Below are 43296 nucleotides of genomic sequence, written 5' to 3' on the forward strand. Positions count from 1 at the left end.
GAACGTCCGCGGCCCGGCCACCGCGCCGCAGCCCGCCTTCGACACCCGGGTCCTCGACGGGCAGGTCGAGGTGCGCCTGCGCCGAGCCGACCGGGGCGAGCGAGTGTCGAACGACCGGGAAGCGAAGCGGCAACGGGCCGGAACAGGAACGGGTGCAGCTCATGGACACAGCAGCTGAAAGCCGCTTCGCAGGACGCCTGCACCGGCTTCTCCAGCGCACCGGACGAAGCTACTCAGCAGGGAACGACCAGCCGCTGGGCGGCCACCTCGTGGCCATGACGGGCTTCGCGGCGTACACGGCGGCCTGGGCCACGGCGGTACGGCTGCGCGGCCGCCCGCTGCCCGACCGGCCCGAGCCGTGGGACGTGGTCCTGACCTCGGTCGCCACTTTTCGGCTCAGTCGGCTGCTGAGCAAGGCAGCGGTGACCAGTCCGCTGCGGGCCCCCTTCACGCGGTACGTCGGTCCACAGGGCCCGGGCGAACTGCACGAGGAGGCGCAGCCCGAGGACGGCAAACGCACTGCCGGAGAGCTGGCGACCTGTCCTTTCTGCATGAGCGTCTGGATCACCTCGACCCTGACCGCCGGCCAGTTGCTCTGGCCGCGCGCGACCCGCACCGCCATGGGCGCGCTCGCCGCTGTGGCCGGGGCGGACACGCTGCAACTGGCGTACGGCGCGCTGGTCGAGAAGACAACCGGTGAGTGACCCGGTTGCGGAGGAAACGGTGCGGGGCGGCCCGAAGTTCTCGTCCGGCAGCTGCGCCGGGACAGGGGTGCGGGAGCGTCAGCGTGCCGATCCGGCTCGATTGCGGCGGGCCGCGCGCACGGCCGGACCCACACCGGTGAGCAGCAGGACGAGACCGGCGACGTCCCACGCCCAGTCGTACGGGGTGACATCCACGTCGCAGCGGATCTGGTGCAGGCGCAGCAGCGGCCACAGTCCGCCCACGACGTCGAGGACGCCGTGCGCGACCGCAGCCGTGCCGGCGGACTCTCGCACTCTGGTCCTGCCCAGGGGAGGAGCCTCCCTTCGTGAGGATCGGCCGGGTTCCCCGTGCCGGGTGTCCTCACTGCGGGACGAGCGCCACCGTCGTCGTGACCCGGGTGACGGAGGGGTTCCTCGGCACCGAACCGAACCCGAAGCGCACAGGCGGCTGGACGAGCGCCATCCCTCCCAGGGCCGTCCCCTCGAAGGCCGCCGACACCGCACGGATCGGCAGCAGGTCCCGGGCGCCGTACCACTCGCGGCGGCCCCCACCGGCGCTGCCGCGGGTGCGCACTCCCGGCAGCAGCAGGCGGGCGGGGCGGTCCGTCAGCGCGCTCCATGCCGGATGCCGGGCGAGCGCGCCGGGAACGGCACGCAGCACAAGGCCCAGAAGCCGGCGCCGGCCGGTGGTGAAGCGCAGGTCGAGCGGTCCCGCGGTGACGGTCCAGGTGGCGTCCGTGACGCTCACGTCGACCGGGACGACACGCACCGTGTCGAAGACGTAGGTGCCGCTGATGAAGTCCGCTGCCTCCCGCGTGGGGGCCAGCAGCAGCCTCTCCCCGTCGGCCCGTTCCAGCATCACGTCACTGAACGCTCCGAAGGGCGACCGGTGCCAGTGTCCGAGCACGATCCGCGTACCGGAGGAGGTGCCCATCCCCGCGATCCAGCCCTCGAAGCGCAGCCTCGGGCGTCGCGTGATTCCGCCGAGAACCCGGCTCATCCGCTCGTGCCCGCCCGGCGGACCTGCGGCGCCCCGGCCCGGCAAGGGTCTGCCGGGCAGTCAGGAAGGCCGGCGGGCACGCCCTGGGGCGCAGGGCCTGGGGAGCCCGAGCCGTACATGCCTGACACCTTCCGAGAAGTGCACCACGGGCTCGCCGAGCGGAGCCTCCCCGAGGTCCGCCGCAGTGGTCAGCGTCTCCTCCAGCACGTCGACGGCGGCCCCGGCCAGCGGCCACGGCTCGTGCTCGACGGGCGTTTCCCAGAGCACGCCGAGCCGACGGGTGTACGCCCGCCAGCGCGAGGTCAGCCACACGTCCCGCTCCGTCGGCACGACCGGTTCGCCGCGGCGGACGAGAACGCGGTAGGAGGCGTCCCTGTTCCCTCTCGTACCGGAGTACGCGACGGCGTCCCCGTCCGTGGAGACGCTGAGGCTGCCCGGGTTGTACGGCGCGCCGATGGCGCGGGCCACCAGCATCAGGGGGAAGGCCACCTCGATGGACAGGAACCAGAGCCCGTCCCGTCCGTCACGGTGTCGGACGTAGGTCCGCAGGTTGGTCTCCGCGAACGTCGGGAGGCCGAGCAGCGCGGCCGGGACGCCGGGCAGGCGTACGTCCGCCATGACGAAGGGCGTGAGTCCCACCCATGCGGCGCCGTCATACTCGTCCACGACCAGTTCCTCGGGCAGCAGCGCCTGTACCGCCTCCGGCCGGAAGGGCCAGTGGACGAACGTCTGCGTCAGCCAGCCGGCCCGCAAGGCGGGCAGACGCACCCGCTGTTCCGCTCCGTACGCCACCACGGGCGGCGGGTCCCCCCGCACGATCGAAGAAAACGCGGCATGGACCTGAGGGTGCCGCCCGGTTGCGGCAGCGGTCTGTTCCTCCTGTCCGAGCGATGAAGGCGTCACTGTCCGGGGCCATGTCGGGAGAGCTCTCGATCGACGGAGCCACGAACGGGCCGGCGCGCCGGGTGGTGGCCGACGGCCCGTCCAGGTGGACAGCGGGTTCGCCGTTCTGCTGCGTCGTGGTCCGTCTCGTCGGCGAAGCACGACCGCAGACCGTGACCGGCCGACGCTTGAGGACCGTGCGTCAGCCGGCCGAGCCGGTCTCGTGCACCCGGAACGGGCCGCGGCGCCGAGCAACGGCGACCATGGTGCCTGTGTTCAGGTGGCGGCGAGCGTCTCACGTGCTGTGCGGCGTCCGCGGGAGGCCGCCGTCGTCGACCGTACCGACGGCGGCCTGGTGCGGCGCCCTGGCCCGACCAGCAGTCCGCTGTACGGCCGCACCGCTCGGCGGCCGTGACGCTCGTTTCACGCTCTGAGCACCCGGCAGCCCGCTGACGGAACCGAAAACACGCCCTGACCTGAGCTTTCTCTTGCCTCGACACGACCCGACAGGTGTCCGACGACGCACCACGTGGAGTGCGCGGCGATCCTGGAACCGACCGCCAAGGGGGCTTGACCTGCGGGTTTTTCTGGACTGCCGGTCATGGGCTTGACCTTGACACGGTGACAAGGTGTCCCCTGGGTGCAGGAGGTGGTTTCGATCAACCCCACCAACGGAACCCCGCAGAACGCCCGCGTGGCCGACGCCCTGAGCGCCGAGAACTCGTCGGTCCGGCTGCAGGCGGCCCTGGCGGCCGGCTCGAACCCCGACCCCGGCTTCCTGGAAACGCTCGTCGAGCGGTGCGCGGTCGAGCCGGACTTCTTCGTGCGGGACATGCTGTCCTGGGCGCTGACCCGCCTCCCGCCGGAGACCACCCTGCCCCGGCTCCGCCGGGAACTCGCCTCCGAGCGGACTCAGGCCCGCAGCCAGGCGTTGCACACGCTCTCCAAGATCGGCGACAGGAGCGCGTGGGTCTGGATCACGCGCTCCATGCTGCGCGACGCCGACGAGGAGGTCGCGCGGACCGCGTGGCGGGTCGCGGTCGCCCTCGTGCCCGAGGACGAGAAGGGGGACCTGGCCGACGAACTGGTCATGCAGCTCGGCCGCGGTGACCGCGATGTGCGGCTGAGCCTGAGCCGGGCCCTCGTCGAGCTCGGCGACGTGACCGGGTCCGCCCTGGAGAGGGCCGCGGCGAGCCCCGACCCGGCGGTGGCCACGCACGCCCGTGCCACCGAGCTGCTCCGGCAGGACCCGGAGACCGGTTTCGACGCGGCCGTCGAGGAGGCGAAGCGAGTCGTCGCACTCGGCCCGGAACGAGCCGCTGCCGCCGCGGCTGCGCCGGGAGCCGCGGAGACTGCGGAGACCGCCGACGCTGCGGAGACCGCCGAGCCTGGGGAGACGACCAGGTCGGTGGAGGTCGCCAAGGTCGCGAAGGTCGCCGCGGAGACCGCGGAGTGCTGATCGGCGAGGTGGCCCGCCACTCCGGGGTGAGCACCCGGATGCTCCGGCACTACGACGCCCTCGGGCTGGTGCGGCCGACCGGTCGCACCGTCGGCGGCTACCGCGAGTACTCGACCGAGGACGTCCGCAGGATCTTCCACGTGGAGAGCCTGCGGTCCCTCGGGCTCTCGCTCAAGCAGATCGGGCGCGCGCTGGAGGACCCGGCCTTCACACCGTCCGCCCTGGTCAGCGACCTCATCCGGTGGACGGAAGACCGTCTGGAGCGGGAACGGGAGCTGCTCGAGCGGCTCCGCGCCGTCGATGCGTCGGCGCCCACCGGCTGGCAGGACGTCCTGCGCATCGTCGAACTCATGCAGGGGCTCGGCTCGACCAGCGCCGCGCGCAGGCAGCAGGCCGTCCTGGCCCGGCCGGGGAGTGAGTCGGTCCCCGCCGAGCTGCTGGCCGGGGCGGTCCTGGCCGAATCCGACCCCAACGTCGCCGGCGCCCTGCGCTGGGCGCTCGCCCGGTCGGGCGGCGACGGCGTGGCGGCACTGGCTGACGGCGTGCGCTCGGAGGACGTCGACGTCCGGCGGCGCGCGGTGTCGGCGATCGCCGAGATGGCCGAGGCCCCGGGGGCGACGGCGGTGCTCGCGGACGCCCTCGGGGACCCGGACACGACGGTGCGCAGGCACGCCGCTCTGGCTCTGGGCAGGCGTGGGATGACCGCGACCGTGCCGACACTCGTCGGCATGGTGGTCGAGGGTTCCCACGACGTCGAAGCGGCGGAGGTGCTGGGAACGCTGTCCCGGGACCCCGGGTGCGCGGACCGGATCATGACCGCACTGGTCGACGAACTCGCCGCGCCCACCGCGGACTCCGCGACACGGATACGTCTGGCCCAGGCGCTGGTCGAGCTGCCGGGGACCACCGTGCGGGAGGTCCTGCGCCAACTGGCCCGCGACGACGACCCCGCTGTCGCTCTCGTCGCCTCGGCCTTCGTCACGGTTCTCGAGGAGCGGTCCCCCGAAGAGCGAGGAGACGAGGATTCCTGAAGGCACGTGGCCGAGGCGCCGCGGAGCCCTGTCCCGACAGGCATGCCGGCCGCGGGATCGGAGACGGCGATCACTTCCTCACGGCCATCACCCACCCCTTTTCGGCGACGGCTCTGGGCGACTCAACCTCGTTGCTCCGGGGGTACCCCTCACGTCACGGGCGCGTGGTACTACTTGCCCCGGCTGCGATCCGAGCAGTCTCAAAGGGGAAGGCACACAGGAGTGTCGGCAGGCAAGACGGCACTGGTGACGGGTGCGAGCAGGAGGGTGGGGCGGGGCATCGCGCAGAGACCGGCGCAGGACGGCGCCCTGGTGGCGGTGCACTTCCGGGAGGACGAGAGCGCGGCCGAGGAAACCCTCGAGGCGATCCGGAACCGCGGCGGACGCGCTTTCGCGGTACAGGCGGACCTCGGCGAACCGGGGGGCCCGCAGGCTCCCCGCACCCGGATCGCCCTCCTCGGCGAGGCCGAGGCCACCGCCGCCCGCCGCGGCACCGGCGACCTGCAGGGCCTGGAGCACATCCGCACCCTGCTCGCCGGCCAGGGCCACGACACCACGGGAATCACCCTGGCCCTGTTCTCCCTGCACGGGTTCCACCCGGACCTGATCGAGTCCGCGGCCGGCCGCGAGGATCTGCTCCTGGTCGACCTGGCGACTCTCCACGGGGTCGGGTAGCCACCTGCCACGAAGCCGGCGGAAGCCGTGTTCGCCGGGATTTCGGTGGCATGCGTCCCGCCCGCGAACGTACCCGTGCGTCCACGGCGTTGCACGGTCCGATGCTAGAGGTACGACGTGATCACCACGACCGAGACGAGTTCGCCGGCGGCGGAGCGGCCGAGCCACACCGGCCACGTCCCGTCGCCCCCCGTGCAGAACGACACCAGGTCGCTTCCGGTCGCCTCGTCGACGGCACGGAGGTGGCCGTCGCCGAGGAGCTCGCACGAGTCGTCGTCCTGCTCCTCGTAATAGCGCCTGACCTTCCCGGACAGGGCCTCCCAGGCCACGGCGTCCGCGAAGCCACCGGCCGCCCCGTCGGTACCGAAGCCGTAGGCGTGGCCGTCGAGGAGCAGACGGGGATCTTCGCCCTCGCTCAGCGCCAACTGCCAGGAGGCGACGGGCTCGTCCCGGATCAAAAGGCGTACGGCGGGCTCCTCGGTGACCGGGAACCGCTCGCCGCCGTACTCGCCCTCGCCGACGACCACGGCTGTCTCCAGCGGGTACTCGCCGGGAGGTATGCGCTCGGCGAGTTCCCGGGGCTTCTTGTCGAGAGGGTCCGAGACGGCCAGGCGTCCGGTCGGGATCCGCACCATGGCGATGTGCCGCGGTTCGGCTGTCTCCGTCTTCTCCCAGGGCTCCACGGGGAAAGGGTTCCCCGGCCGGAAGAGGTCGTTGACCGCCGACTCCATGCGCAGGGGCTTCGGCGGGTGCCACAACGATGCGGGCTTTTCACCGCCCGGGAAAGCCGTCTCCTGTGCTGTGGCGTCACCGGGCTCGGGCCCGTCCGACGGTTGGGACGAGTCGGCCGCCCGGACTCCGAACCCGCACCGGTCGTGCCACCGCCGCTCCTCCGGCACGTCGGCCAGGGTGTGGAACGACCCGCCGCCCTCGCCCCGTTCCTCCAGCACCTTTCTGCCGCTGTGACCGGGAAGGAGTTCCACCGTGAGCCGCCAGGCATCGGGAGCCAGGTCCGGCTGCTCCGGTGAGGCGTACCGTCGTTCCACGTACTGCCGCAGGAACAGCCGGTCGTCTTCCAACAGCCGGAGGTCGACCTCGCGGGTTCGTCGCCCCAGCTCGTCATAGGCCCACTGCCCGACGAAGTGGTCACGCCAGGCGACAAGGTGCACCTCCGCAGGGATCGCGCGCCCCGGGACCCGGTGCAGTACCACATAGGGGGCCCCGGCTCTGTCCCGTTCCTCCGCCTCCGCCCGCGTCAGCGGTCCGAAGACGCGGCGGGCGCCGGCGTCCCAGCCCTCGGCGTACGAAACCGCCACCATGTCCTTGTCCTCGTCCATACCCGCCCCTCCGGCCCGGTTCCGGCCACCCGAAAGTGAACCGCAACCCGTTGATCATTTTCCGGGCAGCGTAATCCCCGCCCAGGACAGTGGCTCCGGACCGCGGTGACCCACCGATCACCGGCCACGGTACGCACCCCTGCTGACGGCGCCCAGCTCCCCGGACACCGACGAACGGGCCAAGGCCCTCGACTCTTCGGGTACGCCGGACCGCCGTTCCGGCGCTGGGACTGTTCCTTGGCGGAGATGCCCCGGATCGCGCGGGACGCACACGCGCGGTCCGTCAGGACGGTATCCGGTCCGGTTCGGGGTCCTCGTGCCGGTGATGCGCGTGAGGCTCCCCCGAAGGAAACTGGATGCGGACCCCCTCGGGCCCGCCGACGCCCGGACGGCCGGACGGCGGAATCGGTGGTCGGCACCTGCGCGACCGCAGGAGTGGACACGCCGCCGGTGGGCCTGCGGCCCTCTCGTGGAATCGCGACGGCCACACGGGTGAGCGCTGTCCGGTCGGCGGCCCCCTGCCGGCCTCGGTCCGGTGACAGAGAAGAGGAACGCATGCGCACCTCCACCGGCACACGCGTACACACCGCGGCTCACGACGGCCCCCTGCGCGGGCGCGTCGCCGTGGTGACCGGGGCGGCCCGCGGCGTCGGCGAGGCCCTCGCCCGGCGCCTGTCCGCGGACGGCGTGCGCGTCGCCCTGCTGGGCCGCGAGGAGAAGACCCTTCACCGGGCGGCGGCCGCACTGACCTCTCCGAGCGTCTGCGTCGAGACGGACGTGACCGACCATGCCGCGCTCGACGAGGCCGCACGGCAGGTCGAGGAGCGGCTCGGGCCCGCCGCCGTCGTCGTGGCCAACGCGGGGATCGCCGCGGGCGGCCCCTTCAGCCGTACGGCGGCCGACCTGTGGCGGCGCGTCGTCGACGTCAACCTCGTCGGGTCGGCGAACACGGCCAGGGCCTTCCTGCCGCAGCTCACCCGCACCCGCGGCTACTTCCTGCAGATCGCCTCGACCGCCGCCTTCGGGTCCGCGCCCATGATGAGCGCGTACTGCGCGTCCAAGGCGGGCGCGGAGTCCTTCGCCCAGGCCCTGCGGGGTGAGGTGGAGCCCGACGGGGTCGCCGTCGGCATCGCCTACCTCCACTGGACCGGCACCGACATGGTCGTCGGCATCGACGACCATCCGGTCCTGCGGGCCCTGCGCCGGAACCAGCCGTGGTTCGCACGCCGGGTGCACAGCCCCGACCAGGTGGCCGACTGGCTCGCCACCGGCATCGCGCACCGCGCCCGGCACGTCTACGCCCCGCCGTGGCTGCGCTGGTGCCAGCCCCTGCGACCGATCTTCCCGTCCGTGGTCGCCCGCATCGCCCGCCGCGAACTGCGGGAGCCGTCCACCGGCGACCTCGGGGCCGAGGTCGGAGTACTGGGCGCGGGCGGCCGCGCCGACTGGGAGACGTTCCTGTCCACCACCCGTCCCGGGACCGCTCCGGGACGGGAGTAGGGGTCCTGGCGGCGGACGGTCCCGGTCGAACGCCTTGAACGGCGTCCTCGTCGCTCCGGCCGGATGACGGGACAGCCGAGCGAGGCGGCGGGGGACAGAGGGGACGTCATGGAAGCGGGCCGGGCTCCGGAGAAGACCCCCGACGGGCACTCCGTCGTCGTCCGGGGACGGAGATGGCGGGCGACGGATCCCTCCGTTCCGGAGGAGACCGCGGCCCGTCTGCGCCGTCACCTCATGGCGGCCCGGCGCGCGGTGCGGGCCGCGACGGCCGCGGGCGACGCCCGGGCCGAACGCTCCGCACGCGGTCGTGTCCACCGGGCGAAGGTGGCGTTGGGGGAGCGGGGCACACCGTGGTGGGAACAGTCCGGGAGCGATCGCCGCCAGCGGTGGGAGCAGGGGCCGGCGCGGCTCGACGCGGACGCGCCGCGCTGAGGCGCCGGCAGCGCCTCGGCCGGGTCGGATGCAGCGTTCACCGGACAGCGGAGGGGACGGACCGGCGACGCCGGCCGATCGTCGTCGCAGCCCCCGCACCGGGCGTGGGTGGGTCGCCGCTCCCGCACGGCACGCAGCGCCCGCGGGTGCATCCCGACCGGGGCCGGGCCGGCTGCTCGGTTCACGGGCTGTGCGCCGGGCACGGGGTGGTTCGGACCCCGGGAGTGGAGCCGCCGGGCGGTGGGAGGAGGGGCCGGCACGGTGAGCGGGCCTTTCGGGCGGAGGTTTCAGGCGGGGTCCGCGACGGGGGGTGAGGTGGGGCGAGGGATGGCGCCGGCGGGGATGTACTGGGCGGCCTGGGCATCGAACATCGCGGCGTAGCGCCCTCGGGCGGCCATGAGTTCGGCGTGGCTGCCGTGCTCGGCCAGTCGCCCCTGGTGCAGGACGTAGATGCGGTCGGCGTGGCGGACGCCGGACATGCGGTGCGTGACGAGGACGACGGCGCGGTCCGGTGCGGCGAGCCGGCGGATGCGGTCGAACGCCTCGATCTCGGCTTCCGGATCCAGGGCGGAGGTGGGTTCGTCCACGATGAGGACGCCGTCCGCCGGCGAGGTGGAGCTGCGCCAGTGGGTGCGGGCCAGGCCGATCTTCTGCCATTCGCCGCCGGACAGTTCGACGGCTCCGCGGAACACGCGGGCCAGCAGGCTCTGCAGCCCGTCGGGGAGTTTGGCGACGACCGGGTCGGCCCTCGCGTAGTCGACGGACGCCTGCAGGTCTTCTGAGGAGGCGGCGTGGCCGGGGCGCCCGATGCGGATGTTCATCGCGGCCGTCACCGGCCAGCGTTGGAAGTCCTGGGTGAGCAGTGCGACGCGGTCGAAGACCTGGGAGCGTTCCAGGCCGGCGATGTCCGAGTCGCCCCACCGCACGGTTCCCTCCTGGGGCAGCAGCAGGCCCGAGAGGATCTTCATGAGGGTGCTCTTGCCGGAACCGTTCTCGCCCACCACGGCCGTGACCGAGCCCATGGGCAGGGTGAGCGTCACCTGGTCCAACGCCGGGGCCTCGCGGTCGGGATAGCGGTAGGTGACCCGGTCGAGGGTGACCTGCTCGATCCGTTTCGGGACCGGACCGCCGGTCCCGGGGATGGCGCGTCGGGCGGCCTCGGTCAGGAAGCGTCCGTGATCGCGGACGTAGAGGGACTCCTCGTGCAGCGTGTTGACGTTCATCACCAGGGCGCCCAGGCTCGCCGAGCCGGAGCGGACGGCGATCACCGCGGTGCCGGCCACCGCCAGGCTCATGTGCCCGCTCATGATCAGCCAGATCATGGTTCCGTAGGTGGCCGCCATCGCCACTCCGGACAGTGCGGCGGCCGCCCACTCGGTGACCGCCTTGCTGGAGGCCAGCCGTTCCTGCTCGGCCTCGGCGCTTCGGGCCATGCGCTTGTACCGGCTCAGCAGGAAAGGGCCGACGCCGTGGATGCGCACCTCCTGGGCGGCGGTGCGCTCGGTCAGGAGGTTGCCGATGAGGCGGCTGGCCCGCAGGTGCTCGATCCAGCTCATCACCGACACGTAGCGCTCCTGGGCCACGCGCATGGCACCCCAGCCGCGCGGTGCGGCGATGAGGATCAGCATGGGCAGCAGTGCCGGGTGCAGGACGGTGAGCACGCCGGCCGTGGCCACCAGCGAGATGGTGCTGTTCAGCGCGGCGACACAGGCGCTGATCATGCGGCGGGCGGAAGCCGGGCCGTACTGGGCGATGTCGATCAGGCGGCGGAAGTCCGGGTCGTCGATGGCTTCCAGCTCGACGGAGGTGGCGGCCGCCAGGTACTGGGTGGTGGCGATCCGCTCGACGAGCGGTTCCAGGCGGCCCGCCCGGGACGTGGACCATCCGGCGAGAACCGAGTTGACGACGGCGATCGCGGCGACGGTGAGCAGACCAGGCAACAGGGCGTGGAGTCGTTCCACGGCGCTGCCGGAGCCGAGGAGGGCGTGCATGATGGCGTTGACGGCAAGCAGTCCGACGGCGGCGGCGACGCCCTGCCCGACCTCGCTGATCCCGACGGCGACGAGCGCCCGGCGGTCCGCCTTCCACGCCATGCGCAGGGTCGCGCCGACCAGGGTCGGCATCGATCGGAGGGCGGACAGCATGGTCAGGTCCAGCCGTGCGTTTTCGTGTCGGGACCAGCCCATGTCGTAGCGCAGCGGGCCGCCGAACAGTTCGCGCTCTGCGTCGGACACCTCCGGCTCGGCCGGCTGGACCTTCCCGAAGAACCTCTTCACCGTGCTCCTCCCCGCGCAGGCCGGTCCGGCGCCCTGTACGAAGGGCCGTGGGCGGGCAACTGGAGGACGACAGCGCTGTGGCGACGTCCGCGAGCAGCGGGTGGCGGTTTCCGTGAACGCCGTGGGCCGGACTCCGACAAGGCCATCGCGTACCTCCGGGGGTGAATTCGCAGTTCGCCAGAGAGAGTTGCGCGGTGGCCGTCCCTTTGAACAGGGAGCAGTCACCACCGCCGGTTGCACACCCCCGGGTACACGCCCGCGCACACACCGGCCTCGATCGCTGCGAAGGGAGCAATGATGCGGAGGAACGCTGCAGACCGAACTCCGGCCCGCGTCCGCCAGGGCGTCGTTCTCCTCGGTGCGGAAGCGGCGGCGGAGGCTCTTGACGGCCTGCCGCACGTCGATGTCGGCCCGTTCGCCCCCGTCCCGCTCGAAGCGGAGTGGATCGGCCGTCAGTTCGGCGGACCGGGACAAACCTATGGGGGGTGTGGCGAACGGCTCGACCGGCACCGGTCGTTGGTCGGCAGGGAAAAGCGTGAGCACCCGAGCGGTTCGGGGCTCACGCTTCTCGCTTCCCGGTTCGGGGCGCCGTGGTGTTACGGGTGCAGCACCACCTTGGTGTAACCCTCGATCCGCTTGTCGAACTTGTCGTAGGCCGACGCCGCCTGGTCCAGGGGCAGTTCGTGGGAGACGACGAAGCTGGGCTTCGCCCTGCCCTCGATGATCATGTCGCGCAGCTGCCGGTTGTAGCGCTTCACGTTGCACTGTCCCGTACCCATCCGCAGGCCCTTCTCGAAGAGCTTGCCGATCGCGACGAGGAGCATGCCGCGCTTGGCCTGTTCGTCCGGGCCTCCGGGGTCGGACGGGACGTAGAGACCGGGCACGCCGAGCGCTCCGGTGGCCCGGACCGTACCGACGAGCGAGTTCAGGACGGTCGCCGGTTCTTCGTGGTCCGCACCGTGCGCCGACGCCTGGTAGCCGACGGCGTCGACGCCCTTGTCCGTGCCGAGGCCCTCGGTCTGGTCCTTGATCTGCTCCACCGGGTCGCCCTCGGCGAAGTTGATCGGAACCGCGCCTATCTCCTCGGCCTTCTGCAGCCGCTCGGGGACCCGGTCCACGGAGAACACCTTCTTCGCGCCGCGCAGCAGGGCCGAGTAGGCGGCCATCAGGCCGACCGGCCCCGCGCCGTAGACCGCGACGCTCTCGCCGGGGCGGACCTGGGCGAGTTCACAGCCGTGGTAGCCCGTGGGGAAGATGTCCGCGAGCAGGATGAAGTCGGTCTCGTGCTCCTTTCCCGCCGGCAGCTTCAGGCAGTTGAAGTCGGCGTAGGGAACGCGCAGGTACTCGGCCTGGCCACCCTTCCAGGGCCCCATGGCGACGTAGCCGTAAGCGCCGCCCGGGAAGCCGGGGTTGACGGTCAGACAGTACCCGGTGAACCCCTCGACGCAGTTGGTGCAGAAGCCGCAGGCGACGTTGAAGGGCATGACCACGCGGTCGCCCTCCTTGAGCGAGGTGACGCCCTCGCCGGTCTCCTCGATGATTCCCATGTTCTCGTGGCCGAAGACGATGCCGGGCTCGGCAGCGGTACGGCCTTCGTACATGTGCAGATCGGAGCCGCATATCGCGGTGGAGGTGACCCGTACGATCACATCGTTCGGATGCTGGATGCTGGGCTTCTCGACTTCTTCGACCGCGACGCTGAACGGCTCCTTGTACACGACGGCCTTCATGGTTGCGACCTCCACTCGACGACACTCGATGGCGTACGTGCTCGATCGCCACGCCCCCGCCCGCTGTCCGCGTGACTCATGTCTCATGATTCTCCGGTCTACTCGATCGGGCAAACCGGTAATCTCCGGATATGTGAACACTCGGCGCCGTGCCGAGAAGGGAGTGGTGGAACATGGCAGCGCAGAGGCTGGGGACCCTGCTCGTCCCCGTGCCGGGGTTGTCCGGCACCACGTACCCGCCGGGAACGACCGTGACGGTCCGTGGTCGCGGCGCGACAGTGGACGCCTTCGTCAACGGCGACTGGCTCCCTTTGTCATGGTGGGAGTTCTCCGACGGCCTCCGCGAGGACATCGCCGACCGCTGAGAGCCGCGCCGGCCGCCGGTGGTCGGGTCAGGTGACCTTGACCCAGTCCAGGGTGCGTTCCACGGCACGCTTCCAGCCCCGGTAGCCGTCCTGGCGCTGCTCCTCGCTCCACATCGGGCTCCAGCGCTTCGACTCCTGCCAGTGCGAGCGCAGCTCGTCGGTGTCGTGCCAGAACCCGGTGGCGAGCCCGGCGGCGTAGGCGGCGCCCAGCGCGGTGGTCTCGGCGACCACCGGACGGCTGACCGGCACACCCAGCACGTCGGCCTGGATCTGCATGCACAGATCGTTCGCGGTCACGCCGCCGTCGACCTTGAGCACGTCCAGGTGCACGCCCGAGTCCTGCTCCATGGCGTCGACCACGTCACGGCTCTGGTAGCAGATGGCTTCCAGTGTGGCCCGTGCGATGTGGCCCCCGGTGTTGTAACGGGCCAGGCCGACCATGGCGCCGCGGGCGTCGGAGCGCCAGTACGGGGCGAACAGACCGGAGAAGGCCGGAACGAAGTACATCCCGCCGTTGTCGTCCACCGAACGTGCCAGTTGCTCGCTCTCCGGGGCGCTCGTGATGATCTTCAACTGGTCGCGCAGCCACTGCACGGCCGCGCCGGTGACGGCGATGGACCCCTCCAGCGCGTAGACCGCCGGGCTGCCGGCGAACTGGTACGCCACCGTCGTCAGCAGTCCGTGCTGCGAACGCACCAGATCCGTACCGGTGTTGAGCACCAGGAAGTTGCCGGTGCCGTAGGTGTTCTTGGCCTCGCCGGGGGAGAAGCAGACCTGGCCGACGGTCGCCGCCTGCTGATCGCCGAGTACGCCGGTGATCGGAACGGCGGCACTCAGCGGCCGTGAGGTGCGGGCCTGGCCGTACGCCTCGGGATGGGACGAGGGGTTGATGGTGGGCAGCATCGCGCGCGGGATGCCGAAGACGTCCAGCAGTTCGTCGTCCCAGTCCAGGGTCTCCAGATTCATCAGCATGGTGCGGCTGGCGTTGGTCACGTCGGTGGCGTGCACCCCGCCGTTGGGTCCGCCGGTGAGGTTCCACAGCACCCAGGCGTCCGTGTTGCCGAACAGGGCGTGGCCGGCCTCGGCGGCCTCGCGCAGTCCGTCCACGTTCTCCAGCAGCCACTTGATCTTGCCGCCGGAGAAGTAGGTGGCCGGTGGCAGGCCGGCCTTGTGGCGGATGACCTCGCCGTGGCCGTCACGCTCGAGGGCGGCGGCGATGCTGTCGGTGCGGGTGTCCTGCCAGACGATGGCGTTGTAGTACGGACGGCCGTTGCGCGGGTCCCAGACCACGGTGGTCTCGCGCTGGTTGGTGATGCCGATGGCCTTCAGGTCGGTGGCCGACAGATTTCCGGCACGCAGGGCGTTCTGGATCACCGTGTTGGTGCGCTCCCAGATCTCCACCGGGTCGTGCTCGACCCACCCCGACCGCGGCAGGATCTGGCGGTGCTCGAGCTGGTGCTTCGCCACCTCGTTCCCGTCGTGGTCGAAGATCATGAAGCGTGAACTGGTGGTGCCCTGATCCACCGCGCCGACGAATTCGGGCATCGTGGCCACTCTCCTCGTGGTCGTGCGGGAAGGCATGCGGGCCCGTCCGCCCGGGGCAGGGCCCTAGGGCTCCTCGGTGGCCGGGCCTTCCTCGGCCGCACCGAGCCGGGCCTTGAGCACCGGGCTGATGAGCAGGTCGTAGACGACGGTCCCGATGACTCCGCCGATGAGGGGGCCGACAATGGGAATCCACCAATAGCTGCTGAACCATCCGAAGGTTCCGGGTAGGGCGATGGAGCCCCAGCCTTCGGAATAGGTGAAAAGCCTGGGTCCGAAGTCCCGGGCGGGATTGATCGCATATCCGGCGTTGGTGCCGAATGTGAAACCGATCCCGACGACGATCAGGCCGATGAGGAACGGGCCGAGATTGGACCCGGGGGCCATGTTCCGGGTGTCGATGAGCGCGCAGATCAGCAGCAGCAGAATCCCGGTGCCGATGATTTGGTCGAGCAGGGGGCCCCACCAGGAATTTCCGAAGTATTCGGCGGGGAATGTGGCGAAGATCGAAAATGTCGCCAGTGATTCGTCCCGCGGGATTCCCGCCTTGGCGTTGGCCGCGTCGATCGCCCATCGGTAGGACGCGTAGACGAGCGCGGCGCCGACGAACGCCCCCACGACCTGTGCCAGCCAGTAGGGCAGGACCTTCCGCCAGGGGAAGTCCCGCCGGACGGCGAAACCCAGCGTCACCGCGGGATTGATGTGGGCGCCGCTGATACCGCCGGCCACATAGATGCCGAACACCACGGCGAGACCCCAGCCCCACGAAATGATGATCCAGTTGGCAGGGCCGAAGGCCACCGTTTCTCGGCCTGATCCGGGCAGGCCGACAACGGCGACGGCCACCGACCCGGTACCCAGGAGAATCAGGACGAACGTTCCCAGGAATTCTGCGATCATCTCGCCGGCGAGGCCTTCTCGATAGCCGCGTCGACGGGCAATGCGTTCAGCCATCGGTTCTCCTCGGCTGGAATGGCACAATCTTGCCCCCATTACCGGAAGCTTATGGTCGCCGGGGGCATCCCGCCTGCGCGGCGCCGGAATTCCCTCCCATGGAGTAATGGCGCCTTTCCGTTCTCTGCTCGAGGTGACCCGGCCGGGGCGGCGGGAAAACCGCGCTGGGCGTGTTGCCTGTGGCCGGTCGGACCGGGGAGGCGTGGGTCCGGGTGGCCTTGACCGTGGCGTGGGCGGGGGCGCCGGGGTGGAGGCCGAGTTCGGCGGCGGCGAAGACGGTCACCGTGCCGGACGGCTTGCCGGACGAAGAGCCGGAGGAGGGGGCGTCGGGGGACGACGAGCAGGCGGTCACGGCGCCCAGGAGCAGCAGCGCGACGGTGTCCGCACCGGCCACCCGCCTCGTCCGACGGGCCCGGGGGCGGGACGGGGCGTCACGGGGCTTCTCCCTCCGCCCACTGCTTGCTTCTCATGGGCCGATCCAGGGGAACGCGGCCACTGGTCATGCTGCCGCAGATACGAGGAGGAATTCCTTGTTGATGCGCACATGCTGCAGAAATCCTGCACCAGGGCTGCATATGCGGCTCCGGAGGGAAGGTGGACGACGTCTGGTGTATGAGATACGAAAAGGCGCACTCATGGCGTCCGGAGCCTTGTCAGTCCGGACGGGGTCGCCCTATTCTCGCGGCGAGAAAGCGCTTTCCATCGGTCGACGGCGTTCGACGGCACTCTGTATGACATGCCCATGACGTTAAAGAAGCAGGGAGAGCTCCGCATGAAGAGATCAGCAGCGCTGAGGTTCCACGCGACACTGGCCACGGCGGCCCTCGCGGCCGCGACCGGACTGGTGGTGTCGATGCCCTCGGCGTCGGCCGCGACCGGCAGCGCCACCGGCTACGCGACCCAGAACGGCGGGACCACCGGCGGCGCGGGCGGGCAGACGGTCCGGGCCACCACGGGCACCGCGATCCACGCCGCCCTGTGCAACCGCGCCAGCAGCAGCACCCCGATCACCATCGAGGTCCAGGGCACCATCAATCACGGCAACACCAGCAAGGTGTCGGGCGGCAGCTGCAACACCGCCGCCGGTGTGATCGAGCTCAAGCAGATCAGCAACGTCACGATCGTCGGGGTCGGCAGCGGTGCCGTCTTCGACCAGCTGGGCATCCACATCCGGGAGGCCCGCAACATCATCATCCAGAACGTGACCGTCCGGAACGTCAAGAAGTCCGGCTCGCCCACCTCCAACGGCGGCGACGCCATCGGCATGGAGAGCGACGTCCGCAACGTCTGGGTCGACCACGTCACCCTGGAGGCGTCCGGCGGGGAGTCGGAGGGCTACGACGGCCTCTTCGACATGAAGGACAACACCCAGTACGTGACCCTGTCGTACAGCACCCTGCGCAACTCCGGCCGCGGTGGCCTCATCGGATCCAGCGAGAGCGACCGCTCCAACGGCAACATCACGTTCCACCACAACCTGTACGAGAACATCGACTCCCGTGCACCGCTGCTGCGGGGCGGCATCGCCCACATGTACAACAACCACTACAAGCGCCTCAACGACTCCGGCATCAACTCCCGGGCCGGGGCACGCGCCAAGGTGGACAACAACTACTTCGAGGACTCCAAGGACGTCCTCGGCACCTTCTACACCAGCGAAGCCGGCTACTGGCAGGTCGGCGGCAACATCTACGACAACGTGACCTGGTCCGCCCGCAGCGGCGACAACCAGCCCGCCGGCCCCGACCCGACGTCCAACACCTCGGTCGGCATCCCTTACTCCTACAAGCTCGACGCCGCCAACTGCGTGCCGGACGTGGTGAACCGGACGGCGGGAGCCAACAAGGGCCTGAAGGTGTCGGACGGCAACTGCACGCCGCAGAACCCCGCCCCGACCGACCCCACGGACCCGACGGACCCCACGGACCCGACCGATCCCCCCACCGGGACCAACCTCAGCCGCGGTGCCGGTGCCGACGGCTCCAGCAAGGCCGGTGGCACGAGCTACGGCAACGTGATCGACGGCAACCTCGGCACCTACTGGTCGCCGAGCGGCTCGACCGGTTCCGTCTCGGTCAAGTGGTCGTCCGACACCACGGTGTCGAAGGTCACCATCCGGGAGGCGTCGGGCTCCGAGGGTGCCGTCCGGTCCTGGCGGCTCCTCAACCACGACACCGGTGCCGTCCTGGCCTCCGGCAGCAGCGCGGGCGTCGTCTCCTTCGCGCGGACCTCGCTGCGCAAGATCACCTTCGAGATCACCGGCTCGAACGGCACGCCGCGGATCGCCGAGTTCGAGACCTACAACGGATAGGGACGGGTGAGCCGCCGTCCCACCCGTCGGGTGCCGAGCACCGGCTCGGCACCCGATGCCCGTGTTCTCGGACAGTGCCGCCCGAAAAGAGTGTACGTTCGTACGCTCCCTGGATAAGGTCAGGCGCATGACCACTGACGTACTGCGCCGGCCCGCCCTGGCCGAGCGGCAGGCTCGCGCAGCCGTTGCCGTCCTCTTCTTCACCAACGGGGCCCTGTTCGCGAACCTTCTGCCCCGCTATCCGCAGATCAAGGCGGACCTCGGCATCGGCAACGCCGCCTACGGGCTGGCCGTCGCGGCGTTCCCGACGGGGGCCATCGTCGCCGGTCTGGCGGCGGGGGTCCTCATCCGTCGCCTGGGGTCGGCGCGGGTGGCGGTGGTGAGCACCCTGCTGACCGGAGCGGGGATCCTCGTCGCGGGCGTGGCGCCTTCGGTGGTGCTGTTCGCGGGAGCGCTGTTCCTGGCCGGAGCGATGGACGCGATCACCGATGTCGCGCAGAACGCCCACGGCCTGCGGGTGCAGCGCCGCTACGGGCGCTCCATCATCAACTCCTTCCACGCCATCTGGTCGATCGGAGCCGTCACCGGCGGCTCCATGGCCGCCGCCGCCATAGCGCTCGACCTCTCGCGCGGGGCGCACCTGACGATCTCGGGGGTGGTGTTCGGTCTCGCCGCCTGTGTCGCCCTGCGGTTCGCCCTGCCCGGACCCGACACCGAGCCGGTCGAGGACACGGAGGAGAAGGGCGCCGAGAGCGGGGCGCCGCAGCGGAACGGCCGCCCGGCCGTGGCTTCACGCGTCCGCTACGTGATGATCGCGCTCGTCCTCATCGCGACGGCCGGCACGCTCGTCGAGGACGCGGGCAACTCCTGGGCCGCGCTCTACCTCTCCGGCTCGCTGAACGCCTCGGCGGCGCTGGCGGCATCCGGCTTCATCGCCCTGGTGGGCGCCCAGTTCGTCGGCCGGATCCTCGGCGACCGGCTCGTCGACCGGTTCGGCCAGCGCGCGGTGGCCCGCGCCGGCGGCCTCATCACCGCGGTCGGCATGGGGCTGGCGCTGGCCGTGCCCACGGTGCCCGGAACGATCCTCGGCTTCGCCGCGGCCGGGTTCGGCGTGGCGACGCTGGTGCCCGCGGCCATGCTCGAGGCCGACGAACTGCCCGGCCTCAAGCCCGGATCGGGGCTCACGATCGTCTCCTGGCTGATGCGGCTGGGATTCCTGCTCTCCCCGCCGGTCGTCGGGCTCGTCGCCGACGAGGCCGGCCTTCGGCTGGGACTGGTGGTGGTGCCCCTCGCGGGCGCGCTCGTGGTCGTGTGCGCGGGGGTGCTGCGGGCCGGCAGCGTCAGGCGGTAGTCCTCGGCGCGGGGAGTGTACGTTCGTACGCTTCGGGGTGTACCGTCGTTCCCATGGCGACGGACTACTTCGCGCAGGACCCCCGCACCCACCTGGAACGGATGCAGGCGGGCGACCTCTACATCGCCGACGACCCCGAGATCGCCCGCAGGCAGCAGCAGGCCGTACGTCTGGCCGCCCGCTACCAGGCGGCCTATGCCGAGGACGCCGAGGCGGCGGGACCGATCCTCGCCGAACTGCTCGGCGCGGTGGGCGAACAGGCGCACGTGCGTCCGCCCCTGTACGTCGACTACGGCAGCAACATCACCATCGGGGCGCGCACCTTCGTCAACTACAACCTGACCGCGCTGGACGTCGCCGCCATCAGCATCGGGGAGGACTGCCAGATCGGCCCCGGCGTCCAGCTCCTCACCCCCACGCACCCCCTGGAACCGCAGCCCCGGCGCGACAAGCTGGAGGCCGCGCAGCCGATCACCATCGGCGACAACGTCTGGATCGGCGGGGGAGCCGTCGTGCTGCCCGGCGTGACCATCGGGGACAACTCCGTGATCGGAGCCGGTTCGGTCGTCACCAAGGACGTGCCGGCGAACGTGGTCGCCGTCGGCAGTCCCGCCCGTCCGGTCCGGACGCTCTGAGGCGCGACGCCCATGGCCACCGGACACACCGACCCGCAGCGGCGCGCACGCATCATCGCCGCCACCCTCGACCTCATAGCCGAGGAGGGGCTCGCGGCTGTCTCCCACCGCAAGATCGCCAAGCGGGCCGGGGTGCCGCTGGGGTCGATGACGTACCACTTCAGCGGGATCGACGAGTTGCTGCGGGAGGCGTTCAGCGACTTCACCGGCCACATCGTCGCCGTGTTCGACACGTACCTCGCGGCGCCGACCGGCCGTGAGGAGGCCCGTACGGCCGTGGCCGACCTCGTCCACGCCCTGTCTGAGGGCAGCTCGCGCGACCTCGTGCTGACCCAGGAGCTGTACTCGCTCGCCGCGCGTCGGCCCGCCTACCGGGAGCTCACCCATGAGTGGATGCGCCGCAGCCGCAGCCACCTGGAGAAGCACTTCGACCCGGACACCGCCCGCCAACTGGACGCGCTCATAGAGGGATTGACGCTCCATCGTGCCCTGTCCCGGGAACCGCACGACCGGTCCCTGACCCTCGAGGCGATCGCCCGCATCACCACGACGGACCGCCGGGAGCCCTGAGCGGCGCCGCGCCCGGCCGCCCCCCCCAGCCGCCCGTGCGGCACAGTCCTGACCCCTGTGCCGCACGGGCCCGATCGGGTCGGCTCACGGCGTCGGCGGCGTCAGGGTCGCCGTGAACCGGTAGCGCGAGCCGCGGTACACCGCGCGGACCCACTCGACCGGTGTGCCCCGCTCGTCCCGTGAGTGGCGGGACAACAGCAGCATCGGCAGGCCCACGTCCGTGTGGAGCAGGCCGGCCTCCCGCGGTGTGGCGGGGGAGGTCTCGATGGTCTCGTCGGCCTCCGCCAGGCGCACCCCGTACGCCTCGGTGAGCGTCGCGTAGAGCGAGGTGCGGCGGGCCAGGTTCCGGCGCAGGCCGGGGAAGCGGCGCGCGGACAGATGGGTCGCCTCGATCGCCATGGGCTCGCCCCCGGCCAGCCGCAACCGCTCCACGCGCAGCACGCGCTCACCCCGCTCCACCTCGAGCAGGGCCGCCAGCTCCTCGCCGGCCGTGATGTGGTCGATGTTCAGGACCCGGGAGGCGGCGGTGAGCCCCTGGTTGCGCATGTCCTCGGTGTACGAGGTCAGTTGGAGGGTCCGGTAGATCTTCGGGCGGGCGACGAAGGTGCCCTTGCCCTGGATGCGGACCAGCCGCCCCTCGCTCACCAGCTCCTGCAGCGCCTTGCGCACGGTGGTGCGGGAGGTGCGGAACTCGAGGGCGAGGAAGCGCTCGGGCGGCATCGGCGATCCCGGCGCGCGTGCCTCGGTCATCCGCAGTAACCGCTGCTTGACGCGGTAGTACTTCGGCACGCGGTCGGTGCGGTCCGGTGTCCCCGTGACGGTCTGGGCGCTGCTGAGGTCGGTGCTCATGACCTGCCTTCCGGCTGCGGTGTCCGGCGCGCGGGCGGCAGGCGCCGACCGCGGTGCACGTCGGCGGACGGCCGGGTTCGGCGCCGCACACTCGGCGGTCCCGTTATAACCGCACGCTCCTCTTTGGTCTAGTCCAACCTTCGACACGTCCCTGTTTGGGAGGAGTTGCAGGTCCGTGCGGGGGAGCTGGGGGTGGTCCGGGCGATTGGTGGCGCGACCCTTGACAGGGCCATAGGTCTAGGCCAAGCTCCCCCTGCTGGTCTAAACCATTTAGAGGAAGCCGGGTCCCAGCCCGCCGAGTGTCGCGCCGTTGCGAGGGTCACCGCCGAAGGCGTGGGTGTGGAAGGCGTTCCTGAGGAGGGGTGGCGCGTGAAGCGCAAGCTGGTAGCCGCGATCGGGGTCGCGGGCATGTTGTTCTCCGTCGCCGCGTGCGGGGGAGACGACGGTGACGGCAAGAGCACCGGGGCGAACGGGTACGAGGGCCAGACGCTCACAGTGTGGATGATGGACGGCTCCTCGCCGGACGAGTGGCAGAAGGACCTGACCACGGAGTTCGAGGCGAAGACCAAGGCGAAGGTCAAGTTCGAGGTCCAGCAGTGGAACGGCATCCAGCAGAAGCTGACCACCGCCCTGTCCGAGGAGAACCCGCCCGACGTCTTCGAGATCGGCAACACCCAGACCCCGGCCTACGCCAAGACCGGCGGCCTCGCCGACCTCGCCGACCTCAAGTCCGAGATCGGCGCCGACTGGACCGAGTCCCTCAACGAGTCGTCCGTCTACGACGGCAAGCAGTACGCGGCGCCGTGGTACTTCGCCAACCGCGTCGTCCTCTACAACAAGAAGGTCTGGGCGGACGCGGGGCTGAAGGACACCCCCAAGACCCGCGACGAGTTCTACGACGCGCTCAAGACCATCGGTGACAAGACCGACGCCGAACCGATCTACCTGCCGGGCCAGAACTGGTACCACTTCGTCGGCCTGGTGATCGGTGAGGGCGGCGAACTGGTCAAGAAGGACGGCGACAAGCACGTCTCCAACCTCGCCGACCCGAAGGTCGCCGCCGCCGCGGAGACCTACAAGAAGTTCCAGGCCCTGTCGAAGGCGCCCAAGGACAAGGACGAGGCCACCCCGCAGCAGGGCGAGGTCTTCGCCAAGGGCAACGTCGGCGCCTTCATCGGCATGGGCTGGGAAGCCGGCATCGCCATCAAGGCCAACCCCGAGATCGAGAAGGAGATCGGCTACTTCACCATCCCCGGCGCCACGGCCGACCAGCCCGAGGGCGTCTTCCTCGGCGGCTCCAACCTCGCCGTCGCCGCGGGCAGCAAGAAGCAGGACCTCGCCCAGGAGTTCCTGAAGCTCGCCCTGTCCGACAAGTTCGAGGGGCAGCTGGCCAAGCTCAACGGCGTCATCCCCAACAAGGAGTCGCTGCAGAGCAACCTCGAGGGCAACGCCCCCGCCGAGGCCGCCGCGCCGGCCGCCGCCGTCGGCGGCACCACCCCGCTGATCCCGGAGTGGGCCGCGGTGGAGAACGATCCCAACCCGATCAAGACGTACCTGACCGCCGTCCTGAAGGGCAGGTCCCCGGCCGAGGCGGCCCAGCAGGTCGAGGGTGAGTTCAACAAGCGCCTGGCGCAGCAGCAGTAGGAGCGCACGCGCTCCGACCGGAGCGGGGGCCGGCCACGCGACGGCCCCCGCTCCGCGTCCGGGCACGCCGAGAAGAGAGATCACGAGCATGACCGTGCAGACCGAACGGCCGTCCTCCGGACCGGCGGACGTCCGCAAGGCGGACGACGGGGGACACGGCACGCCGACACCGCGTACGCCGTCGCGCGCCGGCGCGTACGCCCCGTACCTGTTGCTGCTGCCCGCCTGCGCGGCCACCGTGCTGCTGCTCGGCTGGCCGCTGCTGAAGGACGTGCTGCTGTCGTTCCAGAACCTCAACATGACGCAGCTGATCCAGCACGTCACCGAGTGGAACGGCGTCGACAACTACAAGGAGACCCTCACCAGCGGGGACTTCTGGCGGGTCACCCTCCGCTCGATCCTGTTCGCGGCGGTCAACGTCGCCCTGATCATGGGCCTGGGCACGCTGATCGGCCTGCTGCTCGCCCGGCTCGGCAAGCGGATGCGGTTCACCCTGCTGCTCGGCCTGGTGCTGGCCTGGGCCATGCCCGTGGTGGCCGCCACCACCGTCTACCAGTGGCTGTTCGCCCAGCGCTTCGGCGTCGTCAACTGGGTCCTGGACAGACTCGGCTGGCACTCCATGGCCGACTACAGCTGGACCGGTAGCCAGATGTCGACCTTCTTCGTCATCACCCTGCTGATCGTGTGGATGTCCGTCCCGTTCGTCGCGATCAACCTGTACGCGGCGACGACCACCATTCCGAAGGAGCTCTACGAGGCCGCGTCCCTCGACGGCGCCGGAGCCTGGCGCAACTTCACCGCGGTCACCCTGCCGTTCCTGCGGCCGTTCCTCTACGCGACGACCTTCCTGGAGGTCATCTGGGTCTTCAAGGCGTTCGTCCAGGTCCTCCTCTACAACCGCGGCGGTCCCGATCGGCTCACCGAGATCCTCCCCGTCTACGCCTACGTCGAGGGCATAGGCAACCAGCACTACGGCATGGGCGCGGCGATCGCGGTCCTGACCATCCTGATCCTGCTCGGCCTGACCGCCCACTACCTCAGGATCGTGCTCAAGCAGGAGAACGAAGAGGAGGCCGGGCTGTGAAACGCTCGCTCTTTGCCCGGGTCTGGCCCAACGTCACGGCCGTCGTCCTGTTCATCGGCTGCGTCTTCCCCGTGTACTGGATGTTCGCCACGGCCCTCAAACCGACCGGCGACATCATCGCGGAGAACCCGGTCTGGTTCCCGACCGACATCACCTTCGAGCACTTCAGGACCGCGACCGGCGTCGACCACTTCTGGACGTACGTCCGCAACTCGCTGACCGTCACCGTCCTGGCCGTCGCCTTCTCACTGATCATCGCGCTGGCCGGCTCCTTCGCCCTGGCACGGATGCGGTTCAAGGGGCGGCGCGGCTTCGTCATCGGCTTCATGCTGGCCCAGATGGCGCCCTGGGAAGTCATGATCATCGCGATCTACATGATCGTGCGGGACGCCTCGATGCTGAACAGCCTCGTACCGCTCACCCTCTTCTACACGATGATGATCCTGCCCTTCACCATCCTGACGCTGCGCGGCTTCGTCGCCGCCGTGCCCAAGGAGCTGGAGGAGGCGGCGATGGTCGACGGCTGCACCCGCGCCCAGGCGTTCCGCCGGGTCATCCTGCCGCTGCTCGCCCCGGGCCTGATGGCCACCTCGCTGTTCGGCTTCATCACCGCCTGGAACGAGTTCGCGCTGGTTCTGGTGCTCAACAAGGAAGCCGAGGCACAGACCCTGCCGCTGTGGCTGTCCAGCTTCCAGACCCAGTTCGGCAACGACTGGGGCGCGACCATGGCCGCCTCCTCGCTCTTCGCCGTCCCGATCCTGATCCTCTTCGTCTACCTGCAGCGCAAGGCCGTCAGCGGCCTCACCGCGGGCGCCGTGAAGGGATAACGCCACCCGATGACGACATTCACCACCGGCACCGACACCCTCACCCGGGACGCCCTGGCCGTCCTGCAACCGGGCTTCGCCGGCACCACCGCGCCCGACTGGGTGCTGCGCCGCCTCGGCGAGGGCCTCACCTCCGTCGGCCTCTTCGGGCGCAACATCGCCTCGCCCGGGCAACTGGCCGCCCTGACCGGACAACTGCGCGCCGAACGCCCGGACGTGCTGGTCGCGATCGACGAGGAGGGCGGCGACGTCACCCGTCTGGAGGTGCGCACCGGCTCCTCCTTCCCCGGCAACCACGCCCTGGGCGCGGTGGACGACACCGAGCTGACCAGGGCGGTGGCCGCGGAGCTGGGCCGCCGGCTCGCGGCCTGCGGGGTGAACTTCAACTGGGCCCCCTCCGCCGACGTGAACTCCAACCCGGACAACCCGGTCATCGGCGTGCGTTCCTTCGGTGCCGACGCCGGCCTGGTCGCCCGGCACACCGCCGCCTACGTCGCCGGCCTGCAGTCGGCGGGCGTGGCGGCATGCACCAAGCACTTCCCGGGACACGGTGACACGGCCGTCGACTCCCACCACGCCCTGCCCCGCATCGACGCGGACGCCGCCGTGCTGGCCGAACGCGAACTGGCGCCGTTCCGCGCGGCCATCGCGGCCGGCTCGCGCGCCGTGATGAGCGCGCACCTCCTGGTCCCCGCGCTGGACCCGGACCATCCGGGAACGTTGTCCCGGCGGGTGCTGACCGACCTGCTGCGCGGCGAACTGGGTTACGAGGGCCTGATCGTCACCGACGGCATGGAGATGCAGGCCATCGCCGGCCGCTACGGCATCGAACGCGGCAGCGTGCTGGCCCTCGCGGCCGGCGCCGACGCGATCTGTGTGGGGGGTGGTCTGGCCGACGAGGAGACCGTACGGCGGCTGTGCGACACCCTGGTCGAGGCCGTCCGCTCGGGCGAGTTGCCCGAGGAGCGCCTGGCCGACGCGGCGGAGCGGGGCCGCGCGCTGGCCCGCTGGACCGCGGAAGCGCGGCGGTCCCCGTCCCCGGGCGACCCCGAACCGGAGATCGGCCTCACGGCGGCCCGCCGCGCGGTGACCGTCACCCGCACCGGGCCCACCGCACCGGTCACCGCACCCGTGTACGTGGCCACCTTCAGCCCCGAGGCCAACATCGCCGTCGGCGACGAGACGCCCTGGGGCGTCGGAGCGGAGCTGGAGCGGCTGCTGCCCGGCACCACCACCGGCCACTTCACCGGCACCGACGCCGGTGCGCGGGTGTTCGAGGCCGCGGCCGGCCGGCGCGTGGTCGCCGTGGTCCGCGACGAGCACCGGCACCCGTGGATGCGCACCGCCCTGGACACCCTGCTCGCCGCTGCGCCGGACACCGTCGTCGTGGAGATGGGCGTCCCGCAGTCCGCGCCGCGCGGCGCCCCGCACATCGCCACGCGCGGCGCGGCCCGCGTCTGCGGTGTGGCGGCGGCGGAGGCGATCGTCGCGGGCTGACACCGAGGCGGTCCGGGCCCCGGGTGCCCGGACCGCCTCTCCACGTGCCGGGAGCGGATGCCGGTCAGACCGTCACGTGGTCACGGCGTCACATCGTCACGGATGGAGCTTCTCCCCCTCGGCGAGCATGGCGACGAACTTCTCGATGCGGGCCGCCCTGGTCTGCGGGCGCTTGGCGTCCTGCACGCGGTAGAGGATCGCGTACCGGTTGCGGCTGTCGAGGGTGCCGAAGAAGTCGCGGGCCGCCGGGACCGCGTCCAGCGCGGCCCGCAGGTCGTCGGGGACGGTCGCGGTGCTCTGGCTCGCGTACGCCGCCTCCCAGCGGCCGTCGGCCCTGGCCCGCTCCACCTCGCGCAGTCCGGGCTCCCGCATCCGGCCGGCCTCGATGAGCGCGGTGGCCTTCTGCCGGTTGATCCTGGACCACTTGCTGCGTGGCCGCCGGGGAGTGAACCGCTGGAGCCAGTGGGTGTCGTCCAGCTTCTTCTTGTGCCCGTCGATCCAGCCGTAGCACAGCGCCGACTCCAGGGCGGCGGCGTAGTCGGGGCCGGGCAGTCCGGAGTCCTTCCTCGGGATCCGCAGCCAGACCCCGGGCAGTTCGTCGTGGTGCTCCTCCAGCCACTCCTCCCACTCGCCCTGCGTTTCGACGGCGAGGACCGGGTCCCCCGTGCGCGTTTCGTCAGCCATGGCACACAGGGAACCCGGTCCGCGTCCGCGGGGTCAACGACACGGGCCCCGCCGGTGCGGCGGTCGACTACGCCGGGGCGGTGGTCGGGGCCTGGGGCCGGTCCGACGGGTCCTGCTCGGCCGTGTGTTCCGTGTCCAGGGTGCGGGGAGCGCGGATGCCGGCCATGCCGATCACGGTCACGGCCGCGGCCACCGCGGCGGCGACCCCGCACACGGTGTAGGCGAGGCCGAACCCGCTGCCCAGCGCGTCGAGGGCGATGCCCTGCGCGGCCGCTCCGGGGGCGTCCGGCGGCAGGCTGTTGACGGCGATCGGTCCGGCGGCCCGGCCGATCTCCGTGGCGGCGCCCAGCTGGTCGGGCGGCAGGTTCGCGCCGGCCAGCTTCGAGGCGAAGGTCTCGCCCGCGTGGCTGAGGGCGACCGCGCCGACGACCACCGGGCCCAGGGCGAAGCCGAGGTCGCGCAGCATGTTGGTGGTGGCGCTCGCCATGCCGGCCAGCCGGCCCGGCACGCTGTTCAGCGCGACGGCCGTGATCGAGCTGACGGCCAGTGCGAAGCCGATGCCGATGAGCAGGGTGGGCACGACGAACGGGGTCAGGCTCCGGTCGGTGACGTCCAGCCGGGCGCACAGGAACGACCCGACGGCCATCAGGCTGAAGCCGGAGGTCAGCAGCCAGTTCGGGGAGACCCGGTGGAGCAGCCGGGAGACGACCGGGATCAGGACGAACGCCGGTCCCTGGAGCAGCAGGAAGGGGAGGGCGACGCGCAGCGGGTCCTGGTGCTGCACGGGGCCGAGCCACATGCTCGTCGCGAAGCACGCGCCGAGGAAGGCGATCATGCCGATGACCGCCACGACCGACCCCACCGCGAAGGCGCGGTCCTTGAACAGGGAGAGGTTGAGGATCGGGGACTCGGCACGGCGCTCGATCAGCAGGAAGGCGATCAGGAAGCCCGCGCCGACGGCGAACGCGCCCACGATGTCCGGCTCGCCCCAGCCCTTCTCGGGTCCCTCCACGGCCGCGTACAGCACCAGGATGAGACCGATCGCGAAGGTGATCTGGCCCGGGACGTCGAGCCGGCGTCCCTCAGCGGCCTTCGACTCGGTGGCCAGGGCCAGCGAGAGCACCATGCTGACGAAGGCCAGCGCGACGAGGACCAGGAACGAGCCCCGCCACGACCCGACCTTGGCGAACGCCCCGCCGATCAGGGGGGAGAGCGCCGCACCGGCCGACAGGAAGCCGCTCCACAGCGCGATGGCGCGGGCCCGCTCCAGGGCGCTGCGGGCGACGTCCGCGATCATGGTGAGCGATCCGGGGAACATGGCACCGGCGCCGAGACCGTTCAGCGCGGCGCCGACCCACAGCCACTGCACGGTGGGTGAGACGGCCGAGACGATGCTTCCGGCGACGACGAGCGCCGCACCCGAGGCGATGAGCCTGCGGCGTCCGAACAGGTCGCCGAGGACACCGAAGGTGAACTCGAAGACGACCACGGCGATCATGAAGGACGCCGTGATCCAGGTCAGCTGGGACCCGTGCGTGCCGAGGTCCTGCTGGAAGAGTCCGTTGAGCGAGGCCGGCAGGGCGTTGGCCAACTGGGCCACGAACACCGCGGCGCTCGCGGCAGCAAGCGTGCCCGCGTAGCCCGGCCTCCGGGCGGCCCCCGCGGAAGGGCCGGGGGACGTCGTCGTCCCGTTGTTGAGCGTCACTGCAGTCTCCCTGACTGGGATGGTGGGACGGCCCGGCCCCTTGTGGCCGGTTCCGGTGGGTGGGACGGGGTGGGCGCGACCCGTCGGACCACGTGGTGACGTGGCGTGGAGTGGGGGGAGGGACGCAGACCGGGCTTCCGGAAGGTGGCGAACGAAGCGCGGTGACGGCGAGAATGGCATTAGCTTTACGCCACGTCAAGGAAATGTATGGTGTGCATGAGAAGCGGTCATGGGGTAAGGGGGCGTCGTCGAACGGGAGACCGGCGATAGGATGAGCGTCATGATCGCCCCCACGGCCGAACCGTCCACCAAGCCGTCCGACGCCAGGAAGCGGGAGTGCTGAGATGGCCGGGCTGCGCGAGGCGCAGAAGCAGATGACCCGCAAGCTCCTGCTGGATTCGGCACTGGAGCTGTTCCGCACCAAGGGCTACGCCGCCACCACCGTGGACGACATCGCCGCCGCGGCGGGCACCACCCGGGTGACGTTCTACGCGTACTTCCCGTCCCGCAGCGACCTGATGCGGGCACTCATCGGCGAGCTGAACGAGAAGCTCGAACGCATCGACTCACCCGTCCACGGCTCGACCGCCCGGCGCCTGGTCGAGGTCGTCCACGACGGCAGCCGCGAGGCGATCACCGAGTGGCTGTACGGCATCTCCGGCCGCTGGGAATCGATCCGGCCCTACACGGTGGCCGCCTTCGAGGCGGCGGCGGTCGACCCGGAACTGCGCGGCCTGGTGAACGCGTGGCTGGAGGAGGCCGTCAGCGACATCGAGGAGGGCCTCGACCAGGCCGACCGCTTCCCTCCCGAGAGCCGCCACCTGCGCGGCGTGCTCGCGATGGCCCAGCTCGACCACGTGGCCCGCACCTGGACCCCCGGCCACTGGGGCGCCGACCGCGCGTCCGTGGTCGACGTCCTGGCCGAGAGCTGGACCGGCCTGCTGGGCACCGGCGCCCCGGACGTACCGGAAGCGCGGCGCGACTGACCGCGGGGCGGGGGAGGAGCAGCCGGGCTCTCAGGCCGTCCCGGCCAGGTCCGTGCTCAGGGCTCGGGCCGCCGCTTGCAGGGTGCCGACCAGGAACTGCAGGTTGAGGGGGTCGTAGCGGGTGCCCGGCATGGAGATCGACAGGCCTGCCTGGACCGTTCCCCCGGCGTCACGGACCGGGACCCCGACGGCCACCAGGCCCCGCTCGGAGCGGTTCCGGTTCACGGCGAAGCCCCCGCGGGCGATGTCCTTCAGCTCCGCGGACAGGGAGTCGAGGTCCGGACGCTCCTGGGGCCGGTCGCGGTAGTGCTCGCTCGCGTACACCTCCGCCAGCTCCTCCTCACTCAGTTCCGCGAGCAGCAGCAGGCCGCCCGTCGTCCGGTGGGCCGGGAAGACCATCCCCTCCCGGGACCCGACCCGCAGCGCCCGGTCGCACTCCACGCTGGCGATGAACCGGGCCGTGTCCCCCGTGCGGATGGTGAGGTTCGTGGTCTCGTTCAGCCGGTCCACCACCCGGTGCAGGTGGGGCAGGGCCGCCGTCCGCAGCCGGGACACCAGGGAACGCGAGTGCGTCGCCAGCTCCAGCACCGGACCCGCGCGGTAGGCCCGGTTCTCGTCCCGGACCGCGAAGTCCCGGTAGACCAGCATGGCCAGCAGCCGGTGCGCGGTCGACCGGGCCACCCCGAGCCGCTCGGCGACCTGCGTGACGGTCAGCGAGCCCTCCAGCTGGAGCATCGTCGCGGCCCGCAGCGCGTGGTCGACGCTGGCGATGGCGTACGGCGGTGGCGTCTTGAGCGGCTTGTCCACGGCGAACCTCCCGGTGCGGCCCGTTCCGAATGTCGTCAGTGTTCTGCTCTCCAGAATTTACATGTCCGTTCCGTGGACGTGGAGCAGGGTGGGGGATGTGACCACCTCCTTCAGCACCCCCCCTGCCACGGGCTCCCCCGTCCGCCTGACCGCTGTCAGCGCCGCGGACCAGCCCGACGCCACCCCGGCGCTCGAGGAGCTGTACCGGGGCTTCGAAAGCGAACTGCTCGTCCCGCTGTGGACCGAGATCGGCGACCTCATGCCGGCTCACCCGCGCTCCCGCGCCGTACCGCACCTGTGGCGCTGGGAGAAGCTGCGGGAACTGGCCGCCCAGGCCGGTGAGATCGTCCCGGTCGGCCGGGGCGGCGAGCGGCGCGCCATCGCGCTGGCCAACCCCGCCCTCGGCGGCCGCCCCTTCGCCACCCCCACCCTGTGGGCGGCCATCCAGTACCTGATGCCCGGCGAGGACGCCCCCGAGCACCGTCACACCCAGCACGCCTTCCGCTTCGTCGTCGAGGGCGAGGGCGTGTGGACGGTCGTCGGCCGCGACCCGGTGGCCATGCGGCGCGGCGACTTCCTCCCGCAGGCCGGGTGGAACATGCACGCCCACCACAACGCCACCACCGAGCCGATGGCCTGGATCGACGGCCTGGACATCCCGTTCCAGTACACCAGCGAGTCCCAGTTCTTCGAGTTCGGCCGCGACGAGATCAGCGACGCCGAGCGGATCACCCCGGACCGCTCCCGCTCCGAGCGCCTGTGGGGCCACCCGGGACTGCGCCCGGTCGCCGCCGGCTCGGCCGCCCCCGGCACGCCCCTGCTGGCGTACCGCTGGGAGCACACCGACCGGGCGCTCACCGACCAGCTCGCCCTGGAGAAGGAAGGGTTCGACGGCACGGTCGAGCCCGGCCACGCCGCCGTCCGGTTCACCGACCCGTCCAACGGCACCGACGTGCTGCCCACCATCCGCGCCGAGGTGCACCGCGTGGCCCGCGGCGCCGAGACCGCCCCGGTGCGCGAGACCGGATCGTCCGTCTACCAGGTCTTCGACGGCTCCGGCACCGTCACCGTCGGCGACGTGTCCTGGTCCGTGACGCGCGGCGACCTGTTCGTCGTCCCGTCCTGGCAGCCGCTCTCCGTACGCTCCGAGGCCGGTGCCACCGACTCCGACTCGGGCGCCCTGGACCTGTTCCGGTTCAGCGACTCCCCGATCTTCGAAGCCCTCCGGCTCGACCGCACCCACGTGGAAGGAACCACCCGCTCATGAAGCTCGCCACCCTCCGTACCGACGGCACCACCAAGGCCGTCCGGCTCGACGGTGACGTCCTGGTCGACCTCGGGTTCCCCGACGTGGGCACCCTGCTCGCGCAGGACGACTGGGCCGAGCGCGCCGCCGCCCCCGCCGCCGGCGCGACGACCTACCCCGCCGAGGGCGCCGACCTCGCCCCCGTGGTCCCGCAGCCCTCCAAGGTCGTGTGCGTCGGCCTCAACTACCGCAACCACATCCAGGAGATGGGCCGGGACCTGCCCGAACACCCCACCCTGTTCGCGAAGTTCGCCGACTCCCTGATCGGAGCGGGCGACGACATCGTCCGCCCCGAGGAGACCGACCAGTTCGACTGGGAGGTCGAGCTCGCCGTCGTCGTCGGCAAGCAGGTCCGCCGCGCCAAGGGCGAGCAGGCCGAGCAGGCCATCGCCGGCTTCACCGTGCTGAACGACATCACCACGCGCGACTGGCAGTTCCGCACCCGTGAGTGGCTCCAGGGCAAGACCTGGGACTCCACCACCCCCGTCGGCCCGTACCTGGTGACCCCCGACGAGCTGCCCGGCGGCGTCCGCCCCGCGCTCGACGTCAAGCTCACCGTGGACGGCGAGGTCATGCAGTCCGACAACACCGGTGACCTGCTCTTCGACCCGGTCGCCCTGGTCGAGTACGTCTCCACGATCATCCGCCTCAACCCCGGCGACATCATCGCCACCGGCACCCCCGGCGGCGTCGGCCACGCCCGCAAGCCCGCCCGCTACCTGCTCGGCGGCGAGACCGTGGTCACCGAGGTCCAGGGCATCGGCCGGCTGGAGAACAAGGTCGTCGCGGAGAAGCAGGCCTGATGCCCCGCACGTTCGACGACGCCCGCCGCTGGGCGGAGCTCGGCACGAACCTGGTGCTCGAGGCCACTGCCGGCTTCGACGACGAGGCCTACGACGCGCCCAGCGGCCTGCCCGGCTGGCGGCGCAGGCAGCTGGTCGCCCACGTCGCCGCCAACGCGGACGCCCTCGGCAACCTCGTGCACTGGGCCGCCACCGGCGAAGAGACCCCGATGTACGCGTCCCCCGAGGAACGGGCCGCCGGCATCGAGCGCGGCGTCGGGATGCCCGCCGCCGAACTCACCGGATGGCTGCGCCGGTCCGCCGCCGAACTCGCCGCGTCGACGGCGAAGCTCGGTGACGACCAGTGGCAGTCCCAGGTGGTGACGGCACAGGGCCGCACGGTGCCCGCCACCGAACTGCCCTGGATGCGCTCCCGCGAGGTGTGCGTCCACGCCGTCGACCTGGACACCGGCATCACCTTCGCCGACCTGCCGGCCGACTTCCTCGCCGCGCTCTGCGCCGACGTCATCGCCAAGCGCGCCAAGGCCCCCGGCCCGGCGCTGCGCCTGACGGAGACCGACACCGGAGAGGTCCGGGAACTCCCCGGCGACGGCGAGCCGACCGTGCTCACCGGCCCGCTCGCCGAGATCACGGCCTACCTCACCGGGCGCAGGCACGCCCTCACCGCCCCCGACGGCGGCCCGGCACCCACCTTGGGTCCCTGGCTCTGACCGACGGCGCCGGATCCCGGCGCGGCCAGGCAGAGCAGGGTCCCCTGCTCAGACAGGAAAAACGATGACCACTGCAACCCCTCCCACCGAAGGCCGACCCGACGCCATCATCGTCGGCGGTGGCATCGGTGGCCTCAGCACCGCCTTCGCCCTCGCCCGGGAGGGGCTGCGCGTCCGCGTTCTCGAACGGGCCAAGGAGTTCGGCGAGGTCGGCGCCGGCCTCCAGATCGCGCCGAACTGCACCCGCATCCTCGACGAGTACGGTCTGCTCGACGAGGCCAAGGAACTCGGCGTGGTCCCCGAGGACATGGTCATGCGCGACGCGCTCGACTCCAGCGAGCTGGTCCGCCTCGACCTGGGCGAGCTCGAGCGCCGCTACGGCTTCCCGTACATGGTCATCCACCGCAGCGATCTGCACGCGATCTTCCTGCGGGCCTGCCGGCGGGCCGGCGTGGACCTGGTCACCGACCAGACGGTCGTCGACTACGAGAACCTCGAGAACACCGCCGGTGCCCGCATCACCCTGGCCGACGGCCACACCGAGGAGGCGCCGCTCGTCATCGCCGCCGACGGACTGCGTTCCGTGGCCCGGCAGAAGCTGGTCGGCGACGACGTGGTCAGCTCCGACTACGTGGCCTACCGGGCGGCCGTCCCGATCGAGCAGGTCCGGGACAACGGCATCGCCGAGAAGGACGTCACCGTCTACATCGGCCCCCGCTGCCACTTCGTCCAGTACGCGCTGCGCGGCGGCGAGATGTTCAACCAGGTCGCCGTGTTCCAGTCGCCCAAGGCCCTCGCCGGGCAGGAGGACTGGGGCACCCCCGACGAGCTCGACGCGGCCTTCGAGGGCACCTGCGAGACCGTGGGCAAGGGCATCCCGCTGATGTGGCGGGACCGCTGGTGGCAGATGATGGACCGCGACCCGATCGACACCTGGGTGCACGGCCGCATCGCCCTGCTCGGCGACGCCGCCCACCCGCCGCTGCAGTACATGGCACAGGGCGCGATCATGGCGATCGAGGACGGCTGGGTCCTCGCCCGGCACGTCGCCCGGCTGCGCGCCGAGGGTGACGCCGGGTCGGCCGTCGACTGGGACGCCGCGCTGGCCGCGTACCAGGCGGTCCGCGTCGAGCACTGCCGCCGGGTGCTGACGACCGCCCGCTCCTGGGGCGAGCTGTGGCACCTCGACGGCACGCCGCGGCTGCAGCGCAACGCGGTCATGCGTGAGATCGACCCGACCGAGTGGGCCTTCACCGACTGGGTGTACGGACCCACCGCACTGTTCCCGGACGAGGAACCCGCCATGTTCACCCCCGTCCCGCTGGCGTCGGCCCGTATCGAGGAGAGCGCCCCGGTGGTGATCGACGCCGCGGCCTAGGCGCAGCCGTGCCTGTGGGTGGCACGGTCCGCTGATCACGGGAACCGAACACGAGAGCGCCGGCCGGTCCGCATGTCGCGGACCGGCCGGCGCTCCGTCGTGCTCACACCCGGCGGCGTGCGGTCAGCCCCCGGTCGGCTGCATCAGCCGGGCCAGCAGGTCGTCCAGGGTGACCAGACCGGTGAGCCGGCCCGCGTCGTCGCGGACGACCGCCAGCGTGCCCCGGCGCCGGCGCAGCACGTCGATCGCGTCGGCGACCGTCGTGGTGTCCGTCAGCTCGGGCACCGGGCGGGCCAGCTCACGGGCGCTGGTGGCGCGACCGCGGGCACGGGCGACCAGGGCGTCGCGCGCGTGGACCGCGCCGAGGACGGTGCCGCCCCCGCGGACGAGCAGCCGGGTGCGGTCGTGCGCGGTGGCCACCCGCAGCACCTCGTCCACACCCGCGTCACCCTCGACGGAGGTGATCTCCTCGGCCGGAATCCGCAGGGCGGCGACCGGGGTGTCGGGCTCGGTCAGCGAGCGGGTGAGCAGTTGCGAGTCCGTCTTGCTGATCAGGCCGAGCCGCTCCGACTCCACCACCAGGTGGGTGAGCTGTTCCCGGTCGTGGACCGAGGCCAGCTCGTCGCGCGGGCTCACCCGGCACAGCCGTACCAGGGCGTTGCTCACCACGTTCAGCACGTGGATCAGCGGCCGGACGGCCTTCACCACCGCACGGAACGAGGGGGCGAGCAGCATCGCGGAACGCTCCGGGTGGGCGATCGCCCATGACTTGGGCGCCATCTCGCCGACCACCATGTGCAGGAACACCACCACGGTCATCGCGACGGCGAACGCCACACCGTAGCTGACCGCGCTGGGCAGCCCCAGGGAGTGCAGCAGCGGGTCCAGCTGGCGCGAGATCGCGGGCTTGGAGACCGAGCCCAGACCCAGCGTGCACACCGTGATGCCCAGCTGGGCACCGGCCAGCATGAGCGACAGCTCGCGCATTCCGGCCAGCGCGGCACCGGCGCCGCGCCGCCCCTCGGCCGCCGCCTTCTCCATCCGGTGCCGCCTGGCGGCGACCAGTGCGAACTCGGCCGCCACGAAGAACCCGCTGCCGATCAGCAGCAGCACGGTCACGAAGAGGGCCATCGGGAAACTCATGCGGGCTCCTCCGTCGTGTGCTCTTCCCGGGCCAGGGGCGTGATCCGCACCCGCTCGGCGACATGCCGGTCCAGGGTGCGCACGTCGATCACCGCGTGGCCGCCCCCGGGCAGCTCGACGGAGACCCGGTCACCCACGATGGGGAAACGGCCCAGGCGGTCCACGACCAGCCCGGCCACCGTCTCGTAGTCGTCCTCCTCGGGCAGCCGGACGCCGGTCGCCTCGGCCACCTCGTCCAGCCGGCGGCCCGCGTCCACGAGCCACCCCTCGCCGTCGGCCACCGCGAGCTCGGTGACCTTGTCGGACTCGTCGGCGATGTCACCGACCAGCTCCTCGGCGATGTCCTCGTAGGTGACGATGCCGGCCACCCCGCCGTGCTCGTCGAGGACGACCGCGAACTCGTCGTCCTGCTCGCGCATCCGCGCGACCGCGTCCGGCAGCGGGAGCGTGTCCGGCAGCAGCAGGGGCCGCCTGGCCATCGCCCCGGCCGTGGCGCCCGCGAGCCGCCCGGCGGGCACCGCCATCAGCTCGCGCACGCCCAGCACCCCCGCGATGTCGTCGGGGTGATCGCCGAGCACGGGGTAGTTGGAGTGGCCGTGCGCGGCGATCAGGGCGACCGCCTCGTCGGCGTTCGCCTCCCCGCGCACGAAGACGGCGTCCGCGCGCGGCACCATCACCGCGTGCAGGGTGCGCTCGGAGAACTCCAGCGCGTGGTCCAGCAGGGTGGCGGTGTCCTGGGGCAGCGCCCCGCTCTCGTGGGACTCGCCGATCAGATGGCCGAGCTCCTCCAGCGTGGCGCCGTGGTGCAGCTCCTCGACCGGCTCGATGCCGATGCGGCGCAGCAGCCGGGAGGCCGCGTTGTCGAAGATCCGCACCACCGGTCCGACGACCTTCAGATACGCCAGGGTCGAGCCGGCCAGCGCCTTCGCCAGCCGCTCCGGCACGGCGATGGCGAGGTTCTTCGGAGCCAGCTCGCCGAGCACCATCTGGACGATCGTGGCCAGCACGAAGGCGAGCACGACGGCGATGCCGCTCACGGCCGAGTCCGGCAGTCCGAGGCCGGACAGCGCCGGCCTGAGCAGCGCGGACACCGACGGCTCGGCGATGAAGCCGACGACCAGACCGGTGACGGTGATGCCGAGCTGGGCGCCCGACAGCATGAAGGACAGCCGCTCCAGAACCTTCAGCGCGCGGGCGGCCCTGCGGTCCCCGGCCTCGGCCTCGCGGGCGAGCGCGAGCCGGTCCACGGAGACGTAGGCGAACTCCTGGGCGACGAAGTAGCCGGTGCCGGCGGTCAGCACGAACACGGCGAACAGGCCCCACAGGGCCTCCACGGCACTCATCCAGCACCACCCCGCCGGGTGCCGATCTCAACGATTACGTGACGGGGCGGTCCGGGACTGTGTCCCGGGGGGTCCGTCGATCTGCCGGACACGTACGTGGCTCCTCGTATTCCTGCGGGTCGGGTCTGTCGGCGGTCCAACGATTCCGACGGGAGCCGTGTTCCCGCGACGGGCCGGACCGCACCCCTCCGGGTGCGGTCCGGCCTGCGGCTCACAGGTCGAACCTGCGGTTCAGCTTGTTCTTGCGAGGAACCCCGGAGCTTCGGCCCCGGGAGGAATCGCACCCTTGTGTCCCGCAGCGCGGAGCGCCGCGGTGCCGCTGTGTCTGTCCGGTTGCGGAGTGGCTGGCTCCCGCTCACGGGGTGGGACGAGGCGGACCCCATAGTGCCGGGTTTCACCCGATGGGGTGGCCGGTGGGGAACGCGTGGTGCGGTGTCGTGCGGGTGTCTACGGTCGGTGACCGTGAAGCTGGTGGTGCAGGTCAGGCTGCTGCCGACGCCCGTGCAGGCGGCGGCTCCGGAGGCGACCCTGCGCGCCTGCAACGAGGCTGCCACCTGGGTCAGCGAGGTCGCTTTCGACAGCGGGGAGTGCAAGAACTTCGCCCTGCGCAGACTCACCTACGGGCAGGTCAGGTCGCGGTGGGGCCTGGGCGCCCAGGCGGCCCAGCACACGATCAAGAAGACCTGCGACGCCTACGCCACCCTGCGGGCGAACCTGAGGGCAGGTTGCCTGGGCCGTCCCGGCTCGGCCCGCCACCGCCGGGCCACCCAGAAGCCCGTAGTCTTCCGTCCCCTCGGTGCCCAGCCCTTCGACGACAGGATGCTCTCGTGGCAGCTCGCCGGGCGGACGGTGTCGGTGTGGACCACCGGCGGGCGAATGAAGGAGGTGGCTTTCACCGCGTCATCCGAACAACTGGCTGCGCTTGCGCTGTACCGCAGGGGCGAGTCCGATCTCATCTGCCGGGACGGCAGGTGGTTTTTGAACGCTACCTGCGAGGTGCCCGAGGCGCCGCTGAACACGGAGCCGGTGGACTTCCTCGGCATCGACCTGGGCATCGTGAACATCGCCACCACCTCGGACGGCGAGATCATGGCCGGACGGGAACTCAACCGGATCCGGGCCCGTGAGCGCGGCCTGCGCAGCAAGCTGCAGGGAAGAACACCCCGTCCGCCAGACGCCGGCTGAGGAAGCGGCGGCGCAAGGAGGCGCGGCGGGCCCGGGACATCAACCACAAGATCGCGAAACATGTGGTGGCCGAGGCAGAACGCACCTCGCGCGGGATCGCCCTGGAAGACCTGACGGGCATCCGCGAGAGGGTACGGCTTCGCAAGCCCCAACGGGCCACCCTGCACTCCTGGGCGTTCCGCCAGCTGGGGCAGTTCATCGCGTACAAGGCCCGCCGGGCGGGGGTGCCGGTGGTGTACGTCGATCCGGCGTACACCTCCCGTACTTGCGCCGAGTGCGGGCACATCGACCAGGCGAACCGGGCGAGTCAGGCCCGGTTCGCGTGCCGGTCCTGCGGATTCGTTGATCACGCGGACCGGAACGGCTCCCGTAACATCCGCGCCCGGGCGCGGGAGTTGTGGCGATGCGGGGCTCCGTCAACGGCCCCTGCCCTGCCTCCGCGCCAGCGGGACGGGGCTGGACGCAAACGCGGCATAACCGCCAGTGGTGCCCGTTGTGCAAGCCCGGGACTTTAGTCCTGGGTGTTGACGTCGTTCTTCTTCGCGTCGAGCTGGGTCTGCATCTGCGACGCGGACTCCTTGATGCGGTCCCACAGGGCCATGCGCGCTCCAAGTGTTCGGGTGTGGGGCGCGGCTGCACGCCGTGCGGTCTGCCGGGCCCCGGACGGTGTCGACAGTAAGTATCTACAGCAGTGTAGAAGCCGGCGGATCCGGTCCGAGACAGAAGGCCGCACCTCGGGCGCCCCGAGGTGGCAGAGTGTGTCGCATTGGGCCGAACGGGTGACCATGCGTAAGAATTGCCCGATGCAGACCATCAGCGCGAGCCGGGACGGAGCATGCCGGTGAACAGCCACGACGTCACCGACGAACAGTGGGAGGGGCTGGCCCAGGTCGTTCCGCTGCGGGGCCGGGACGCCTGGCCGTCCTCCGCGGGCCACCGGTCCATGCCGGAGGCCGAGACCGAGACGCGCCGCCGCCTCGTCGTCCTGCGGGTGAACGTGTTCGCGGACGCCCGCGACGTCGCGGAGACCCTGATGGCCGGGATACCGGTCCTGCTCGACCTGACCAGCGCGGAGGGCGAGGTCGCCAAGCGGGTGCTGGACTTCAGCACGGGCGTCGTCTTCGGCCTGGCGAGCGGAATGCACCGCGTCGACCGCAACGTGTTCCTGCTGACCCCGGCCGGCACCGAGGTGACCGGACTGATGGAGGGCATGGGGATTCCCGGGAACGGGCAGGGCTCCCGGCAGGGGTGAACTGCCGGGAGCCGGCCGGGGTGTCGTCCGATCGGGGGAAGACCGCGCAAGCGGAACGGTTCGCCCCGTACCGGAACCCTTACCTTCCGCACATGACCCCGCTGCTCCCGTCGCCGTCCTCCGTCCCCTCACCCGGGCCCGCGTCGGTTCCCTCCCCGGCTTCCCCGTCCGCGGCGTTCACCGCGCCCTCCGGCAAGGACGCCACCCAGAGGCACCCCGACCGGCCGTGCGTCACCGAGCTGCTGCTGTCCGCGTTCGCCGGGCACCGCAACGTCGGGCTCCCGCTCGGCCCGTTCACCCTGCTCGCCGGCGCCAGCGGCAGCGGCAAGACCAGCGCGCTGCGGGCCTACGAGGCGCTCGCCCGGCTCGGCGGCGGGGCCGAGCTGTGGGAGGCGTTCCCCGAGCCGGACGCGTGCGTGCCGGAGCGGGCCCGTGCCGACGCGCAGCGCCGCCGGGGCTTCCGGATCGGCTGCACCGCCGACGGCCCCGAGGGCCCGGTCCGGCTGGAGGTCGCCGTGCAGGCCGAACCGGAGCTGCGGATCGTGGGGGAGCGGCTGACGGCGGACGGGGCGGTCCTGTTGGAGACCGCGCTGCGCGACCCCGGCCGACGCACCGTGCAGGCCGCGTGGCACACGGCCGGGTCGACACCGGTCACCCGGGCCCCGCTGCCCGACGACCGGCTCGGCACCGCGCTGCTTCCCCTGCGCGTCGCGGGCAAGACGCCCGGACAGCGCAGGGTGCTGGCCGCCGCCGAACAGATGGTGGTCGCCCTGCGCTCCGTCTTCGCCTGCGACCCCCGCCCCGACCGCATGCGCGACCCGGTGCCGCTCGGCAGCGGGCGGCTGCTCGGCGGCTGCGGCAACCTCGCCGACGTGCTGTGGCGCACCCAGGCCGAGTGCGCGATCCGGTACGGGCTCCTGGTGTCCGCCGTGCGCGCGGCGTGCGCCGGCCCGGTCGCCGGGCTGCGCGCCGAACCGTACGGCGCGGGCCTGGTCCGCGCCCTGCTCGACCGGGGCGACGGCGTCCGCACCGACCTCGTCCGGCTGGGGGACGGAGAGCTGCGGTACGTCGCCCTCGCGCTGGTGCTGCTCACCGGGCCCGGTGTGCTGGAGGTCGACGCGCCCGGCGAGGTGCCCGCCGCACTGCAGACGCTCACCGTGCTCGCCGACGGGCTCGACCGGGGGCTGGACCCGCTCCAGCGCGCGGAACTGCTGCGACTGGCGGCGCGGATGTGCGAGCGCGGACACATCCGGCTGGTCGGCGCGGTGAGCGACGCGTCCTGGGCCGCGGGAGTGGGCGGAGTGACGGTGGTACACCTGGACCGTGACTGACCCGACCGGCCCGACCGACCCGGACCACCCCACCGGCCCGCGCGCCCCCCGCGCCCCGCTTGACGTAGCCGGACTCCAGCGCAGGCTCGCCGAGTTCGCCGCCGCGCGGAACTGGCAGCCGTACCACACGCCGAAGAACCTCGTCACGGCGCTCAGCGTGGAGGCGTCCGAACTGGTCGAGATCTTCCAGTGGTTGACACCCGAGGAGTCGGCCCGGGTCATGGACGACCCGGACACCGCACACCGCGTCACCGACGAGGTGGCCGACGTGCTCGCGTACCTCCTCCAACTGTGCGAGGTGCTCGGCGTCGACCCGCTGACCGCACTGGACGCCAAGATCGACCGCAACGAGCGCCGCTTCCCGGCCTGAACCGCCCTCGCGCGGAGACGAACTCTTCACCGTCACGCTCCGTGGTCGATATGTCGACCGTTTTTGAATCGTTGTTCCCGTATTTTCGCCTCCTCCATGGCTTTCTGACTGAAAAAGCTTCACTCTGGGTAATTAATGGGGAAGTTGGGTGGACGCGTGGGCAGCGCGTCGGACAGACAGGGGCAGCGCACATGGACGCTGTGCGGCTGATAGCGGAGAGCAGACGGGCCCTGACCGCTGCCGGCGATGTGCCGGAACTCTCGGCAGAGGTGTGGCAGGCCCAGGCCCTCGCCCAGGCGATAGGCAGTCGCCTCGCGGTCGCCGGCCCACCCGAACTGCGGGACGAGGCACTCGGACTGACCGAACGGGCGGGCCGTGGCTGCGGTGTCCTGGACACCCCGCCCCTCGCTCCCGCCGACCTGCGCGCGGCCCGGCTCACCGAACTGGGCGACGCCCGGCAGACCCTGACACACCTCGGCGGACTGCTCGGCGAGGTCGGTATCGCACTGGTCGGCCTCGCCTGCTCCGCGGACGACGAGTCCGCGTACTGGCAGTGCGTGGAGGCCATCGACGCGGCGGACGAGTCCCGCGACCGCGTCCTGGAGATGCTCCGCAAACTGGCGGACCGCGCCCGCGCCCTGTCGGAGCGCGAGACGGAACGCACCTAAGGCCGTCCCGGTATCGCGGGCGTATCGAAAATCGCATACGCCACCGCAACGGCCCTCCGTCTCCCATGGGGGCATGAACCACAACGCATCCCTGTCGGCACCGCCCCGCCGCACACGCAGGACCGTGCTCCTCGGCCTGGCGGTCCTCGGCCTGGCGAGCGCCGTGTTCGCCGTGCGGCGGCCGCTCATGATGTCCGCCCCGATGTGCATGGCCGGACGGTGGCACGGCTGCTTCGACACGTTCAACGGCGTGGTGCTCATCACGCTGGTCACGCTGCCGTTGGCCGCGCTGGTGGTGTGGGCTCTGGCGCGCCGTCGCCGTGCCGCAGGTGGCGCACCACGGACCGGGTGCCGTCGGACCGGCCCCGCCCCGAGCCCGTACCGGCACCGGCAGGCTGAACCGCGCGTCCGGTGCGCACACGTCCTCGAATACGTCGGCGACATACCGTGCTGCTTAGGCTTCGTACATGCGCGTACTGATCTTGACATCCTCCCCCTCTTGAAAGAGGGGGATTCCGACCCGGGTGGGTCGAGGTTCACGGGCGCTCGAACGGCCGACGGCCGCTGTCACCCCTCCGGCACCGGCTACCCGCCGGGGGCGGGGAAGCCCGCCCTGTCCTGCCGCGACGTTGACTGCCGCGTTCTCATCCGCATTGCAGGTGAACCCGCAGGAGATGCAGACGAACTCGGCTTGGCTCTTGCGCGAGTCCTTCTCGATCCAGCCGCAGGCACTGCACCGCAGCGAGGTGTAGGGGGCGGGCACGTCCTCCACCCGGCCCGGGGCCTTCTCCCCGGTACGGCGACGGAGCAGGCCCCAGCCCTGGGCGAGGACCGCCCGGTTCAGCCCGGCCTTCTGCCGCACCCGGGTACCGGGGTGTTCGACCGTGCCCCTAGCGGAGGCGGTCATGTTCTTGATGTTCAGCTTCTCGAACCGGATCAGGTGGTAGGTGCGGGCGAGCAGGGTGGAGGT

The 43296-nt window shown here is 71.5% G+C and carries 39 protein-coding genes and 4 pseudogenes; 26 read left to right on the plus strand and 17 right to left on the minus strand.

The window, feature by feature from the left end; translation table 11 throughout:
- A pseudogene (locus AB0I73_RS30295) lies at window positions 1-178 on the plus strand ((2Fe-2S)-binding protein); the annotation flags it as partial.
- On the plus strand, window positions 162-704 hold the full coding sequence (locus AB0I73_RS30300) for a DUF1360 domain-containing protein (protein WP_363042667.1): 543 nt from the start codon (window positions 162-164) through the stop codon (window positions 702-704). The pseudogene AB0I73_RS30295 and the gene AB0I73_RS30300, both read left to right, overlap by 17 nt.
- 78 nt (window positions 705-782) lie before the next feature.
- Here AB0I73_RS30300 and AB0I73_RS30305 read toward each other — a convergent pair whose 3' ends face one another.
- The 3 genes from AB0I73_RS30305 to AB0I73_RS30315 form a co-directional block, all read right to left on the minus strand.
- Complete coding sequence (locus tag AB0I73_RS30305; protein ID WP_363042669.1) at window positions 783-998, minus strand: DUF2243 domain-containing protein; 216 nt, start codon at window positions 996-998, stop codon at window positions 783-785.
- Between the two features lie 67 nt (window positions 999-1065).
- On the minus strand, window positions 1066-1704 hold the full coding sequence (locus AB0I73_RS30310; RefSeq protein ID WP_363042671.1) for a hypothetical protein: 639 nt from the start codon (window positions 1702-1704) through the stop codon (window positions 1066-1068).
- A 60-nt stretch (window positions 1705-1764) separates the two neighbouring features.
- Window positions 1765-2472 carry a DUF2071 domain-containing protein gene (locus AB0I73_RS30315; protein WP_363042735.1) on the minus strand — a complete coding sequence of 236 codons (708 nt, stop codon included), beginning with the start codon at window positions 2470-2472 and terminating at the stop codon, window positions 1765-1767.
- Between the two features lie 754 nt (window positions 2473-3226).
- On the opposite strand from AB0I73_RS30315, the gene AB0I73_RS30320 reads away from it, so the two are divergent.
- The 3 genes and pseudogenes from AB0I73_RS30320 to AB0I73_RS30330 form a co-directional block, all read left to right on the plus strand.
- Entirely contained in the window at window positions 3227-4045 is an 819-nt protein-coding gene (locus AB0I73_RS30320) for a HEAT repeat domain-containing protein (RefSeq protein WP_363042673.1), read from the plus strand.
- Window positions 4039-5076 (plus strand): HEAT repeat domain-containing protein, encoded by a 1038-nt coding sequence (locus AB0I73_RS30325; protein ID WP_363042675.1) that lies wholly within the window; start codon window positions 4039-4041, stop codon window positions 5074-5076. Before AB0I73_RS30320 ends, AB0I73_RS30325 begins: the two co-directional genes overlap by 7 nt.
- Before the next feature lie 231 nt (window positions 5077-5307).
- Window positions 5308-5751 (plus strand): annotated as a pseudogene (locus AB0I73_RS30330) (SDR family NAD(P)-dependent oxidoreductase); the annotation flags it as partial.
- A gap of 104 nt (window positions 5752-5855) precedes the next feature.
- Here the strand turns inward: AB0I73_RS30330 and AB0I73_RS30335 are convergent.
- Window positions 5856-7088, minus strand: a complete 1233-nt coding sequence (locus AB0I73_RS30335; protein ID WP_363042677.1) for a DUF4241 domain-containing protein — start codon at window positions 7086-7088, stop codon at window positions 5856-5858.
- 555 nt (window positions 7089-7643) lie between these two features.
- On the opposite strand from AB0I73_RS30335, the gene AB0I73_RS30340 reads away from it, so the two are divergent.
- Together AB0I73_RS30340 and AB0I73_RS30345 are read left to right on the plus strand one after the other, a co-directional pair.
- Window positions 7644-8588, plus strand: a complete 945-nt coding sequence (locus AB0I73_RS30340) for an SDR family oxidoreductase (protein WP_363042679.1) — start codon at window positions 7644-7646, stop codon at window positions 8586-8588.
- 108 nt (window positions 8589-8696) lie between these two features.
- A complete protein-coding gene (locus AB0I73_RS30345; RefSeq protein ID WP_363042681.1) occupies window positions 8697-9020 on the plus strand; it encodes a hypothetical protein in 324 nt (107 codons plus the stop codon).
- 287 nt (window positions 9021-9307) lie between these two features.
- Here the strand turns inward: AB0I73_RS30345 and AB0I73_RS30350 are convergent, their stop codons facing one another.
- Both AB0I73_RS30350 and AB0I73_RS30355 read right to left on the minus strand, forming a co-directional pair.
- Window positions 9308-11296, minus strand: coding sequence for an ABC transporter ATP-binding protein (locus tag AB0I73_RS30350; RefSeq protein ID WP_363042683.1), 1989 nt, complete (start codon window positions 11294-11296; stop codon window positions 9308-9310).
- Between the two features lie 596 nt (window positions 11297-11892).
- The gene (locus AB0I73_RS30355) at window positions 11893-13026 is read right to left on the minus strand and encodes a glutathione-independent formaldehyde dehydrogenase (RefSeq protein WP_363042685.1); all 1134 of its coding nucleotides are present in this window, start codon (window positions 13024-13026) and stop codon (window positions 11893-11895) included.
- A 173-nt stretch (window positions 13027-13199) separates the two neighbouring features.
- Here AB0I73_RS30355 and AB0I73_RS30360 point away from each other — a divergent pair, with 173 nt between their 5' ends.
- Complete coding sequence (locus AB0I73_RS30360; protein ID WP_030931808.1) at window positions 13200-13391, plus strand: hypothetical protein; 192 nt, start codon at window positions 13200-13202, stop codon at window positions 13389-13391.
- Between the two features lie 27 nt (window positions 13392-13418).
- Here AB0I73_RS30360 and glpK read toward each other — a convergent pair whose 3' ends face one another.
- The 3 genes from glpK to AB0I73_RS30375 form a co-directional block, all read right to left on the minus strand.
- The gene (gene glpK / locus AB0I73_RS30365; RefSeq protein WP_363042687.1) at window positions 13419-14936 is read right to left on the minus strand and encodes a glycerol kinase GlpK; all 1518 of its coding nucleotides are present in this window, start codon (window positions 14934-14936) and stop codon (window positions 13419-13421) included.
- Window positions 14937-14999: 63 nt separating this feature from the next.
- A complete protein-coding gene (locus tag AB0I73_RS30370) occupies window positions 15000-15887 on the minus strand; it encodes an MIP/aquaporin family protein (RefSeq protein ID WP_363042689.1) in 888 nt (295 codons plus the stop codon).
- Between the two features lie 49 nt (window positions 15888-15936).
- Window positions 15937-16281: a hypothetical protein gene (locus AB0I73_RS30375; protein ID WP_363042690.1), complete on the minus strand. Its 345-nt coding sequence runs from the start codon at window positions 16279-16281 to the stop codon at window positions 15937-15939.
- A 378-nt stretch (window positions 16282-16659) separates the two neighbouring features.
- On the opposite strand from AB0I73_RS30375, the gene AB0I73_RS30380 reads away from it, so the two are divergent.
- The 4 genes from AB0I73_RS30380 to AB0I73_RS30395 all read left to right on the plus strand — a co-directional run bounded on the left by AB0I73_RS30380 (window position 16660) and on the right by AB0I73_RS30395 (window position 20754).
- Window positions 16660-18198 (plus strand): pectate lyase, encoded by a 1539-nt coding sequence (locus AB0I73_RS30380; RefSeq protein WP_363042691.1) that lies wholly within the window; start codon window positions 16660-16662, stop codon window positions 18196-18198.
- Between the two features lie 127 nt (window positions 18199-18325).
- Window positions 18326-19549, plus strand: coding sequence for an MFS transporter (locus AB0I73_RS30385; protein ID WP_363042693.1), 1224 nt, complete (start codon window positions 18326-18328; stop codon window positions 19547-19549).
- 53 nt (window positions 19550-19602) lie between these two features.
- Complete coding sequence (locus AB0I73_RS30390) at window positions 19603-20184, plus strand: sugar O-acetyltransferase (RefSeq protein ID WP_109378224.1); 582 nt, start codon at window positions 19603-19605, stop codon at window positions 20182-20184.
- Window positions 20185-20196: 12 nt separating this feature from the next.
- Window positions 20197-20754 (plus strand): TetR family transcriptional regulator, encoded by a 558-nt coding sequence (locus tag AB0I73_RS30395; protein ID WP_109378225.1) that lies wholly within the window; start codon window positions 20197-20199, stop codon window positions 20752-20754.
- An 84-nt stretch (window positions 20755-20838) separates the two neighbouring features.
- Here the strand turns inward: AB0I73_RS30395 and AB0I73_RS30400 are convergent, their stop codons facing one another.
- Window positions 20839-21603: a GntR family transcriptional regulator gene (locus tag AB0I73_RS30400; protein ID WP_363042695.1), complete on the minus strand. Its 765-nt coding sequence runs from the start codon at window positions 21601-21603 to the stop codon at window positions 20839-20841.
- 369 nt (window positions 21604-21972) lie between these two features.
- Between AB0I73_RS30400 and AB0I73_RS30405 the strand changes: the two genes are divergently transcribed.
- From AB0I73_RS30405 to AB0I73_RS30420, 4 genes are all read left to right on the plus strand, one after another.
- On the plus strand, window positions 21973-23247 hold the full coding sequence (locus tag AB0I73_RS30405) for an extracellular solute-binding protein (protein WP_363042697.1): 1275 nt from the start codon (window positions 21973-21975) through the stop codon (window positions 23245-23247).
- An 88-nt stretch (window positions 23248-23335) separates the two neighbouring features.
- Window positions 23336-24331: a sugar ABC transporter permease gene (locus AB0I73_RS30410; RefSeq protein WP_363042700.1), complete on the plus strand. Its 996-nt coding sequence runs from the start codon at window positions 23336-23338 to the stop codon at window positions 24329-24331.
- Entirely contained in the window at window positions 24328-25158 is an 831-nt protein-coding gene (locus AB0I73_RS30415; RefSeq protein WP_363042702.1) for a carbohydrate ABC transporter permease, read from the plus strand. The genes AB0I73_RS30410 and AB0I73_RS30415 overlap by 4 nt, the downstream gene beginning before the upstream one ends.
- Before the next feature lie 9 nt (window positions 25159-25167).
- Window positions 25168-26655 carry a glycoside hydrolase family 3 protein gene (locus tag AB0I73_RS30420; protein ID WP_363042704.1) on the plus strand — a complete coding sequence of 496 codons (1488 nt, stop codon included), beginning with the start codon at window positions 25168-25170 and terminating at the stop codon, window positions 26653-26655.
- 96 nt (window positions 26656-26751) lie between these two features.
- Here AB0I73_RS30420 and AB0I73_RS30425 read toward each other — a convergent pair whose 3' ends face one another.
- Window positions 26752-27339: a YdeI/OmpD-associated family protein gene (locus AB0I73_RS30425; RefSeq protein ID WP_363042706.1), complete on the minus strand. Its 588-nt coding sequence runs from the start codon at window positions 27337-27339 to the stop codon at window positions 26752-26754.
- Window positions 27340-27406: 67 nt separating this feature from the next.
- On the minus strand, window positions 27407-29044 hold the full coding sequence (locus tag AB0I73_RS30430) for an MFS transporter (protein ID WP_363042708.1): 1638 nt from the start codon (window positions 29042-29044) through the stop codon (window positions 27407-27409).
- A gap of 344 nt (window positions 29045-29388) precedes the next feature.
- Between AB0I73_RS30430 and AB0I73_RS30435 the strand changes: the two genes are divergently transcribed.
- Window positions 29389-30030 carry a TetR/AcrR family transcriptional regulator gene (locus AB0I73_RS30435; protein ID WP_363042710.1) on the plus strand — a complete coding sequence of 214 codons (642 nt, stop codon included), beginning with the start codon at window positions 29389-29391 and terminating at the stop codon, window positions 30028-30030.
- Window positions 30031-30060: 30 nt separating this feature from the next.
- Here the strand turns inward: AB0I73_RS30435 and AB0I73_RS30440 are convergent, their stop codons facing one another.
- The gene (locus AB0I73_RS30440; RefSeq protein ID WP_363042712.1) at window positions 30061-30837 is read right to left on the minus strand and encodes an IclR family transcriptional regulator; all 777 of its coding nucleotides are present in this window, start codon (window positions 30835-30837) and stop codon (window positions 30061-30063) included.
- Window positions 30838-30934: 97 nt separating this feature from the next.
- Between AB0I73_RS30440 and AB0I73_RS30445 the strand changes: the two genes are divergently transcribed.
- From AB0I73_RS30445 to AB0I73_RS30460, 4 genes are all read left to right on the plus strand, one after another.
- Window positions 30935-32104, plus strand: coding sequence for a cupin domain-containing protein (locus AB0I73_RS30445; RefSeq protein ID WP_363042714.1), 1170 nt, complete (start codon window positions 30935-30937; stop codon window positions 32102-32104).
- A complete protein-coding gene (locus tag AB0I73_RS30450) occupies window positions 32101-32946 on the plus strand; it encodes a fumarylacetoacetate hydrolase family protein (protein ID WP_363042716.1) in 846 nt (281 codons plus the stop codon). Before AB0I73_RS30445 ends, AB0I73_RS30450 begins: the two co-directional genes overlap by 4 nt.
- A complete protein-coding gene (locus AB0I73_RS30455) occupies window positions 32946-33656 on the plus strand; it encodes a maleylpyruvate isomerase family mycothiol-dependent enzyme (protein WP_363042718.1) in 711 nt (236 codons plus the stop codon). The genes AB0I73_RS30450 and AB0I73_RS30455 overlap by 1 nt, the downstream gene beginning before the upstream one ends.
- A 64-nt stretch (window positions 33657-33720) precedes the next feature.
- Window positions 33721-35034 (plus strand): FAD-dependent oxidoreductase, encoded by a 1314-nt coding sequence (locus AB0I73_RS30460; protein ID WP_363042720.1) that lies wholly within the window; start codon window positions 33721-33723, stop codon window positions 35032-35034.
- A 123-nt stretch (window positions 35035-35157) separates the two neighbouring features.
- Here the strand turns inward: AB0I73_RS30460 and AB0I73_RS30465 are convergent, their stop codons facing one another.
- Window positions 35158-36177 (minus strand): hemolysin family protein, encoded by a 1020-nt coding sequence (locus AB0I73_RS30465; RefSeq protein ID WP_363042721.1) that lies wholly within the window; start codon window positions 36175-36177, stop codon window positions 35158-35160.
- On the minus strand, window positions 36174-37520 hold the full coding sequence (locus AB0I73_RS30470) for a hemolysin family protein (protein WP_363042723.1): 1347 nt from the start codon (window positions 37518-37520) through the stop codon (window positions 36174-36176). Before AB0I73_RS30470 ends, AB0I73_RS30465 begins: the two co-directional genes overlap by 4 nt.
- 462 nt (window positions 37521-37982) lie before the next feature.
- On the opposite strand from AB0I73_RS30470, the pseudogene AB0I73_RS30475 reads away from it, so the two are divergent.
- Window positions 37983-39220, plus strand: a pseudogene (locus tag AB0I73_RS30475) (transposase).
- A 5-nt stretch (window positions 39221-39225) separates the two neighbouring features.
- Here AB0I73_RS30475 and AB0I73_RS30480 read toward each other — a convergent pair.
- Window positions 39226-39306: pseudogene (locus tag AB0I73_RS30480) on the minus strand (Tellurite resistance TerB); the annotation flags it as partial.
- A 234-nt stretch (window positions 39307-39540) separates the two neighbouring features.
- Between AB0I73_RS30480 and AB0I73_RS30485 the strand changes: the two are divergent.
- From AB0I73_RS30485 to AB0I73_RS30500, 4 genes are all read left to right on the plus strand, one after another.
- Complete coding sequence (locus AB0I73_RS30485) at window positions 39541-39957, plus strand: cell division protein SepF (protein WP_363042725.1); 417 nt, start codon at window positions 39541-39543, stop codon at window positions 39955-39957.
- Between the two features lie 92 nt (window positions 39958-40049).
- Entirely contained in the window at window positions 40050-41288 is a 1239-nt protein-coding gene (locus AB0I73_RS30490) for an ATP-binding protein (RefSeq protein WP_363042727.1), read from the plus strand.
- Window positions 41281-41658, plus strand: a complete 378-nt coding sequence (locus AB0I73_RS30495; protein ID WP_363042729.1) for a nucleotide pyrophosphohydrolase — start codon at window positions 41281-41283, stop codon at window positions 41656-41658. The genes AB0I73_RS30490 and AB0I73_RS30495 overlap by 8 nt, the downstream gene beginning before the upstream one ends.
- A 191-nt stretch (window positions 41659-41849) precedes the next feature.
- Window positions 41850-42326 carry a DUF6099 family protein gene (locus AB0I73_RS30500; protein WP_363042731.1) on the plus strand — a complete coding sequence of 159 codons (477 nt, stop codon included), beginning with the start codon at window positions 41850-41852 and terminating at the stop codon, window positions 42324-42326.
- A gap of 454 nt (window positions 42327-42780) precedes the next feature.
- Here the strand turns inward: AB0I73_RS30500 and AB0I73_RS30505 are convergent.
- Window positions 42781-43296, minus strand: a 516-nt coding sequence (locus AB0I73_RS30505; protein WP_363042733.1) for a transposase, incomplete at its 5' end; no start/stop codon positions are given.

The organism is Streptomyces sp. NPDC050388 (assembly GCF_040655635.1).
Taxonomy (GTDB): domain Bacteria; phylum Actinomycetota; class Actinomycetes; order Streptomycetales; family Streptomycetaceae; genus Streptomyces.

Excerpts from the sequence above, each read along its gene's own strand:
- AB0I73_RS30300 (WP_363042667.1), top strand. The coding sequence starts at position 162 with ATGGACACAGCAGCTGAAAGCCGCTTCGCAGGACGCCTGCACCGGCTT.
- AB0I73_RS30310 (WP_363042671.1), bottom strand. The coding sequence starts at position 1,704 with ATGAGCCGGGTTCTCGGCGGAATCACGCGACGCCCGAGGCTGCGCTTC.
- AB0I73_RS30335 (WP_363042677.1), bottom strand. The coding sequence starts at position 7,088 with ATGGACGAGGACAAGGACATGGTGGCGGTTTCGTACGCCGAGGGCTGG.
- AB0I73_RS30340 (WP_363042679.1), top strand. The coding sequence starts at position 7,644 with ATGCGCACCTCCACCGGCACACGCGTACACACCGCGGCTCACGACGGC.
- AB0I73_RS30345 (WP_363042681.1), top strand. The coding sequence starts at position 8,697 with ATGGAAGCGGGCCGGGCTCCGGAGAAGACCCCCGACGGGCACTCCGTC.
- AB0I73_RS30355 (WP_363042685.1), bottom strand. The coding sequence starts at position 13,026 with ATGAAGGCCGTCGTGTACAAGGAGCCGTTCAGCGTCGCGGTCGAAGAA.
- AB0I73_RS30360 (WP_030931808.1), top strand. The coding sequence starts at position 13,200 with ATGGCAGCGCAGAGGCTGGGGACCCTGCTCGTCCCCGTGCCGGGGTTG.
- glpK (WP_363042687.1), bottom strand. The coding sequence starts at position 14,936 with ATGCCCGAATTCGTCGGCGCGGTGGATCAGGGCACCACCAGTTCACGC.
- AB0I73_RS30370 (WP_363042689.1), bottom strand. The coding sequence starts at position 15,887 with ATGGCTGAACGCATTGCCCGTCGACGCGGCTATCGAGAAGGCCTCGCC.
- AB0I73_RS30380 (WP_363042691.1), top strand. The coding sequence starts at position 16,660 with ATGAAGAGATCAGCAGCGCTGAGGTTCCACGCGACACTGGCCACGGCG.
- AB0I73_RS30385 (WP_363042693.1), top strand. The coding sequence starts at position 18,326 with ATGACCACTGACGTACTGCGCCGGCCCGCCCTGGCCGAGCGGCAGGCT.
- AB0I73_RS30390 (WP_109378224.1), top strand. The coding sequence starts at position 19,603 with ATGGCGACGGACTACTTCGCGCAGGACCCCCGCACCCACCTGGAACGG.
- AB0I73_RS30395 (WP_109378225.1), top strand. The coding sequence starts at position 20,197 with ATGGCCACCGGACACACCGACCCGCAGCGGCGCGCACGCATCATCGCC.
- AB0I73_RS30400 (WP_363042695.1), bottom strand. The coding sequence starts at position 21,603 with ATGAGCACCGACCTCAGCAGCGCCCAGACCGTCACGGGGACACCGGAC.
- AB0I73_RS30410 (WP_363042700.1), top strand. The coding sequence starts at position 23,336 with ATGACCGTGCAGACCGAACGGCCGTCCTCCGGACCGGCGGACGTCCGC.
- AB0I73_RS30420 (WP_363042704.1), top strand. The coding sequence starts at position 25,168 with ATGACGACATTCACCACCGGCACCGACACCCTCACCCGGGACGCCCTG.
- AB0I73_RS30425 (WP_363042706.1), bottom strand. The coding sequence starts at position 27,339 with ATGGCTGACGAAACGCGCACGGGGGACCCGGTCCTCGCCGTCGAAACG.
- AB0I73_RS30435 (WP_363042710.1), top strand. The coding sequence starts at position 29,389 with ATGGCCGGGCTGCGCGAGGCGCAGAAGCAGATGACCCGCAAGCTCCTG.
- AB0I73_RS30450 (WP_363042716.1), top strand. The coding sequence starts at position 32,101 with ATGAAGCTCGCCACCCTCCGTACCGACGGCACCACCAAGGCCGTCCGG.
- AB0I73_RS30455 (WP_363042718.1), top strand. The coding sequence starts at position 32,946 with ATGCCCCGCACGTTCGACGACGCCCGCCGCTGGGCGGAGCTCGGCACG.
- AB0I73_RS30460 (WP_363042720.1), top strand. The coding sequence starts at position 33,721 with ATGACCACTGCAACCCCTCCCACCGAAGGCCGACCCGACGCCATCATC.
- AB0I73_RS30465 (WP_363042721.1), bottom strand. The coding sequence starts at position 36,177 with ATGAGTTTCCCGATGGCCCTCTTCGTGACCGTGCTGCTGCTGATCGGC.
- AB0I73_RS30470 (WP_363042723.1), bottom strand. The coding sequence starts at position 37,520 with ATGAGTGCCGTGGAGGCCCTGTGGGGCCTGTTCGCCGTGTTCGTGCTG.
- AB0I73_RS30485 (WP_363042725.1), top strand. The coding sequence starts at position 39,541 with ATGCCGGTGAACAGCCACGACGTCACCGACGAACAGTGGGAGGGGCTG.
- AB0I73_RS30490 (WP_363042727.1), top strand. The coding sequence starts at position 40,050 with ATGACCCCGCTGCTCCCGTCGCCGTCCTCCGTCCCCTCACCCGGGCCC.
- AB0I73_RS30500 (WP_363042731.1), top strand. The coding sequence starts at position 41,850 with ATGGACGCTGTGCGGCTGATAGCGGAGAGCAGACGGGCCCTGACCGCT.